General features: G+C 72.1%; 52 protein-coding genes (1 of these 52 cut by a window edge). 17 read left to right on the top strand and 35 right to left on the bottom strand.

The window, feature by feature from the left end; translation table 11 throughout:
• From ACWGI6_RS21810 to ACWGI6_RS21790, 5 genes are all read right to left on the bottom strand, one after another.
• Positions 1-1,764: the 5' portion of an ATP-dependent DNA helicase gene (locus ACWGI6_RS21810; RefSeq protein WP_453269058.1), read on the bottom strand. Its footprint begins 243 nt before the window's first position; only the first 1,764 of its 2,007 coding nucleotides appear in the window; it begins with the start codon at positions 1,762-1,764; the stop codon falls past the left edge of the window.
• A 41-nt stretch (positions 1,765-1,805) separates the two neighbouring features.
• Entirely contained in the window at positions 1,806-3,572 is a 1,767-nt protein-coding gene (locus tag ACWGI6_RS21805; RefSeq protein ID WP_453269057.1) for an IucA/IucC family protein, read from the bottom strand.
• A gap of 105 nt (positions 3,573-3,677) precedes the next feature.
• Positions 3,678-4,379 (bottom strand): GNAT family N-acetyltransferase, encoded by a 702-nt coding sequence (locus ACWGI6_RS21800; RefSeq protein ID WP_453269056.1) that lies wholly within the window; start codon positions 4,377-4,379, stop codon positions 3,678-3,680.
• A 99-nt stretch (positions 4,380-4,478) separates the two neighbouring features.
• On the bottom strand, positions 4,479-6,557 hold the full coding sequence (locus ACWGI6_RS21795; protein ID WP_453269055.1) for an IucA/IucC family protein: 2,079 nt from the start codon (positions 6,555-6,557) through the stop codon (positions 4,479-4,481).
• Entirely contained in the window at positions 6,554-7,948 is a 1,395-nt protein-coding gene (locus ACWGI6_RS21790; RefSeq protein ID WP_453269054.1) for a diaminobutyrate--2-oxoglutarate transaminase family protein, read from the bottom strand. Before ACWGI6_RS21790 ends, ACWGI6_RS21795 begins: the two co-directional genes overlap by 4 nt.
• Positions 7,949-8,228: 280 nt before the next feature.
• Between ACWGI6_RS21790 and ACWGI6_RS21785 the strand changes: the two genes are divergently transcribed.
• Positions 8,229-9,419: a trypsin-like serine peptidase gene (locus ACWGI6_RS21785; protein ID WP_453269053.1), complete on the top strand. Its 1,191-nt coding sequence runs from the start codon at positions 8,229-8,231 to the stop codon at positions 9,417-9,419.
• 118 nt (positions 9,420-9,537) lie between these two features.
• On the opposite strand, the gene hflX is transcribed toward ACWGI6_RS21785, so the two are convergent.
• From hflX to miaA, 6 genes are all read right to left on the bottom strand, one after another.
• On the bottom strand, positions 9,538-11,025 hold the full coding sequence (gene hflX / locus ACWGI6_RS21780; RefSeq protein ID WP_393909303.1) for a GTPase HflX: 1,488 nt from the start codon (positions 11,023-11,025) through the stop codon (positions 9,538-9,540).
• Positions 11,026-11,208: 183 nt separating this feature from the next.
• Positions 11,209-12,891, bottom strand: coding sequence for a M1 family metallopeptidase (locus ACWGI6_RS21775; RefSeq protein ID WP_453269052.1), 1,683 nt, complete (start codon positions 12,889-12,891; stop codon positions 11,209-11,211).
• 143 nt (positions 12,892-13,034) lie between these two features.
• Positions 13,035-15,230 (bottom strand): RelA/SpoT family protein, encoded by a 2,196-nt coding sequence (locus ACWGI6_RS21770; RefSeq protein WP_453269051.1) that lies wholly within the window; start codon positions 15,228-15,230, stop codon positions 13,035-13,037.
• A 195-nt stretch (positions 15,231-15,425) separates the two neighbouring features.
• A complete protein-coding gene (gene dapF / locus ACWGI6_RS21765) occupies positions 15,426-16,301 on the bottom strand; it encodes a diaminopimelate epimerase (protein WP_453269050.1) in 876 nt (291 codons plus the stop codon).
• A 100-nt stretch (positions 16,302-16,401) separates the two neighbouring features.
• The gene (locus ACWGI6_RS21760; protein WP_453269112.1) at positions 16,402-16,938 is read right to left on the bottom strand and encodes a hypothetical protein; all 537 of its coding nucleotides are present in this window, start codon (positions 16,936-16,938) and stop codon (positions 16,402-16,404) included.
• 108 nt (positions 16,939-17,046) lie between these two features.
• Positions 17,047-17,985 (bottom strand): tRNA (adenosine(37)-N6)-dimethylallyltransferase MiaA, encoded by a 939-nt coding sequence (gene miaA / locus ACWGI6_RS21755; RefSeq protein ID WP_453269049.1) that lies wholly within the window; start codon positions 17,983-17,985, stop codon positions 17,047-17,049.
• A 183-nt stretch (positions 17,986-18,168) separates the two neighbouring features.
• Here miaA and ACWGI6_RS21750 point away from each other — a divergent pair, with 183 nt between their 5' ends.
• On the top strand, positions 18,169-18,513 hold the full coding sequence (locus tag ACWGI6_RS21750; protein WP_453269048.1) for a hypothetical protein: 345 nt from the start codon (positions 18,169-18,171) through the stop codon (positions 18,511-18,513).
• A 77-nt stretch (positions 18,514-18,590) separates the two neighbouring features.
• On the opposite strand, the gene ACWGI6_RS21745 is transcribed toward ACWGI6_RS21750, so the two are convergent.
• The 3 genes from ACWGI6_RS21745 to ACWGI6_RS21735 form a co-directional block, all read right to left on the bottom strand.
• Positions 18,591-19,301: a class III extradiol dioxygenase subunit B-like domain-containing protein gene (locus ACWGI6_RS21745; RefSeq protein WP_453269047.1), complete on the bottom strand. Its 711-nt coding sequence runs from the start codon at positions 19,299-19,301 to the stop codon at positions 18,591-18,593.
• 70 nt (positions 19,302-19,371) lie between these two features.
• On the bottom strand, positions 19,372-20,886 hold the full coding sequence (gene miaB, locus ACWGI6_RS21740; RefSeq protein ID WP_453269046.1) for a tRNA (N6-isopentenyl adenosine(37)-C2)-methylthiotransferase MiaB: 1,515 nt from the start codon (positions 20,884-20,886) through the stop codon (positions 19,372-19,374).
• Positions 20,887-20,980: 94 nt separating this feature from the next.
• Entirely contained in the window at positions 20,981-21,523 is a 543-nt protein-coding gene (locus tag ACWGI6_RS21735; RefSeq protein WP_453269045.1) for a DoxX family protein, read from the bottom strand.
• Positions 21,524-21,826: 303 nt separating this feature from the next.
• Between ACWGI6_RS21735 and ACWGI6_RS21730 the strand changes: the two genes are divergently transcribed.
• Positions 21,827-22,822, top strand: coding sequence for a TAXI family TRAP transporter solute-binding subunit (locus ACWGI6_RS21730; RefSeq protein ID WP_453269044.1), 996 nt, complete (start codon positions 21,827-21,829; stop codon positions 22,820-22,822).
• A 189-nt stretch (positions 22,823-23,011) separates the two neighbouring features.
• Here the strand turns inward: ACWGI6_RS21730 and ACWGI6_RS21725 are convergent, their stop codons facing one another.
• The 3 genes from ACWGI6_RS21725 to ACWGI6_RS21715 form a co-directional block, all read right to left on the bottom strand.
• A complete protein-coding gene (locus tag ACWGI6_RS21725; RefSeq protein ID WP_006602702.1) occupies positions 23,012-23,215 on the bottom strand; it encodes a cold-shock protein in 204 nt (67 codons plus the stop codon).
• A gap of 218 nt (positions 23,216-23,433) precedes the next feature.
• The gene (locus ACWGI6_RS21720; protein ID WP_453269043.1) at positions 23,434-24,849 is read right to left on the bottom strand and encodes an ATP-binding protein; all 1,416 of its coding nucleotides are present in this window, start codon (positions 24,847-24,849) and stop codon (positions 23,434-23,436) included.
• A gap of 16 nt (positions 24,850-24,865) precedes the next feature.
• On the bottom strand, positions 24,866-25,600 hold the full coding sequence (locus ACWGI6_RS21715) for a response regulator transcription factor (protein ID WP_393909292.1): 735 nt from the start codon (positions 25,598-25,600) through the stop codon (positions 24,866-24,868).
• 276 nt (positions 25,601-25,876) lie between these two features.
• Here ACWGI6_RS21715 and ACWGI6_RS21710 point away from each other — a divergent pair, with 276 nt between their 5' ends.
• From ACWGI6_RS21710 to ACWGI6_RS21675, 8 genes are all read left to right on the top strand, one after another.
• Positions 25,877-26,662 carry an amino acid ABC transporter ATP-binding protein gene (locus ACWGI6_RS21710; RefSeq protein ID WP_453269042.1) on the top strand — a complete coding sequence of 262 codons (786 nt, stop codon included), beginning with the start codon at positions 25,877-25,879 and terminating at the stop codon, positions 26,660-26,662.
• A gap of 56 nt (positions 26,663-26,718) precedes the next feature.
• The gene (locus ACWGI6_RS21705) at positions 26,719-27,627 is read left to right on the top strand and encodes a glutamate ABC transporter substrate-binding protein (RefSeq protein ID WP_393909290.1); all 909 of its coding nucleotides are present in this window, start codon (positions 26,719-26,721) and stop codon (positions 27,625-27,627) included.
• A 132-nt stretch (positions 27,628-27,759) separates the two neighbouring features.
• Positions 27,760-28,407: an amino acid ABC transporter permease gene (locus tag ACWGI6_RS21700; RefSeq protein WP_453269041.1), complete on the top strand. Its 648-nt coding sequence runs from the start codon at positions 27,760-27,762 to the stop codon at positions 28,405-28,407.
• A 73-nt stretch (positions 28,408-28,480) separates the two neighbouring features.
• Positions 28,481-29,416, top strand: a complete 936-nt coding sequence (locus tag ACWGI6_RS21695) for an amino acid ABC transporter permease (protein ID WP_453269040.1) — start codon at positions 28,481-28,483, stop codon at positions 29,414-29,416.
• Between the two features lie 214 nt (positions 29,417-29,630).
• Complete coding sequence (locus ACWGI6_RS21690) at positions 29,631-31,454, top strand: FAD-dependent monooxygenase (protein WP_453269039.1); 1,824 nt, start codon at positions 29,631-29,633, stop codon at positions 31,452-31,454.
• Positions 31,396-31,533: a putative leader peptide gene (locus tag ACWGI6_RS21685; protein ID WP_393909286.1), complete on the top strand. Its 138-nt coding sequence runs from the start codon at positions 31,396-31,398 to the stop codon at positions 31,531-31,533. Before ACWGI6_RS21690 ends, ACWGI6_RS21685 begins: the two co-directional genes overlap by 59 nt.
• 76 nt (positions 31,534-31,609) lie before the next feature.
• Complete coding sequence (locus ACWGI6_RS21680) at positions 31,610-32,152, top strand: cupin domain-containing protein (RefSeq protein WP_393909285.1); 543 nt, start codon at positions 31,610-31,612, stop codon at positions 32,150-32,152.
• Positions 32,149-32,526: a rhodanese-like domain-containing protein gene (locus tag ACWGI6_RS21675; protein ID WP_453269038.1), complete on the top strand. Its 378-nt coding sequence runs from the start codon at positions 32,149-32,151 to the stop codon at positions 32,524-32,526. Before ACWGI6_RS21680 ends, ACWGI6_RS21675 begins: the two co-directional genes overlap by 4 nt.
• A 157-nt stretch (positions 32,527-32,683) precedes the next feature.
• Here the strand turns inward: ACWGI6_RS21675 and recX are convergent, their stop codons facing one another.
• From recX to ACWGI6_RS21640, 7 genes are all read right to left on the bottom strand, one after another.
• On the bottom strand, positions 32,684-33,340 hold the full coding sequence (gene recX, locus ACWGI6_RS21670; protein WP_453269037.1) for a recombination regulator RecX: 657 nt from the start codon (positions 33,338-33,340) through the stop codon (positions 32,684-32,686).
• A 6-nt stretch (positions 33,341-33,346) separates the two neighbouring features.
• Positions 33,347-34,468, bottom strand: coding sequence for a recombinase RecA (gene recA / locus ACWGI6_RS21665; protein ID WP_453269036.1), 1,122 nt, complete (start codon positions 34,466-34,468; stop codon positions 33,347-33,349).
• 259 nt (positions 34,469-34,727) lie between these two features.
• Positions 34,728-35,999: an AI-2E family transporter gene (locus tag ACWGI6_RS21660; protein WP_453269035.1), complete on the bottom strand. Its 1,272-nt coding sequence runs from the start codon at positions 35,997-35,999 to the stop codon at positions 34,728-34,730.
• Between the two features lie 116 nt (positions 36,000-36,115).
• Positions 36,116-36,310 (bottom strand): DUF3046 domain-containing protein, encoded by a 195-nt coding sequence (locus tag ACWGI6_RS21655; protein WP_393909281.1) that lies wholly within the window; start codon positions 36,308-36,310, stop codon positions 36,116-36,118.
• Positions 36,311-36,797: 487 nt separating this feature from the next.
• Positions 36,798-36,968 carry a hypothetical protein gene (locus ACWGI6_RS21650; protein ID WP_030081505.1) on the bottom strand — a complete coding sequence of 57 codons (171 nt, stop codon included), beginning with the start codon at positions 36,966-36,968 and terminating at the stop codon, positions 36,798-36,800.
• A gap of 322 nt (positions 36,969-37,290) precedes the next feature.
• On the bottom strand, positions 37,291-37,557 hold the full coding sequence (locus ACWGI6_RS21645; protein ID WP_453269034.1) for a DUF4190 domain-containing protein: 267 nt from the start codon (positions 37,555-37,557) through the stop codon (positions 37,291-37,293).
• Positions 37,554-37,718, bottom strand: a complete 165-nt coding sequence (locus ACWGI6_RS21640; protein WP_453269033.1) for a hypothetical protein — start codon at positions 37,716-37,718, stop codon at positions 37,554-37,556. The genes ACWGI6_RS21645 and ACWGI6_RS21640 overlap by 4 nt, the downstream gene beginning before the upstream one ends.
• Before the next feature lie 475 nt (positions 37,719-38,193).
• Between ACWGI6_RS21640 and ACWGI6_RS21635 the strand changes: the two genes are divergently transcribed.
• Positions 38,194-38,514 carry an STAS domain-containing protein gene (locus ACWGI6_RS21635; RefSeq protein ID WP_453269111.1) on the top strand — a complete coding sequence of 107 codons (321 nt, stop codon included), beginning with the start codon at positions 38,194-38,196 and terminating at the stop codon, positions 38,512-38,514.
• 3 nt (positions 38,515-38,517) lie between these two features.
• On the opposite strand, the gene ACWGI6_RS21630 is transcribed toward ACWGI6_RS21635, so the two are convergent.
• From ACWGI6_RS21630 to ACWGI6_RS21595, 8 genes are all read right to left on the bottom strand, one after another.
• A complete protein-coding gene (locus ACWGI6_RS21630; RefSeq protein ID WP_453269032.1) occupies positions 38,518-38,991 on the bottom strand; it encodes a MarR family winged helix-turn-helix transcriptional regulator in 474 nt (157 codons plus the stop codon).
• A gap of 168 nt (positions 38,992-39,159) precedes the next feature.
• On the bottom strand, positions 39,160-39,570 hold the full coding sequence (locus ACWGI6_RS21625; protein ID WP_453269031.1) for an ATP-binding protein: 411 nt from the start codon (positions 39,568-39,570) through the stop codon (positions 39,160-39,162).
• 210 nt (positions 39,571-39,780) lie between these two features.
• Positions 39,781-41,097 carry a PP2C family protein-serine/threonine phosphatase gene (locus ACWGI6_RS21620; RefSeq protein WP_453269030.1) on the bottom strand — a complete coding sequence of 439 codons (1,317 nt, stop codon included), beginning with the start codon at positions 41,095-41,097 and terminating at the stop codon, positions 39,781-39,783.
• Positions 41,094-42,101 carry a SpoIIE family protein phosphatase gene (locus ACWGI6_RS21615; RefSeq protein ID WP_453269029.1) on the bottom strand — a complete coding sequence of 336 codons (1,008 nt, stop codon included), beginning with the start codon at positions 42,099-42,101 and terminating at the stop codon, positions 41,094-41,096. Before ACWGI6_RS21615 ends, ACWGI6_RS21620 begins: the two co-directional genes overlap by 4 nt.
• Positions 42,098-42,535 (bottom strand): anti-sigma regulatory factor, encoded by a 438-nt coding sequence (locus ACWGI6_RS21610; RefSeq protein WP_453269110.1) that lies wholly within the window; start codon positions 42,533-42,535, stop codon positions 42,098-42,100. The genes ACWGI6_RS21615 and ACWGI6_RS21610 overlap by 4 nt, the downstream gene beginning before the upstream one ends.
• Before the next feature lie 16 nt (positions 42,536-42,551).
• Positions 42,552-42,965, bottom strand: a complete 414-nt coding sequence (locus ACWGI6_RS21605) for an STAS domain-containing protein (RefSeq protein WP_393909273.1) — start codon at positions 42,963-42,965, stop codon at positions 42,552-42,554.
• The gene (locus ACWGI6_RS21600; protein ID WP_453269028.1) at positions 42,962-43,840 is read right to left on the bottom strand and encodes an STAS domain-containing protein; all 879 of its coding nucleotides are present in this window, start codon (positions 43,838-43,840) and stop codon (positions 42,962-42,964) included. The genes ACWGI6_RS21605 and ACWGI6_RS21600 overlap by 4 nt, the downstream gene beginning before the upstream one ends.
• Before the next feature lie 310 nt (positions 43,841-44,150).
• Positions 44,151-45,317 (bottom strand): PP2C family protein-serine/threonine phosphatase, encoded by a 1,167-nt coding sequence (locus tag ACWGI6_RS21595; RefSeq protein WP_453269027.1) that lies wholly within the window; start codon positions 45,315-45,317, stop codon positions 44,151-44,153.
• A gap of 80 nt (positions 45,318-45,397) precedes the next feature.
• On the opposite strand from ACWGI6_RS21595, the gene ACWGI6_RS21590 reads away from it, so the two are divergent.
• Both ACWGI6_RS21590 and ACWGI6_RS21585 read left to right on the top strand, forming a co-directional pair.
• Entirely contained in the window at positions 45,398-45,907 is a 510-nt protein-coding gene (locus ACWGI6_RS21590) for a MarR family winged helix-turn-helix transcriptional regulator (RefSeq protein WP_453269026.1), read from the top strand.
• Between the two features lie 220 nt (positions 45,908-46,127).
• Positions 46,128-47,051 carry a hypothetical protein gene (locus tag ACWGI6_RS21585; RefSeq protein ID WP_453269025.1) on the top strand — a complete coding sequence of 308 codons (924 nt, stop codon included), beginning with the start codon at positions 46,128-46,130 and terminating at the stop codon, positions 47,049-47,051.
• 3 nt (positions 47,052-47,054) lie between these two features.
• Here the strand turns inward: ACWGI6_RS21585 and ACWGI6_RS21580 are convergent, their stop codons facing one another.
• From ACWGI6_RS21580 to ACWGI6_RS21570, 3 genes are read right to left on the bottom strand one after another with little or no spacing between them, the layout of a single operon-like run.
• A complete protein-coding gene (locus ACWGI6_RS21580) occupies positions 47,055-47,363 on the bottom strand; it encodes an AzlD domain-containing protein (RefSeq protein WP_393909268.1) in 309 nt (102 codons plus the stop codon).
• Positions 47,360-48,205, bottom strand: a complete 846-nt coding sequence (locus tag ACWGI6_RS21575) for an AzlC family ABC transporter permease (RefSeq protein ID WP_453269024.1) — start codon at positions 48,203-48,205, stop codon at positions 47,360-47,362. The genes ACWGI6_RS21580 and ACWGI6_RS21575 overlap by 4 nt, the downstream gene beginning before the upstream one ends.
• A 10-nt stretch (positions 48,206-48,215) precedes the next feature.
• Entirely contained in the window at positions 48,216-49,169 is a 954-nt protein-coding gene (locus ACWGI6_RS21570; protein ID WP_453269023.1) for an AraC family transcriptional regulator, read from the bottom strand.
• A 135-nt stretch (positions 49,170-49,304) separates the two neighbouring features.
• Here ACWGI6_RS21570 and ACWGI6_RS21565 point away from each other — a divergent pair, with 135 nt between their 5' ends.
• From ACWGI6_RS21565 to ACWGI6_RS21555, 3 genes are all read left to right on the top strand, one after another.
• Positions 49,305-54,113 (top strand): Lhr family helicase, encoded by a 4,809-nt coding sequence (locus ACWGI6_RS21565; RefSeq protein WP_453269022.1) that lies wholly within the window; start codon positions 49,305-49,307, stop codon positions 54,111-54,113.
• 69 nt (positions 54,114-54,182) lie between these two features.
• Positions 54,183-55,028 (top strand): Fpg/Nei family DNA glycosylase, encoded by an 846-nt coding sequence (locus tag ACWGI6_RS21560; protein ID WP_453269021.1) that lies wholly within the window; start codon positions 54,183-54,185, stop codon positions 55,026-55,028.
• A 61-nt stretch (positions 55,029-55,089) separates the two neighbouring features.
• Complete coding sequence (locus ACWGI6_RS21555; RefSeq protein WP_453269020.1) at positions 55,090-55,866, top strand: SDR family NAD(P)-dependent oxidoreductase; 777 nt, start codon at positions 55,090-55,092, stop codon at positions 55,864-55,866.
• Positions 55,867-56,173 lie beyond the last annotated feature (307 nt).

Genomic DNA, 56,173 nt, shown 5'->3' with positions numbered 1-56,173 from the left:
TGCCGCATGGGTGGCGGCGACCGCCATGAAGCCATTGCCGCCGCCCTCCTCCACCGCCTTCTGCCGGGCGCTCATCAGCGGGTCGTCCGGGCGCGGGAACGGCACCCGGTCCATGACCACCAGCTGACAGTTCGCACCGGGTACATCGACGCCCTGCCACAGGGACAGGGTGCCGAACAGGCACGTACGGGCATCGGAGGCGAAGGCCCGGATCAGCTCGCCGAGCGTCTCCTCGCCCTGGAGCAGGATCGGCAGGTCCAGCCGGCCGCGCAGCTCCTCGGCGGCGGCCTGGGCGGCGCGCATGGAGGAGAAGAGGCCGAGGGTGCGGCCACCGGCGGCCTCGATCAGCTCGGTGAGTTCATCGAGCATGTCGGTGCGGCTGCCCTCGCGGCCCGGCTGAGCGAGGTGCTTGGCGACATAGAGGATGCCCTGCTTCGAGTAGTCGAAGGGGGAGCCGACGTCCAGGCCCTTCCAGGGCGGGACGTCCTCGCCTTCCGTGCCCTCGGGAGCCAGACCCAGGGAGGCCGCGACCCCGTTGAAGTCGCCGCCCAGCTTGAGAGTGGCGGAGGTGAGGGTCACCGAGCGGTCGTCGAAGAGCTTCTCGCGCAGCAGGCCCGAGACGGACAGCGGAGCCACCCGGAGGGACGCGCCGAAGCGGTCGTGGCGCTCGTACCAGACCACGTCGTACTCGGAGCCGTTCGCGATGCGCTCGGCGACGGCATGGACGTTCTCCACCGAGGCGAGGGCCTGCTTGCGGACGGCGTCCTCGTCCTGGACCGACTTGTCGCGGGTCGAGCCGAGCGCCGAGATGACCGTACGGGCCGCATCCCGCAGTGCCATCAGGCAGTACCCGAGATCCTCGGGGATCTCTTCGAGGCGGCCGGGCAGGGCCAGCTCCATGAGGCGCTCGAAGGTCTCCGACGCGGTCTGCAGCTGGTCGGCGGCCTTTTCGTTGACGAGCTTGGCGGCCCGGCGGACGGCGCGGTTGACCTGGCCGGGGGTGAGCTCGCCGGTGGCGACGCCGGTGACCCGGGAGACCAGCTCATGGGCCTCGTCGATGATCAGGACCTCGTGCTGCGGGAGGACCGGTGCGCCCTCGATCGCGTCGATGGCGAGCAGCGCGTGGTTGGTGACGACGACATCGGCGAGCTTGGCGCGCTCCCGGGCGGCCTCGGCGAAGCACTCCGCCCCGTAGGCACACTTCGAGGCGCCCAGACACTCCCGGGAGGAGACCGAGACCTGGCCCCAGGCCCGGTCGGAGACTCCGGGGGTCAGCGCGTCACGGTCGCCGGTCTCGGTCTCGTCCGCCCAGTCGCGCAGCCGCAGCAGGTCCTTGCCGAGTTTGCTGGTCGGCGTCGCCTGCTCGAACACGTCGAAGAGCCCGTCCTCCTCTTCCTGGGGGACGCCCTCATGGAGGCGGTGCAGGCACACGTAATTGGAGCGGCCCTTGAGCATGGCGAATTCGGGGCGACGGCGCAGCAGCGGATGCAGCGCCTCGACCGTACGCGGCAGATCGCGCTCGACGAGCTGGCGCTGCAGCGCCAGCGTGGCCGTGGCGACCACCACGCGCTCGCCGTGCGCGAGCGCCGGTACCAGATAGCCGAGGGATTTTCCGGTGCCGGTGCCGGCCTGCACCAGCAGATGGGCCTGTTCGTCCACGGCCTCGGCAACGGCCTCAGCCATCGCCACCTGGCCGGGGCGCTCGGTGCCGCCGACGGCGGTGACGGCGGCGTGGAGCAGATCGGGGAGGGAGGGCTTCGTCATAGCGCTGCAAGCCTACGCGGGACCACTGACAGCCGGCCCGGTCACGGGTGGTGGAGCGGATTGGGAACGGTGCCGTGCACGGCCGCGTGCGGGCGGTCGCGGCGGTCCCGGTAACCGTCCACATGCAGACGGTTGCGGTTCAGGCACAGCCGCTCGATCCGCGGAGTGAGCAGGTCGAAGGTCTCGTACCGCTCCTTGAGGGCGGGGAAGCGCTCGTGGTGGCGCAGGATCTCCGCCCGTACGAGTGACCAGAACTCGGCCTCGGGGACGTCCAGTTGGTCCGCACACAGCGGCGCCAGGTAGCGGAAGACGCCGACGAACAGCCCGGAGTGGATGAACTGGGTGAGGAAGGCGGGCGGTTCGGTCAGCAGCACCGCCCGTACGTCGTCCGGCATGGAGTCGTGTTCCGGGAGCGGCCGGGAGCTGGTGTTGACGTCGTCGACGAAGTCCTTGACCGCGAGGCGGGTGGGGACGTCGTGCTCGTCGAAGACGACGATGGCGTTCTCGCCGTGCGGGGAGAAGACCGTGCCGTACCGGTAGAGGAAGTGCAGCAGCGGCGGCAGCAGGGCGCCGAACAGCCGTGCCAGCCAGTCGCGCGGGGCCAGTCCCGAGCGGCGCACCAGCTCCGCGGTCAGGGCGCGCCCCTGGGGATCGGTCTGCAGCAGAGCGGCCAGGGTGCGGGCGCGTTCGCCGGGGTCCAGATGGCCGCTGACCGGCTCGCGCCAGATACAGCCGAGCAGCTCCTTGAACTGGTACGGGACGCCGGGCAGCCGGTCGTAGAGGGGGTGCTCGACGGTGACGGAGGCGGTCTCGCCGAGCAGGATCACCCGGGTCTCGTCGCGCAGATAGGGGTCGGCGTCGCGCAGACCGTGGACCCAGCGGGTGACGGCGGGCGCGGCGAGGGTGCGCTCGGTGGGCAGCCCGCGCCAGACGAGGGTGTTGAGGATGGACAGCGGCAGCTTGACCGTACGGGCCCGTGGGCGGCTGATGTTGAGGAAGGTACGGATCGACTGCTGCGGCAGGCGGAGGTCGTTGTCAGTGGGCAGCGCGATGATGGATCTGTCGGCGAGCTGCGGGGCGAAGAGCGGGGCGATGGTCTCGTCCCATTGCCAGGGGTGGACGGGGAGGTAGAGGTAGTCGGCGGGGTCGTGGCCCTCGTCGGCGATGGTGCGGGCGAAGGCGTGACGGGTGGCGGGGGCCAGCTCCTCGCCGTAGAGACGGTCGGGGGTGGCCAGGGTGGGGATACCGCGGTAGTGGGCGATGCTGTGGTGCGCGGCGAGCCAGGGCAGGCGCTGGGCGGTGCGGGCCTCCGGGGCCCAGGTCGCCGCGTCGTGGGCGGAGAAGCCGAGCCGGCCCTTGTTCGCGACGAGCCAGGGGTGGCCGGTCTGGTGGCCTTCGAGGGTGGCGTAGTCCAGATCCGCGAGGTCGGCGGCGCTGACGGCGGTGGCGTCGAGCCGGGTGTCGGCGGCGAGGGTGGCGGTCAGCTCGCGGACGAGATGGCCGGTGGTGTCGCCGGACAGGCCCAGCACGGTGTCGTGGGCGTGGGTGAGGAAGCGGAAGAGATCGGCGTCGGGGGTGATCGAATCGGGGTCGACGCGCCAGTGGCCGTAGGCACCGCGGTGGGCGCGGAAGCGGTAGACCAGGTCGTCGGTGACCGGCAGGCGGTAGTGGGGGGTGCCGTCGGGTGCGGTGCCGTCGGGCTCGGGGGTGAGGACTTCCTCGTACGCGAACTCCGCCAGGGTCTTGGCGAACAGTCGGCGCGCGGCGTGCTGCCAGGCGCTGTGCGAAGGCTGGGGCTCAGGCGACAAGGCGGGCTCCTCGAAGCGGGACCGCCCCGGCACGTACGGGGGACAACCGGGGCAGCGGGGGTGGACGGCGGACCGGAGCGGGACCGTCGAGGGACGGTCCCGGGGTCAGAGCAGGTGGCGGTGGGCGCGGTCGCGGACCATCAACGCCGCGCGTTTGCCGGGCAGTTCGATCTCGTCGCCGTAGCGGAATCCGGCGCTCAGGAAGGCCGCGACGGAGGCGGTGTTGCGCAGGTCGGGCTCGGCGAGGACCCGTGCGCACTGCGGCCGGTGGTCGAGTACGAGATCGGCGGTGGCGCGCAGCAGCATGCCGCCCAGCCCGCGTCCCCGGTCGCCGACACCACCGATGAGCAGATGGACACCGGTGTCCTGCGGCCGGGCCGGATAGTAGCGGGCGAGGGGGTCCAGATCGGCGCGGTAGATCTCCCAGTAGCTCATCGGGACACCGGCCAGCACCCCCAGGCAGGGCACACTGCGGCCGTCGCCGTCGAGCTGGCCGCGCAGATGGGCCGCGGTGGTCTCCGGCGGGCCCGCCAGCTCCCAGAAGGCCGCCACGGCCGGATCGTTCATCCAGCCGGTGATCCGGTCGAGGTCGCGGCCCAACCGGACGGGGACCAGCTCGAACGGCCCGGCGGGGGTGCCGGCCGCCCCCCAGCCCGCCAGGTTGTCGAGCAGCGGGCCGGCGGCCGGGACGTCCGGCGACGCCCGCTGCCGGTACCCCTCGGCGAACAGCGCGCTGAATTCGGGCGGGAGCTGCAGGTCGAGGGTGTCATCGGAGCTGGAGCCGAGGTCGGACTCGGTGGGTGGCACGGCGACACTCTCCTCTCGTGGCCGCGTGCCGCGTGGCCTGGTGGGTCGCGGGGCGCCGGGGCGGGGGCAGAAGGCTGCTGTCGGAGTTGCGGTGGGCGGCTACGGGGCGAGGGGGTTGGGCAGAGTGACGTAGACGGACTGGGTTTCGACCGGGCCGACGAGTTCGTCCAGGCCGTGCAGCCGGGTCGCCAGGTTGGCCTTGCAGCGCAGTGTGCGGGCGGCGAGCAACTGTTCCGGGAGCGGCGAACGGTGTGCGCCGGGGGCCGCCGCGGCATCGGCGAGGAACCGCCGGAAGGCGGCGAGCAGGATCTCCTCACGGACCAGGCGCTGGGCCCCGAAGGCCCCGATGAGGCCGAGGACGTTGTTGATGCCGAGGTAGTAGGCGAAGCGTTCGTCGGTGACGTCGTCGGCGACGAAGCTGTCGCTGGCCACGCCGACACCGGGCAGCCGCCGCTCCAGCTCGGCCCGGCGGGAGGCGCGGAAGTAGTAGCCCTGGTTGTCGCGGTAGCGGCCGCCGACCGGCCAGCCGTGGGGATCCAGCAGCACCACGGTGTTCTGCTGGTGGGCCTCCAGCACGATGCCGGCCGTGCCGTCGAGCCACAGCACGGGCCGTACGACGACTTCCAGGTAGCGCAGGAACCACTCGGTGGCCACCGCCCCCAGGGGGCGGCCGGTGCGGGCGCTGAGCGTATGGACGAGATCTTCGAGCCGGGAGCGCACGCCCGAGCGGCCGGGCCAGGGCCGGGGGGAGGTGAGGCCGGCGATGCACACGGCGTCGTCGGTGGTGCTGAAGGGGTTGTGGCGGATGACGACATCGAGGCCCTGGACGGGTTCGCCGTCGGGGCCGTCGACGGCGAGATAGGCCGGGTCGCGGACGATGTCGAAACCGGGGTGCACGGTCTGCCACTGCTCGGCGAGGCCGGTGCGCAGCAGTCGGTGCACCTCGACGCCGCGGGCGAGTTCCTTACGGAGGTTCTCCCGGCGGGAGTTGGTGATCCGCAGCCCGAGGGAGAGCTTGAGCATGGCGTCCGCGCCGGGGCGGTAGACCGTGCGGACGGAGGATGTGGGGTACCAGAGCGGGCCGTGGGCGCCGAGGTCGTGCAGCAGACCGGCCGCGCGGAGGGCGGCGATGTCGGGGCGGTCGGCGAGCTCCCTGGCCTGCCAGGGGTGCAGCGGCAACGGCACGGTGTCGTCGGGGAGTCGGAGACCGTCCCCGGCGAGGCCCCTGGCGAGTTGCTCGGCCGGTACGGACTTGCCGCGTTCGGTCCAGGCGGAGTCGGCGGCCAGGACGGAGCGGTGCACGGCCGTCCAGTGGAGCGGGAAGGCGCCGCGGAGTTCGGGCGAATACGCCCGGGTCTCGGCATCGGAGAGGCCTTCGCGGCTCTTGGGTGTGGGGTGCAGCGGGTGGCCGAGGAGGAGGGACTGTTCGGCTTCGAGGAAGAGGGCGCCGTGGTCGTCGGCGGGCCGGGCCCGTCGGTCGGTGAGGAAGGTGGCGACATTGCGTACGGAGTTGGCGACCCGGCCGATGAGTTCGGCACCGTCGCCGTCCGGTGCCTGCTGCCGCGCGTCGTCCGGGTCCGGTCGCTCGTCGCCGTCCGCCACCCGGTGCTCGCCGCCGTCGGAAGCCCGGCGGTCGCCGTAGGCGGCCTCCCGGCGCAGCAGCGCGGCGAGGGTGACGGCGTCCAGCGGGGCGGCGCCGGCCGGGGCGCCTTCGACGGTGGGGGCGCCCAGACGGTGCCAGCCCGTGGGTGACCAGTAGCGGACGGGGACGTGCAGGGCACACGCCGCCGCCGTCAGGGGGATGCGCAGCCCGCCTTCGGCCGGGCGGTGGGTGCCGCTCTCCCGGAGCCAGCAGCGCAGCAGATGCTCGATGCCCGCGGCGTCGGCGGCGACCGCCGGATCCGGGTGGTCGAGGGGGTCGTGGTCACCGGACCGGGCGTGGTCGTAGGGGCCGGGGGCACCGTGGGGAGCGGGGGCGCCGTGGGGGGCGGGGGCGCCGTGGGGGGCGGGGGCGCCGTGGGGGGCGGCCCGGTCCGGAGCCTCGTGGGTCTGCTGGTGGCAGGCGTCGTCGGCGGCGCGCCGCTGCTGGCGTGGTACCGCCTCGATCGTGCCCGCGCCCTGGTGGGCGGGGATGCGCTCGGCGGCCTGGCCACCGTCGGGGCCGGGGCATTCGTTCATGGGGAGGTGCCTCGCATTGTCGTGGGGGACGAGCCCGTCGGCCCGGGGGTGGTGCGGACCGCCGCCGCGATGGCGTCGGCGAGGCGGTCGAGAATGGCGTCCGCCTGTTCGTCGGTGATGGTCAGGGGTGGCAGCAGCCGGACGACGGCGGAGTGCCTGCCGCCCAGTTCGACGATCAGGCCGCGGTCCAGGCAGGCGTGCTGGACGGCGGCGGCGAGCTGCGGGTCGGCGGGGCGGGCGCCCGTGGCGTCGGCATCGGCGGCGCGGTCGACGAGCTCGATGCCGAGCATCAGCCCGCGGCCGCGGACATCGCCGATGCAGTCATGGGCGGCGGCGAGCGAGGTGAGCCGGTCGAGCATCCGGTTGCCGAGCTCCCCGGCACGCCGGTCGAGGCCGTTCGTGCGGACGTAGGCGAGGGTGGCGGCGCCGGCGGCCATCGCGAGCTGGTTGCCGCGGAAGGTCCCCGCGTGCGCGCCGGGCTGCCAGGCGTCGAGTTCCTCGCGGTAGACGATCACGGCGAGCGGCAGACTTCCGCCGATCGCCTTCGACAGCACGATCACATCGGGCACGATGCCGCTGTGGTCGACCGCCCAGAAGGCGCCGGTGCGGCCGACGCCGGTCTGCACCTCGTCCACGATCAGCGGGATCTGCCGGGCGGCGGTGAGCTCCCGCATCCGCCGCAGCCAGCCGTCCGGCGCGGGGATCACCCCGCCCTCGCCCTGGACGGGTTCGAGGATCATCCCGGCCGGCTGGGGTACCCCGCTCTTGTCGTCGTCGAGCAGGCTCTGTGTCCAGCGCGCGGCGAGTTCGGCACCGCGCTCGCCGCCGGTCCGGAAGGGGCAGCGGTAGTCGTACGGATAGGGGAGCCGGACCACGCTGGTGTGCTGGGCTCCCCCGGAGGCGGCGAGCGCCTCCGAGGTCATGCCGTGGTAAGCGCCGGAGAAGGCCATCAGGCCGTCCCGGCCGGTCGCGGTGCGGACGAGTTTGAAGGCGGCCTCGACGGCGTCCGTGCCGGCCGGGCCGCAGAACTGGATGCGTCCCTTTTCCGCCAACTCCCCCGGCAGGGTGGCGAAGAGCTCGGTGGTGAAGGCGTCCTTGACGGGGGTGGCCAGGTCGAGGACCTGCAGCGGTGCGCCGGAGTCGAGAACCGTCCGGATCGCTTCGAGCACCACCGGGTGGTTGTGGCCCAGCGCCAGGGTGCCGGCGCCGGAGAGGCAGTCGAGATAGCGCCTGCCGTCGGCGCCCTCGATGGTCAGCCCGCGGGCGCGCACCGGGACGATGGGCAGCGAGCGCGCGTAGGTGCGGGCGGCGGACTCACGCAGGGACTGCCGCCGCAGGATCCCCTCATGGGCCGGCGGCGCGGCCGCCGGCACGATTTCGGTCAACACCACGGCAGTTGTGTCCTCCTGCTGGTGAGCTGCTGAATGCCGCGCGGGCTGGGGGCAGCCCGGCCGTCCCCCGTACGTACCAACGACGACGGCGACCCGGGATCACGGTTGTCCGCAAGATCCTTGATGGCGTGGAACCGGGGACCCGAGTACCGCCGTCCCCATCGTCACCGGCATAGTGGGGTGTTGCGCCGGGGTCTTGAGGTTCATGACAAAGAACAGACCGGCGCAACACCGAACAAGCCACACCGGCTCAGTCCGATTCACCAGGGGGAGCTCACCCATGCGATCCATACGTCGGCCAGTCCTGGCCGCCGCCGCCCTCACCGCTGTCGTGGCACTCACGGCGACCGGCTGCGGACCCGAGGGCGACAACGCGGACGCCAAGCCCAGCCAGTCCGCGGCTCAGGACTCCACGGGCGGGGGTGACTTCAAGATCCCGCAGGACATCCAGGACAAGCTCAAGGAACACGGCGTCGACCTGGACAAGTGGAAGAACGGCGAGTGGAAGAACTGGGACCGGGACAAGTGGCTCCGGGAGGCCGGGGAGTTCATCAACCCGATCATCAAGGACTTCTGGGACAAGGACAAGATCGACAAGGTCAAGCCGCCCCAGGACCCCAGCAAGCCCGAGGACATCTCGGAGGACCAGGGCAAGACCGACCCTGAGCCCGCAGCCGTTCCGGCGCAGGCCGTCAAGACCCCGTACACCTCGACCGCACCCGGCGTGGGCCTGCTGCTCTTCAGCACCCCCGAGGGCGGGTCGCGTTGCTCCGCCACCGTCGTCAAGGACCCGGCGCACCCCGGTAAGTCCAACCTCGTGTGGACCGCGGCGCACTGTGTGCACGCCGGCAAGAGCGGCGGCTGGTACCGCAACATGATGTTCGTGCCGAACTTCAACAAGACCGGCGGCACCGCCGGCCAGCTGAAGGGCAAGCCCTACGAGGACCGGGTCCCGTCGGGCAAGTGGTGGGCGGACGACATGGCGACGTCCCAGCAGTGGATCAAGGGCGGCGGCGCCGTTCCGGGCGTGCCGATGGCTCCGTACGACTTCGCGCTGATGCATGTGAAGCCCGAGGAGAGCACGGGCGGCAAGTCGCTGGAAGAGGTTGCCGGCGGCGCCTACGACGTCGACTTCAACGCGCCCGCGATGGCCAAGATCCCGAGCCTGACCGCCCAGGGCTACCCGGCCGAGCCGCCGTTCGACGGTGCGGCGCAGCAGCAGTGCACCGACAAGCCGACCCGACTGTCGATGGACGCCAAGAAGCCGACCATGTACCGGATCGGCTGCACCATGACCGGTGGTTCCTCCGGCGGCCCCTGGTTCATCAAGGGCAATGACGGCAAGCCGGTGCTGGTCTCCAACATGTCGATGGGGCCGCGTCCGGCCCGCTGGTCCGCCGGTCCCCACCTGGGCCCCGAGGCCAAGAGCATGTTCGACACCATGAGCAAGAAGTGGGCGAGCAAGCAGTAAGGGTGTGAGGCGGGTGGTGCCGGGGACGGCGCCACCCCCGCATCGCCCATGGGCATGACGAAAGGGCCCGCCCCCGGTCTCCGGGGGCGGGCCCTTTGTCGTCTGCGCTGCCCGGCCGCTATGCCGCAGCGACGAAGCGCTGGAGCTCGGCGGCCAGCTCCTCGTGCACCCGCGCCTTGAGGACCGTGCCGTCCGCGGTGTGCTCCTCGGAGATGACCTCGCCCTCGGCGTGTGCCCGCGAGACGAGGGCGCCCTGGGTGTAGGGCACCAGCACCTCGATCTCGACCCGCGGCCGGGGGAGTTCCTCGTCGAGCAGGGTCAGCAGCTCGTCCAGGCCCTGGCCCGTACGGGCCGAGACCACGAGGGCGTGCTTCTCCTGGCGCAGCAGGCGCTGCAGCACCAGCGGATCGGCCGCGTCGGCCTTGTTGACGACCACGATCTCGGGCACGTCCGTCGCGCCCACCTCGCGGATCACCTCGCGTACGGCGGCCAGCTGCTCCTCCGGCACCGGATGCGAGCCGTCGACCACATGCAGGATGAGATCGGACTCGCCGACCTCCTCCATCGTGGAACGGAACGCCTCGACGAGGTGGTGCGGCAGATGCCGGACGAAGCCGACGGTGTCGGCGAGGGTGTAGAGCCGTCCGCTGGGCGTCTCGGCCCGCCGGACGGTGGGGTCCAGGGTGGCGAACAGGGAGTTCTCCACCAGTACACCGGCGCCGGTGAGGCGGTTGAGCAGGGAGGACTTGCCGGCGTTGGTGTAGCCGGCGATGGCGACCGAGGGGACCTTGTTGCGCCGGCGTTCCTGGCGCTTGATGTCCCGGCCGGTCTTCATCTCCGCGATCTCCCGGCGCATCTTCGCCATCTTCTCGCGGATCCGCCGCCGGTCCGTCTCGATCTTGGTCTCACCGGGACCACGGGTGGCCATACCGCCGCCCGCCGAACCGGAGCCACCGCCACCCATCTGCCGGGACAGCGACTGACCCCAGCCACGGAGCCTGGGGAGCATGTACTGCATCTGTGCCAGCGAGACCTGCGCCTTGCCCTCCCGGGACTTGGCGTGCTGGGCGAAGATGTCGAGGATCAGAGCGGTCCGGTCGACCACCTTGACCTTGACGACGTCCTCGAGGTGGATCAGCTGGCCCGGGGAGAGCTCACCGTCACACACCACGGTGTCCGCCCCGGATTCCAGCACGATGTCGCGCAGCTCCAGCGCCTTGCCGGAGCCGATGTACGTGGCCGGGTCGGGCTTGTCGCGGCGCTGGATGACGCCGTCCAGGACCATGGCGCCGGCGGTCTCGGCGAGTGCGGAGAGCTCGGCAAGCGAGTTCTCCGCCTCCTGGACCGTGCCCGAGGTCCAGACACCGACGAGCACCACGCGCTCCAGGCGGAGCTGTCGGTACTCGACCTCGGTGACGTCCTCGAGCTCGGTGGAAAGGCCCGCTACACGGCGTAGTGCCGCACGCGCCGAACGGTCGTACTGGTCGCCGTCACGCTCCCCGTCGATCTCGTGGCTCCAGGCGACGTCCTCTTCCATCAGGGCGTTGGCCCGAAGGCTCTCGGGGAGGCGCTGCCGGTCCTGCGGAAGGGAAGAAGAGGAGGTCATTTGATCCTTTGCGTCGTTGGGAAGCCCTCGCGGGAACCGGGTGTTCCCGCCGGGACTGTCGGTGGTGCGGCGACCGCCGCGGTACCGCCACGGCCGTCGCAGGTGACAACGTCCGAGCCGCCCCGGAGATTCCCGGGCCGACCGGCGCCGTCCCGACGATGGTCCCACGCCCCGGGAAGGCCGTCACACGGGTTTTCCGGGGTTTTCGGCGGCTCCCTTGGGCGCGGGGTTCTCGGCCGCTGCCTTGGGCGCGGGGCTCGCGGCGACGCCCTTGGGCCCAGGGCTCGCGGCAGCCCCCTTCGGCCCGGGGCTCGCCACGGCGCCCTTGGGCCGCCCCGGCTTTCCCGCGGCCCCCTTGGGCAGCCACTCCGGATGCCCCGGCATCGGCGGTGTCCGGTCGCCGTAGAGCCATTCCTGGAAGAAGCCGGTGAGATCCTGCCCGGCGACCTGGGAGGACAGCTGGACGAAGTCGGCGGTGTCCGCCACGCCGTCGCGGTGCCGTTCCACCCAGTCGCGTTCCAGGCGGTCGAAGGCGGCGACCCCGATCTTCTGCCGCAGCGCGTACAGGACGAGCGCGCTGCCGTCGTAGACGATGGGGCGGAAGATCCCGATCTTCTGTCCCGGGCTGGGTGCCTTGGGCGCGGCGGGCGGTCCGCCGTCGGCGCGCCAGCCGTCGGACTCCTCGTACGCATGACGCATCCGGGCGTCCAGAGAGGCCCGGCTGCCGCCCTTCTCCTGGGCGTAGAGGGACTCGTACCAGGTGGCATGGGCCTCGTTGAGCCAGACATCGGACCAGCGGCGCGGGCTGACGCTGTCGCCGAACCACTGGTGGGCCAGTTCGTGCACCATCACCGACTCCACGTACCAGCCGGGCAGCTGGTCGGTGGTGAACATGCCCTTCTCGAAGAGCGACAGGGTCTGGGTCTCCAGCTCGAAGCCGGTCCTGGCGTTGGCGATCAGCACCCCGTACGCCTCGAAGGGGTAGGGGCCGACCTTGCGCTCCATCCAGGCCATGTGGGCCGGGGTCTTCGCCAGCCAGTGCGCGAGGGCGGGGCGGTCCGCTGTGGGTACGACATCGCGGACAGGCAGGCCGTGCGGTCCGTGGCGCAGCAGCACGCTGGACTTCCCGATGGAGACCTGCGCCAGCTCGGTGGCCATGGGGTGGGTGGTGCGATAGGTCCAGGTGCGGCGCCCCGCGCGGGCGCCGGGGCTCAGGGGCAGCCCGTTGGCGACGGCCGTCAGCTCCTGGGGCGCGGTGATGTGGAAGGTGAAGAGCGCCTTGTCGGAGGGGTGGTCGTTGCAGGGGAAGACGCGGTGCGCGGCGTCGGCCTGGTTGGCCATCGCCAGGCCGTCGGAGGTGCGGAGCCAGCCGCCGTCGCCCTTGCCGCGGGGGTCGCTGGTGTGCTCGATGGAGATCTTCACCTCCTGGCCCCGGGAGATGTGGAAGGCCGGGGTGAGCACCAGGTCCTCGCCGTGCTGCTGGTGCTGGGCGGGCAGGCCGCCGACCTTCACGGAGCGCACGGCGCCGTGGGCGAAGTCGAGGTTGACATGGTCGAGCTCGGTGGTGGCACGGGCGGTGATCTCGGTGGTGGCGTCCAGCGGCTGGTCGTTGTGGCCGGAGTAATCCAGGGAGACGTCGTAGGACGTGACGTCGTAGCCGGTGTTGCCGAGCATGGGGAAGAGGCGGTCGCCGAGGCCTTGCGGCCCCAGGGCCGGCGGCTCGGCCATGCCGACGGTGGCGAGTGCGGCCAGCCCGAGGGCGGCGGCCCGGCGGCCGGTCCACCGGAGCCGCCCGCTCGGGCCGCGAGGCAGGGCGGGAACGGGGCGATCGGGGTCGCGGGACGGGCGGCGCAGGGGAAGGAACATGAACTACGGCTACCAACGCGGCCCCCTCCCCCGCGGGTAACGGGGCAAACGGCACCCGAACGGGCGGCGGATCGTGCGTCCGTCTTACGCCGCCGGACGGAGGGGTTTCCGACGGGCCGTCACCCGGCGGGCCCCGGCCCCGTTCAGGGGCGCAGCGCCGCGGCCCGGCGGGCCCGCCCGGCACGCAACACGTCGAAGACACCGGGCACTTGGCGCATGGCCCGCATGAGGGATGGCAGCCCGGCGGCGTTCGGCAGATGCAGGGTGTAGGTGTGGCGGACCCGCTGCTCGTGCGGGGGCTCGACGGCGGCGGACACCACTGCGGCGCCCTGGGAGGCGATGGCTTCGGTGAGGTCGGCCAGGAGGTGCGGCCGGCTGAAGGCCTCGGCCAGGAGGGTGACCCTGCAGCCGTGGCCCCCCTGGCCGGCGCCCCGCCAGCGCACTTCGACCGGCTGCCGGCCGGTGGCCGCCATCCGCGCCACGACGGGGCACAGGGCGCGGTGGACGGTGACCGTGCCGCCCCGTACGACGAATCCGGTGACGGTGTCCGGCGGCACCGGGGTGCAGCAGCCCGCCAGCCGGACCGCCGCGCCGGGCAGATCCACCACCGCGAGGACCGAGGCGGGGGCGACCGGGTCGGCTCCGGACCGGTCGTGGCCTGCGGCCTGGCGGTCGGCGGGGGGCACCACGGCGGTCCCCTCACCGGCAGTCGCCGGGCGGGCGCCGTGCTCCCCCGGCCCGGCCAGCCACCGGGCGATGGCGAGCCGGGCGGCGGGCGTACGGGCGTGGTCGAGCCATTCGGGCGAGGGGCCGGCCGCGGAGTCCGGGGCCATCAGCAGCTGCAGGCTGTCTCCGTCGTGCAGGACGGTGGAGAGCGTGGCGAGCCGTCCGTTGACGCGGGCGCCGATGCAACAGTGCGCCACCTCGCCGTGCCGCTCGTAGGCGGCGTCCACACAACTCGCCCCGGCGGGCAGACCGATGGCACCGCCGGTGCCGGCCGACGAGCCGTCCGACGGGGCGTCGGCGCAGAAGACGGTGATCTCCCGGTCCTGGGCGAGGTCGTCGCGCAGCGAGGTCCAGAACGTGTCCGGGTCCGGGGTGGTGCGCTGCCACTCCAGCAGCCGGGAGAGCCATCCAGGACGGGTCGGGTCGGCCCGCTCGCCCTCGGGGGCGTCCGCGCCGTCCGTGGGGGCGTACGGATTGCCCAGCGCGATCACCCCGGCCTCGGCGACCCGGTGCATCTGGTGCGTACGGATCAGCGTCTCGGCGATCTCCCCGGACGGGCCGGTGATCGCCGTGTGCAGCGACTGGTAGAGGTTGAACTTGGGGGCCGCGATGAAGTCCTTGAACTCGGAGATGACCGGCGTGAAGCAGGTGTGCAGCTCACCGAGGACGGCGTAGCAGTCGGCGTCCTCCGCGACCAGCACCAGCAGCCGCCCGAGGTCCGCGCCGGTCAGCTCACGGCGGGCGAGGCGTACGCGGTGGACGGAGACGAAGTGCCGTGGCCGGACCAGGACTTCGGCGTCGATACCGGCCTCGTCCAGGACCGCGCGCACCCGCTGCGCGAGGGCGGTGAGCGGGTCGGTCCGGGTGGCGTACTCCATGACCAGGGCCCGGGTGGTGGCGTACTCCTCGGGGTGCAGGATCGCGAAGACGAGATCCTCCAGCTCGGCCTTGAGCGCCTGGACGCCGAGGCGTTCGGCGAGCGGGATCAGCACATCGCGGGTCACCTTGGCGATCCGGGCCTGCTTCTCGGGGCGCATCACGCCGAGGGTGCGCATGTTGTGCAGCCGGTCGGCGAGCTTGATGGACATCACCCGGACGTCGTTGCCGGTCGCCACCAGCATCTTGCGGAAGGTCTCCGGCTCGGCGGCCGCGCCGTAGTCGACCTTCTCCAGCTTGGTGACGCCGTCGACCAGATAGCAGACCTCCGCGCCGAACCGTTCCCGAACCTGATCCAGCGTCACTTCCGTGTCCTCGACGGTGTCGTGGAGCAGGGAGGCGGTCAAGGTCGTGGTTTCCGCGCCCAGTTCGGCGAGGATGAGGGTCACCGCAAGCGGGTGGGTGATGTACGGCTCGCCGCTCTTGCGCAGTTGGCCGCGGTGCGAGGACTCGGCGAGCAGATAGGCCCTGGTGAGGGTGTCCAGATCGGCGTCCGGGTGGTGGCCGCGGTGCACCTTGGCGACATGCTCCATGGCGTGCGGGAGGCCGTCGCGCGGGGCGGGGCCGAGCAGCGCGGCACGGCCGATACGGCGCAGCCCTCTGAGCTCCAGTCGGCGGCGGCCGCGCTTGCGGCCCGCTGCTCCAGGGTTACCAGGGTTAGTGGCCTCTGCGCTCATGGGCACCTCCGGCAGCGTCGACCGGCGGTGGGACGCGTCAGTTCGGACGTCCGGGCCGGTGCTTGATGCTATCGACCCCATCACGCAGCGCTGTCCGCCTCTCGCTCAGAGTGATACGGATCACCCGTTCGAGCGAATGTTTCGGCCGGAATCGTTGCTCGCGGGAGGCTCGGAGCCCGGGACGCCGCAGGCGCGTCAGGCGAGCGCGGCGGCCAGCCAGGCGGGGTCGAAGGTGCCCTCGGCGACGATCTCGGCCGGGCCGGTCATCTCGACCGTGCCGTCGGGCAGCTCGGTGATCGAGAGGCTGCCGCCGAGCACGTCGACCGTGTACGTGACCGGCGTTCCGGTCGCCGTGGGGTCCAGTCCGTCCCTGCGGGCGGTGGCGACGGCGACCGCACAGGCGCCGGTGCCGCAGGAGCGGGTCTCGCCCGAGCCGCGCTCGTGGACCCGCATCGCCACATGGCGCGGACCGCGGTCGGCGACGAACTCGATGTTCACGCCCTCGGGATAAACCGACGCTGGGCCGAACGGCGGTACGGCCAGCAGGTCGCCGGCGTGGGCCAGATCGTCGACGAAGGCGACGGCGTGCGGATTGCCCATGTTCACGTTCCGGGACGGCCAGCTCCGGCCGCCGATCGTGACGACGACACTCTCCTCGAAGAGCTCGGCGCGGCCCATCGAGACCGTGACGTCGCCGGTCTTGGCGACGTGGACGCGGCGTACGCCGGCGCGGGTGGCGATGGTGAGGTCACCGGCCTCGACCAGGCCGGCGTGCAGCAGATAGCGCGCGAAGACGCGGACGCCGTTGCCGCACATCTCGGCGATCGAGCCGTCGCCGTTGCGGTAGTCCATGAACCACTCGGCCTCGTCGGCCTGGGCCAGCGCCTCCGGGTGCGCGGCGGAGCGTACGACGCGCAGCAGGCCGTCGCCGCCGAGTCCGGCCCGCCGGTCGCAGATCCTGGCGACGGCGGTCGCGGGCAGATCGAGGCGGCCGTCCGGGTCGGGGACGATCACAAAGTCGTTCTCGGTGCCGTGGCCCTTGAGGAAGGCGAGGCGCTGCGTGCTGGTCACCCTTGCATCGTACGGGGGCGCCGGAGGAATCGGCCTTACGGGGGCCGGGCGGCGCTCGTACGACGCCCGGGGCAACCCCGCGCGAGGAGTCCCCGCCGGTTCAGCGCAGCCGGGCCACGCGCCAGATGGCCAGCGACGCGGGGATCGCCACCACGACGGCGTAGAGCAGCACCACGCGCCAGTTGGCGCGACGGCCGGAACCGCGTGCCGGGAGGCCGGGCCAGATGTGGCCGACGCGGCGGGCGGCCATCATGCCCCAGCCGGCGGCGCAGCAGCACAGCAGCAGGCCGAGCATGGCGATCACCGCGCCGCCGTCGCCGCCCAACTCGAAGGCGAGAGGGAAGGCGAACATCAGCGAGCCGAGGGCCGCGAGCGCGACGATCGGCGCCAGCTGCCACAGGCGCAGCCGGCGCGGCGGGCGCAGCTCCCGGAAGGACTCGCCGCCCTCGCCGGGCCCGTCGGTGCCGGAGTCCGGGGCGTCGGAGTCGTCCAGGGTGTCCGGGTCGGTGAGCGGTCCGGTGCCGGCGCCATCGGCGCCGGTCAGGCCGTCTTCGGTGTCCGGACCGTCGTCCGTCAGGGGAGCCGCGTCAGCGCCGCTGTCCGGTTGCTGCGCTCGGTTGCGAGGGCCGGCCTCCATAGCCACGCGCCCTCCCCACTGCTGACTGCACGCCTCGATCGAAGGTCGATGATGACACGCCCTCAGGGGCCCGGATGGCGGCCGGAGCGTCCCGATGCCATGACGTGATCAGGCTGTGACCGGTCGTTCGAGCAACGTCAGCGCCTGCCCGGGAAGTTCCGCCCGGTGCTCGACGGCGCCGCTGAGCCAGTGGACCCGTGGGTCCCGGCGGAACCACGAGTCCTGACGGCGCGCGAAGCGCTTGGTGGCGCGCACCGTCTCGTCGCGCGCCTCCTGCTCGGTGCACTCCCCCGCAAGCTGGGCCAGCACCTGCTGATAGCCGAGTGCCCGGGAGGCCGTACGGCCCTCGCGCAGCCCCTTGCCCTCCAGGCGCCGCACCTCGTCGACCAGGCCCGCCTCCCACATGCGGTCGACCCGTCGGGCGATCCGCTCGTCGAGCTCGGGGCGCTCGACATCGACGCCGATCTGCAGAGTGTCGTAGACCGCTTCGTGACCGGGGAGGTTGGCGGTGAACGGGCGGCCGGTGATCTCGATGACCTCCAGGGCGCGCACGATGCGACGGCCGTTGCCGGCCAGGATCGCGCGGCCCGCCTCGGGGTCGGCGGCGGCCAGCCGGGCATGGAGGGGGCCGGTGCCCACGTCGGCCAGTTCGGCCTCCAGGCGGGCGCGTACCTCCGGGTCGGTGCCGGGGAAGTCGAGGGCGTCGATCGCACCGCGTACGTACAGGCCGGAGCCGCCCACGAGGACCGGGGTGCGGCCCTCGGCGAGCAGCCGGTCGATCTCGGCGCGGGCCAGCCGCTGGTACTCGGCGACGCTGGCCGCGCAGGTCACGTCCCAGATGTCCAGGAGCCGGTGCGGGACGCCCTGCTGCTCCTCGGGCGTGAGTTTGGCGGTGCCGATGTCCATGCCGCGGTAGAGCTGCATGGAGTCGGCATTGATGACTTCGCCCCCCACATGCTGTGCGAGTGCGACGCCCAGATCGGACTTTCCGGCCGCGGTGGGACCGACGACGGCGATGACCCGCGGAGCGGGAACGGCGGTGTTCACCCCGTCAGTCTCGCAAACATCACACCCCGATCTCGAACGAGCGACGTGACGGGCAACCGATGGGTTCGTTGCCTGTTGCGAGGTCCCGAGAAGCCGGTGCGTCTCACCGGCGCCCGCGAGCGGCGCAATGGGCCGTTCCCCAGCGGCATGGGATTTCGCCACATGAAGAGCGTAGGAGCAGTTATGGGCGTGTTTTCGCGGTTTCGCCGCCATAAGTCCGAAGCATCGACGGAGGAGAGCACCGCTGCGGCGGTGACGGCCGAGGCGGAGGAGACGGCGGAGCCGGCCGTTTCGGCGGCTGCCGAGGACGCCACGGAGGCCGAGAAGGCCGCAGACGCCGGCGAGGCCCAGGAGGCCGCGGACGACGCCGCAACCCCGGTTCAGGCAGCAACCGAGGCGGCTGCTCCGGAAGCCTCAGGAGACGCGGCTGCCGACGAGCCGCCGGCGGAGAAGGCCGGCGAGAGCGCCGGCATCCCCCGGCAGCAGTCAGCGGAGGCCGCCGCGGACAGCGAGAGCGCACGGCAGTAGTCCGCCGTACACGCGGTACCCGGCGCGACGGCCGCGGGGCGGAGCGCCTCGCGGCCGTCGCCGTACCCGGTGGCGCGCTACGACCAGGCCGCCACGAAGTAGCCCACGCCGTACGGGGCCTCGTCGCGGAGCAGCCGCCCGCTCAGGCCGGCGTCCTCCGCCGCACCCGCCAGGACCTGCCAGCAGGCCCGTCCGGACGCCTGGAGACCGGCGGCCGGCTCCTCGTCCAGCGCGGTCAGCACAGCGATGTCGGCGGTGCCCAGGGCGCGGGCCACGGCGGCGTCGAAGTCCTCGGCCCGCTCGTCGAAGTAGCCGGGCGCCTTCACCGTCCGGCAGGTGCTGCCGTCACCCATCACCAGCAGCGCCACCCGGGGCGCGGATGCCGCGATCTGCCGGCCCATCGGCAGAGCGCGGTCGCGGGGCAGGGACTCCGCCACCCCCAGCGCCTCCACGGGGGCGTCGGCCCAGTCCGTACGCGACAGCAGCCAGGCGCCGACCGACAGCGACGGCGGGAGTTCCCGCTCCGGCGCGCTCTTCGCGGCGCCCAGCCGCACCTCGAGGTCCACCCCGAAGCCGCGGAAGGAGCCGGCGGCGCCCTGCGGGTGCGGGCCCCGGCCGGCCTCGTCGGCCGGGCCGAGGACGATCAGCCGGTCGGGGCGGGCCGCGGCGAGCACACCGATCGCGTCCAGGCAGGCGGCGCGCAGCGCCTCCAGTTCGCCCGCCGCCCCGGCGGCCACCTCCGGGACGAGGAGCGGCGGGCAGGGGCAGAGAGCGGCGGCTACGAGCATGCCACGCAGCGTAACGCCCCTGGTGCGAGGCCGGTCGTGGCGCCCTGCGGGGTGCCGGGCGCGCGGCCGGTCAGTCGCAGCCGCAGCCGGCGGCGGGCGCCGGGTCCGGTGCCGGGGCGCCGATGGTGGGCAGGCCCAGCAGCACGCCCTTGGGCTTCTCCTCCGGGGCGGCATTGCGCTTCTCCCAGGCGTCACCGGCCCGGGTGCGGCGGACGGCCTTTGCCGGGCCCTCCGCCAGGAGGTGGTGCGGAGCGGCGTAGGTGACCTCGACGGTCACCATGTCGCCGGGGCGGACCGGCTCGTCGGGGCGGGTGAAGTGCACCAGACGGTTGTCGGGGGCCCGGCCGGAGAGGCGGTGGGTCGCCCCGTCCTTGCGGCCCTCGCCCTCGGCCACCAGGACCTCCAGAGTCCGGCCGACCTGCTTCTTGTTCTCCTCCCAGGAGATCTCCTCCTGGAGGGCGACCAGGCGCTCATAGCGCTCCTGGACCACGGCCTTGGTGATCTGGCCCTCCATGTCGGCAGCCGGGGTACCGGGGCGCTTGGAGTACTGGAAGGTGAAGGCCTGGGCGAAGCGGGACTCGCGGACCGTGTGCAGGGTCTGCTCGAAGTCCTCCTCGGTCTCGCCCGGGAAGCCGACGATGATGTCCGTGGAGATCGCGGCGTCCGGCATCGCGGCGCGCACCTTCTCGATGATGCCGAGGAAGCGCTCCTGGCGGTACGAGCGGCGCATCGCCTTGAGGACGGTGTCCGAGCCGGACTGCAGCGGCATGTGGAGCTGGGGCATGACGTTGGGTGTCTCGGCCATGGCGGCGATGACGTCGTCGGTGAAGTCGCGGGGGTGCGGGGAGGTGAAGCGGACCCGCTCCAGGCCCTCGATCGTCCCGCAGGCGCGCAGCAGCTTGCTGAAGGCCTCGCGGTCGCCGATGTCGGAGCCGTAGGCGTTGACGTTCTGGCCGAGCAGGGTGATCTCGCTGACGCCCTCGCCGACCAGCGCCTCGATCTCGGCGAGGATGTCGCCGGGACGGCGGTCCTTCTCCTTGCCGCGCAGTGCCGGGACGATACAGAACGTACAGGTGTTGTTGCAGCCCACGGAGATCGAGACCCAGGCCGCATACGCGCTCTCGCGCCGGGTGGGCAGGGTCGAGGGGAACGCCTCCAGCGACTCGGCGATCTCGACCTGCGCCTCTTCCTGGATGCGGGCGCGCTCCAGCAGCACGGGCAGCTTGCCGATGTTGTGGGTCCCGAAGACCACGTCGACCCAGGGGGCCCGCTTGACGATGGTGTCGCGGTCCTTCTGGGCGAGGCAGCCGCCCACGGCGATCTGCATACCGGGCCGCGCGGCCTTCTTCGGAGCGAGCTGACCGAGGTTGCCGTAGAGCCGGTTGTCGGCGTTCTCCCGCACCGCGCAGGTGTTGAAGACCACGACGTCGGCGCCGTCGCCGTCCTTGGGCGCGGGGACATATCCGGCCTCTTCCAGCAGGCCCGACAGCCGCTCGGAGTCGTGGACGTTCATCTGGCACCCGTAGGTGCGGATCTCGTAACTCTTGTTCACGCCCACTGCCTGGCTCCGGTCGCTGCTGGTCATGCGACAAGGGTAGGCGGTACCGGAAGTACCTCCCGACCCTGGAGTCCTCGGGCCGGATCCGGCTGCGGACGCCCGAGGACGGGGGCGTCCCGCCTCACAGGGCCAGCACGATGGCGGCGCCGATGCCGCCCGCCCCCAGAGCGAAGGCCGCGCTGCGCAGACCGCCGTTGCCCCAGCGGAAGGGGCGGTCGAGAGCGAAGCGGCCGGGGCCGGTTGCCGCGACGGTCAGCGCGACGACGGCGATGGTCAGGGGATATTCGATGCCGCCGCTCATCGCCCAGAGCCCCCCGGACGCCGACGTGGCCATGGCGTTGATCATCACGCCGATGAGGGCGGCGGCCGCGAGGGGTGTGAGCAGCCCGGCCGCGAGGCCGAGGCCGCCGAGGAATTCCGAGACTCCGGCGAGGCCGGCGAAGAACTCGCCGGGGCGGTAGCCGAGGGCCGCGAAGCCCTTGCCGGTGGCGGCGAGGCCGTGGCCGCCGAAGAGGCCGAAGAGTTTCTGGGCGCCGTGACCGGCCAGGATCAGTCCCACGGTCAGACGGAGGAGGAGCAGGCCGAGGTCGGCGCCGAGCGGGGGTGAGCGGAGTGCGTCGGGCCGGGCATGGATATCCGGCCGCAGTTCGGTGATCGGTTTCATGGGGTGTCGCTTCCCGCACCGGCGCGTCATGGGGCCGCGGTGTCGAAACACCGGCGCCGGTGCGCTCATGGTGGAGGGGATCGCGTGGAGTGCGCGCCGGTCGGCGCGCGGTGGGAGACGTGCCAGGTCCCCGCTATGTCGAGAGATCGGGAGGGGTTGGGCCCTCCTCAGTCGATCGTGCTACGCGAGGCGCCGTCTGCATAGGGCGGGCGGACACCGGTGACGCCCCGCTCGACGCCCGCACGCCCCGTAACGAGGGCCCGCCCCTCCCTTTCCCGCCGCGGTACTGGCAGGATCCCGCCCATGGTCACAGCACTCTCCCGCACCGGCCGCCGGGCCCTCCGTTCGGCGGCCGCGGCACTGGTCGCCCTCGGGCTGGCGCTGTGGTGGCTGCTGGCGATGGGCAGCGAGCCCGCGCCCCGGGGGCAGGTGACGCTGGCGACGGGCGTGCCGACCGGGGTGTACGCGCGCTACGGGGAGCTGCTCAAGCAGGATCTGGCCCACGACCTGCCGGACGTCGATCTGCGGCTGGCCCGCAGCGAGGGATCCATCGACAATCTGCGCCAACTGGTCGCCGGACGCGCGGAGTTCACCATCGCGACGGCGGACGCGGTCGCCGCGTACCAGGTCAGGGGAGAGCCGGGCGCGGACCGGCTGCGGGCCTGTGCGCGGCTGTACGACGACTACATGCAGCTGGTGGTGCCCAAGAAGTCCGCGGTGCGTTCGACGAAGGATCTGCGGCGGCTGCGGGTGGGCGTGGGGGCCGACGGCTCCGGTGTACAGCTGATCACCCGGCGGCTGCTGGAGGCGGCCGGGCTGGACTTCAACAAGGACATCGAGCCGGTACGGGTCGGCATCGACCAGATGCCGAAGCTGCTGGAGCAGCACAAGCTGGATGCCTTCTTCTGGTCCGGCGGGCTGCCGACGACGGCCGTGCAGCGTCTGGCGTACCGGTTCCCGGTACGGCTGGTCCAGCTCGGGGATCTGAGCCCGGCGCTGCACCGGCAGGGCGAGCGCACCCGCTACTACCGGGCGGCGGTGATGCCCGCCGACGCCTACCCCATGGCCCAGGAAGGGCAGGCGGTGAAGACGATCGCGGTGGCGAATCTGCTGGTCACGACGGACCGCGAGGATGCGGTGATGGCCCAGGGCATCACGCGTACGGTCATCGACAGCCGGGACTGGATCGGGCGCCAGGTGCATGCCGCACAGAAGGTGGATCTGCGGACGGCGGTGTTCACCGACCCGCTGGAGCTCCACGAGGGCGCCCGGCGCTATTACCTGTCCCAGAAGCCGTGACCCGGAAGCCGTGATCCCGGCCCTGGTCCCGGAAGCTCTGCCCGGAAGGCCCGTACGGAACCTCTGAGGCGCACTCCGGGCCCTGCGGCCCGGCCGCGCCCCGAGGGCCCGCCGGACCCGCGTCCGCGAACGGAGCGGGGCCCGCACCGGACCGGCCGGTGCGGGCCCCGCTCACGGGACGCGAGAGCGTCAGGCGGCGACGATGTTCTCCGCCTGCGGGCCCTTCGGGCCCTGGGTCACGTCGAAGGTGACCTTCTGGCCCTCGAGGAGCTCACGGAAGCCCTGGGCGGCGATGTTCGAGTAGTGGGCGAAGACGTCGGGGCCGCCGCCGTCCTGCTCGATGAAGCCGAAGCCCTTTTCCGAGTTGAACCACTTGACGGTGCCGGAAGCCATGTTTTTCTCCTTCATGGGGCAAGCCGGAGACCGCACTGCACGGCCTCCTTGTCGCCGAGATGATTGCCCCACACCGGAACAGGTCCGGAAAACAAGGAACGCCCGGGGCTTCCAGCCTCCGGGCGCGCACAAAGTTCATCATGGGTACCACAACTGCAACGCCGCCAACGGTAGCACAGCTACCCGGGATGCCCCGCGTCCCGTGTGGGCCGCCCCCTTCACGGTGCGGTGCGCGGCACGGTGACGGTGACCTGCAGCCCGTGCGGCGGATGCGGCGCGTAGGCGATGGTGGCGCCGCCCGCGGTGAGCAGGGCGCGGGTGATCGACAGCCCGAGCCCGGAGCCGGAGACGTTCTGGTGGCGGCTGCTGCGCCAGAAGCGGTCACCGACCCGGGCGAGTTCGTCATCGGTCAGGCCGGGGCCACGGTCGGCGACGGTGACATGGACGCGCTCACCGTCCGGCGCGACACCGACGGTGACCGGCCGGCCCTCCGGGGTGAACTTCAGGGCGTTGTCGACGACGGCGTCCAGCGCGCTGGACAGCGCCACCGGGTCGGCCCAGCCGGTGACGGCGGGCTGCCCCTCGTACGTGAGGAGGACGCCCTTGTCGTCGGCCAACGGGCGCCAGGAGTCGACGCGTTCGGCGGCCAGCGCCGCGACATCGGTGAGCTGGAGGTCGGCGGCGGTGTGTTCGGCGAGCGCGAGGTCGAGCAGATCGTCCAGGACGCGGGCCAGCCGCTTGCCCTCCGTGCGGACCGAGGCGATCTCCTCGTTGCCGTCGGGGAGTTCCAGGGCCAGCAGCTCGATGCGCAGCAGCAGCGCGGACAGCGGGTTGCGCAGCTGGTGGGAGGCGTCGGCGACAAAGGCGCGCTGCTGCTCCAGCACGTCCTCGACGTTGTCGGCCATCTCGTTGAACGAGCGGGCCAGCCGGCGCAGTTCGGGCGGACCGGCGGTGGCCGCCACGCGGGCGTTCATCCGGCCGGTGGCGATGTCGTGGCTGGCCGCGTCCAGGACCCGTACCGGCCGCAGCACCCAGCCGGTCAGGCGGAAGGCCGCGGCGACGGCGACGAGCATGGCCGCGCACTCCCCGGCCGCGATCAGCAGCCAGCCGCGCAGGACGCGGGAGCGCATCTGTCCGGTGGGTGAGTCGGTCATGACGACGGCGACCACATCGCCGTCGCGGATCACCGGTGAGGCCACCGGGATGCGGCCGCTGTCGTCCCAGGGCCAGATCTGGTGCGGGTCGTGGCTGCGACGGCCGGCCAGCGCCTCCCGGAAGGCCTGGGCGCCCTCGCCGTCATGGGGCACCGGCATACCGGCCGGGGCGGCGGCCATCCGGGTGTGATCGCGGTAGAAGACGCCGGCGCGGATCCCGTACAGGCCGTAGTAGCGCGCGAGCTCGGTACGCAGGGTGGCGCGCCGCTCGTCCTCCTCGGGGGTCTTGCTGTGGGCGTCCGCGGCGGGGCGGGCGGTGACGAACTGGGCGAGGGAGGCGAAGCGGGCGGCATCGTCGATCCGGTCGACGACCACCCGCTGCTGCTCCACACCGGCGGTGATGACGCCCAGCGGGATGCCCAGCGCGAGCAGCACTCCGGCCATGAGGACGATGAGCAGCGGGAGGAGTCGGGTGCGCACGTGGTCCCGGCGGCCTTCAGGAGGCCGGGGAGGCGGGCAGCCGCGGCCCGGCGCCCGGGACGACCAGGCGGTAGCCGACGCCGCGCACCGTCTCGATCAGGGCGGGCATCCGCAGTTTGGCGCGGAGTGAGGCGATATGGACCTCCAGGGTCCGGCCGGTGCCCTCCCAACTCGTGCGCCACACCTCGCTGATGATCTGCTCCCGGCGGAAGACCACACCGGGGCGCTGGGCGAGCAGCGCGAGCAGGTCGAACTCCTTGCGGGTGAGCGGGACCGCGGTGCCGTCCACGGACACCTGGCGGGTGGGGAGTTCGACCGTGACCGTGCCCAGGTGCAGCGCCTCGTCGGCGGCGCCCTCGTCGGCGGGCTGGTCGGCGCCGCCGGGCGCGCTGCGCCGGCTCACCGCATGGATACGGGCCAGCAGCTCACCGGTGTCGTACGGCTTGACGACATAGTCGTCGGCGCCGAGGTTGAGGCCGTGGATGCGGGAGCGCACATCGGACCGCGCGGTGACCATGATGACGGGGATGGCGCAGATCTTGCGGATCCGGCCGCACACCTCGAAGCCGTCCTGGTCGGGCAGCCCGAGGTCGAGCAGCACCACCGCGAACGGTTCCGCATGGTCGGGCAGCAGGGCCTTGAGCGCCTCCTCGCCGTTGCGGGCATGCACCACGGACAGGCCGTGCTTGGCGAGCACCGCGGACAGGGCCGCGGCGACATGATCGTCGTCCTCGACGAGCAGCAGTCTCATCGGGCCTCCTCTCCGGGTGCGTGTGTACAGGCCACAGGGCATCTACGGTGATGCGAGGCATGCACGTCAAGAGGAGGTCACCTCCTGGCCGCCATCCGTTACGCAGCCGGTACGCCCGCGGCACATGACCCGCCGTCGCCCTCCGAATTCCCCGCTTGACGCAGAGTGTCCGTTTGCGGCCGGATCGTTATCCTCAAGTTCCCCTCAGAACTGATGACGCTGGTCTCAGGGCGTTACTAGGGTCCTCCCAACCGAGGAGGACGGAGCTACACGCCGATGAGCGAAGTATCGGTGACCAAGAACGCCGAGGGTCCCGCGCCGGCCGGGGACCAGCTGGTCGTGCTGGACAACGTCAACAAGCACTTCGGCGCGCTGCACGTGCTCCAGGACATCGACCTGACGATCCACCGCGGCGAGGTCGTCGTCGTGATCGGGCCCTCGGGCTCCGGCAAGTCGACGCTCTGCCGCACGATCAACCGCCTGGAGACGATAGACACCGGCAGCATCACGATCGACGGCAAGCCGTTGCCGCGGGAGGGACGGGACCTGGCCCGGCTGCGCGCCGACGTGGGCATGGTCTTCCAGTCCTTCAACCTCTTCGCGCACAAGACGGTGCTCGAGAACGTGATGCTGGGGCAGACCAAGGTCCGCAAGACGGACAAGGCCGCCGCCACGAAGAAGGCCCGCGCCCTGCTCGACCGGGTCGGCGTCGGCACCCAGGCGGACAAGTACCCCGCACAGCTCTCCGGCGGTCAGCAGCAGCGGGTGGCGATCGCCCGTGCGCTGGCGATGGACCCGAAGGTGATGCTGTTCGACGAGCCGACGTCCGCGCTGGACCCGGAAATGATCAACGAGGTGCTGGACGTGATGCAGCAGCTCGCCCGGGACGGCATGACGATGATCGTGGTCACCCATGAGATGGGGTTCGCGCGCTCCGCGGCGAACCGGGTCGTCTTCATGGCGGACGGCCGCATCGTCGAAGAGGCCGAGCCGAACCAGTTCTTCAACAACCCGCGCAGCGACCGCGCCAAGGACTTCCTGTCGAAGATCCTCCATCACTGAGGCCGCAGTTGGGCCACCATCATTGCCAACACTTGCTGAACCAAAGGATGTTCACCATGAGGATTCGTAAGACGGCTGCGGCCGGTGCGGTGGTGCTCGCGCTGGCGGCCACGGCGACTGCGTGCGGCGGCGAGTCGGGTTCTGCGGGCGACAAGCCGGCCGGCGGCGAGGTCTTCAGCGGCGACTACAAGGTCGCCTCCGCGCCGAAGATCAACTCGTCGGTGCTGAAGAAGGCGCAGAAGGCCAAGAAGATCGTCATCGGCGTGAAGGCCGACCAGCCGTTCCTGGGCTTCAAGGACACCGCCGGCAAGTACTCCGGCTTCGACATCGAGATCGCCAAGATGGTCGCCGCCGACCTGGGCTTCTCCGCGAAGCAGATCGAGTTCAAGACGATCGACTCCAACGTCCGTGAGACCACCATCTCCCACGGCCAGGTCGACTACTACGTCGGTACCTACACGATCAACGACGAGCGCAAGAAGCAGGTCGGCTTCGCGGGCCCGTACTACACCGCCGGCGCGGACCTCCTGGTGCGCAAGGACGACAAGGCCATCACCGGCCCGGAGACCCTCAAGGGCAAGAAGGTCTGCTCGATCGTCGGCTCGACTCCGCTGCAGGAGATCAAGAAGCCGAAGTACGGTGCGAAGACCAGCGAGCAGTCGAAGTACTCGGACTGCGTGAAGAACCTCGTGGACGGCCAGGTGGACGCGGTCACCACCGACGACGCCATCCTCAAGGGCTACGCCGCCCAGCGTCCCTCCCAGCTCCGGGTCGTCGGCAAGCCGTTCACCAAGGAGCCCTACGGCGTCGGCATGCTCAAGGACGACAAGGCCCTGCGCAACGCCATCACCACGGCGCTGGAGAAGCACATCAAGAACGGCGACTACGAGAAGGCCTACAAGGGCACGCTCGGCAAGTCGGGTTCGTCCTACGTCGCCCCGGAGACCCCGCTTCCGCGGTACTGAGGCACCCGCGCGCCCATCGGACTGCGCCGCCCCGTACGCCCGCCGCGGCGGGCGTACGGGGCGCGGTGTCTTGCGCGCCCGCCCCTTTGATCCTCTTCCCGCCGCCGACCCGACCGCTACCGCGGAGACCCCATGAACGTACTCCTCGATTATCTGCCCGAGTTCCGGGACGGGTTCCTCGGAACCCTGGCGATCACCGCGTCCAGCGCGCTGCTCGCACTGGTCCTCGGCGTTGTCATAGCCGGTTTCCGGGTGTCTCCGGTTCCGCCGCTGCGCGCCTTCGGCACGGCCTGGGTCATGGTGCTGCGCAACACCCCGCTGACGCTGCTCTTCCTGGTCGCGTTCTTCGTCGTCCCGCAGGTGCTCTTCCGCGGCGCCAGCCCGTACATCCTGGCCACCCTGGCACTCGGCTTCTACACCTCCTCCTTCGTCTGCGAGGCGGTGCGGTCCGGCATCAACACCGTGCCGCTGGGGCAGGCCGAGGCCGCGCGCAGCATCGGTATGACGTTCTCCCAGACGCTGCGCCAGATAGTGCTCCCGCAGGCCACCCGCACGGTACTGGCGCCGCTCAGCAGCATCTTCATCGCGCTGACGAAGAACTCCGCCATCGCCGGGGCCTTCGGCTTCGGCGAGTTGTTCAACGTCTCCAAGCTGCTCAACGACAAGGGGTACTCGATCGCCTGGATCTTCCTGTGGACGGCGCTCGCCTATCTCATCATCACCTTCGCCATCAGCGGTGTCTTCCGGGTGCTGGAGCGCCGGATGGGGGTCGTGCGGTGAACGGAAGCGGGAGGCCGGACAGGACGACGTGGGTGCCGCGCACAGGCGGGGCGGAAACTAATGAGGTAAGGGCATGAGCGGCGCCAGCGTTCTCTACGACGTACCCGGGCCGAAGGCGAGGGCTCGCAACCGCATCTACAGCGTCGTCGGTGCGCTCGCGGTGCTGGGAATCCTCGTGTTCGCCATGATCCGGCTCAACACCAAGGGTCAGCTCGAACCCGAGGTGTGGAACATCTTCAACAACGCCGGAGTGCGGACCAACATCCGCGACGGCATCCTGACGACACTTGAGGTCTTCGCGGTCGCGGCGGTGCTGTCGCTGATCCTGGGTGTGCTGCTGGCGGTGGCGCGGCTGTCGGACCACAAGCCGGTCCGCTGGCTGTCGACCGGGTTCATCGAGCTCTTCCGCGCCGTCCCGCTGCTGATCACCATCTACGCGCTGTGGGTGACCCTCCTCACCAACCGCGAGAGCCTCGGCCTCAGCGAAAACGGGCCGCAGTTCTGGGCGCTGGTCATCGGCCTGACGGTCTACAACGGCTCGGTCCAGGCCGAGGTGCTGCGGGCCGGCGTCAACTCCGTCCCCCCGGGGCAGCGCGAGGCCGCCTACGCACTCGGCATGAGCAAGACCCAGGTCATGACGACGGTGCTGCTCCCGCAGGCCGTCCGGGCGATGCTGCCGACGATCATCAGCCAGCTCGTGGTGACCCTGAAGGACACCTCCCTCGGCTACATCATCACCTTCGAGGAACTGCTCTTCACCGCCCGCCAGATGAGCACGAACATCCTCGTGAACGGCAACGACACCTATGTGCCGTTCATCATCGTGACCGGCAGCATCTATGTCGCGATGTGCCTGGCGCTGTCCGCCCTCGCCAACTGGATCGAGCGGCGGGGCCGCCGGGCCAGGACCGGTATCGAGGTGGCCACGGCCGGTGAGCCGGTGGCAGCAGGCGACGCGATGGAGGTCGCCGACGCGGTCCCGGACAAGCCGGCGGCCAAGCAGGACTGAGCGCCTGGCCGTGCGCCCACGCGGCCCTGACGGCACGACAGCCGTTCCCCGGCCGATATGAGACCGTCCGGAGGCGGTGGCACCCTCGCCACCGCCTCCGTCACTTGACGCGAGCGGCCGCAGTGGGTTGCATACGCTGTGTGATCACGCACCGGGCTCCAACTGCCAGTTCCCGCATGTCCCGTACGTACCGGCGGTCCCGGGGAGCTGCGCCGTGGACCCGGTGATCGTCGTCGGGGCCGGCCCGGTCGGCCTCTCCCTCTCGCTCGCCCTCACCCGCCTCGGCGTGCCCTGCGTCATCCTCGACGAGACCACCGGCCAGGAGGAGACCCGGCCCGCCCGCACCGCCGTGCTCCGCCAGGACACCGCCGCCTTCGTCGGGCGGCTCGGCTGTGCCGACACCCTGGAGAGCGCCGGCACCCGCTGGACGGCCTGGCGCACGATGCGCCGCCGACGCCTGCTGGAACGCGTCGCCTTCGCCCCGCGGACCGCGGACGGCGCGGCCGCACCCGCCGCCGTGTCCCCGGTCCATCTCCCGCAGCACGCACTCACCCGCGCACTGCGCGCCGCACTCGCCCACGAGAAGCTCGCCGAGATCGTCACCGGCAGCCGGCTCGCCGACCTCGAACAGGACGAGCGCGGCGTCAGCGCCCACACCCGCGGGCCCAACGGGACGTGGTGGCGCGGGAGTTACCTCATCGGCTGCGACGGCCCGCGCTCGACGGTCCGCAAGCTGCTGGACATCCGCTTCCCGGGCCGTACGGCCGTGGAACGGCATGCGGTGGCCGCGCTGCGCTATGAGCTCCCGTGGCCCGGCGAGGCGCTGCTGCACCGCTCGCCGCCCCGGCACGGCGGCGGACCGGGCAGCGAGGTCTCCGCCCGTCCGCTGCCCGAGGGCGTCTGGCGGCTGGACTGGCTGCTGCCGCCGGGGCGCGAACTGGTCACACCGGACGCCCTGGTCGCCCGGATCCGCGACTCGCTGGCCGGCTGGACCACCGAATCCCCGGCGGACCCGGCCGGCGAGGGCGGCACGGACGGCGGCGGGAAGCCCGCACGGGGACGCGGCCACGGGCGGCTGGTACCGCCGTACGAACTCCTCGACACCGGCGTGCACACCGTCCACCACCGGCTGGCCCGGTGCTGGCGGCAGGGCCGCGCCTTCCTCGCCGGGGACGCCGCCCATCTGCTGGGCGCAGTCGGCACCCAGGGCCTGGACGAAGGGCTGCGGGACGCCGAGAACCTCGCCTGGAAGCTGGGCCTGGCCTGGCACCACGGCGCCTCCGAGGTGCTGCTCGACAGCTACCAGGCCGAACGCCGGGGCGCGGTCGCGGCCCGGCTGCGCGCCGCGGACCAGGCACTGCCGCTGCTGCGGGACGGCCGCTCGGCCCGCTGGCGGACCGTACTTCCTGGTGCGGTGCGCGGCCGGAGCACCCTGCTGACCGATGGCCATCTGGGCCGCGGCCCGCTGGGCGCGCCGCCGGTGTACGCCCGCACCCCGCTCGCGCCGCCCGCCACCGGCGGCCCCCTCGTCGAGACGCTCCCCGGCGCGGCCGTCACGGATGTGCCGGTCACCGCCTCCGACGGCTCGGTGGTCCAGCTGCGCGACCGGCTCGGGCACGGCCTGCTGGTGGTGCTGGTGGCACCCGGCACCGGCGTCTGGGACCGGCGGCACTGGCAGTCGGCGGGGCTGATGCCCCGGCTGGCCGACGCGGTCGACGCGCTGCCGATGGCCGCCGAGATCCTGGTCACCGAGGCCTATCCGGGCGCGGCCGCCCACACCGTGCTGCTCGTACGGCCGGACGGCCATCTGGTCGCCACACTGTCCGGTGTCCGCCCGGCCGAGATGGCTGCCTGCGCGGACGCGGTACGCGGCAGGGTGTACGGGCAGGAGACGGGGGACGGCCGGGCCCGGCCGTCCGAGGGGAGCGGGGATTCCGCATCCCGGGACGGCGGAGCCGGGGAGGACGGACCCGGGAGTCGTGGGCCTTCCGCTGTTGACCCTGTGCGAACGTCCATGCTTCACTCCGAGGGTGACTGATCACAGCTCGCGATTCTGGCGGAGGGTCCATCTCGACCTGCTCCGCTATGCGGGCTGTATGTGTCGTCCGTCCTGTTGATCCGCTTCTCCTTCCCCGCGCGGCCGCCTGCCCCTCCGGCAGCCGCGCCTCTTCGCGATCACCCAGGACGGTTTCCGTGCCCGACGTACGTACCCCTGCGCGCCCGCGTGCCACCGGCCATGACGGTGGACCCAGCGCCTCCGAACTTCTCGACTTCGCCCACCGCACCGCCGCGGACCGGGCGCTCATCGCCTCGCTCCCGCTCGACCCCGAAGGCCGTACCTGGATCCGGCTGGACGGGCCGGGCGGCAGCGAGGCATGGCTGATCGGCTGGCCGCCCGGCACCGGCACGGGCTGGCACGACCACGGCGGCTCGCACGGCGCCTTCGCGACGGCCGCGGGTGAGCTGACGGAACAGTCGCTCACCGCCCAGCTCCCCACCGAGGGCTGGAAAACCCTGGAGCTCGCCGATGGCGTGGACCGCGAGCGCAAGCTCAGCGACGGCCGCGGCCGGGCGTTCGGGCCGCACCATGTCCATCAGGTGCTCAACCTCTCCGGGGACACCCATGCGGTGTCGGTGCACGCCTACTACCCGCCGCTGCCGTTGATGCGCCGCTACAGCCGCACCGGACCGGTGCTGCGGCTCGAAGCGGTCGAGCAGCCGGAGGAGTGGACATGAGCGCGGTCGACGAACTGCTGGCCCGGGCCCGGCGCGCGCTGGGGGGCCGGGTGGGTCCCCGGGAAGCCGCCGCCGTCCAGGAGGCCGGCGGACTGCTGGTGGACATCCGCTACGCGGAGCTGAGGGAGCGCGACGGCGTCATCCCCGGCGCGCTGATCGTGGAGCGCAACGAGCTGGAGTGGCGGCTCGACCCGACGGGCGAGCACCGCGCCCCGGAAGCAACCCATCACGGCCTGCCGGTCGTGCTCGTCTGCAACGAGGGCTACGCATCGAGCCTCGCGGCACTCTCCCTGCGCGAGCTGGGCCTGCACCGGGCAACCGACCTGGAGGGCGGTTTCCAGGCTTGGCGGGGGGCGGGGTTGCCGGTGGGCTGAGGGGGTGCTGGGGGCTGAGGCGTTTGCCGGGGGCTGAGGGGGTGCCAGGGGGCACCCCCGCGTCGCGCCGTCTGCCCCGTCATGCCCGGCTCCGCCTCCGCGGCGCCCGGACCTGCCCCTGTGGTGCCCTGATCTGTCCCTCGTAGCGCCGGCTTCCTCACGCGTCCGGCAGATAGTGCTGATCCAGAAGTTCCGGATCCTCGCCCTCCTCCTCCAGGGCCTGTTTGACGACCCGGAGGGCGAGGCCTTCCGGGTACCCCTTGCGGGCCAGCATTCCGGCCAGACGACGAAGGCGCTTTTCGCGGTCCAGGCCTCGGGTGGAGCGCAGTTTGCGGTCGACCAACTCGCGGGCGGTGGACTCCTCCTGTTCGGAGTCGAGGCGGCCGACGGCCACCTCGATGAGGGCGGAGTCCACACCCTTGGTGCGCAGTTCACGGGCCAGGGCGCGGCGGGCCAGGCCGCGCCCGTGGTGGCGGGACTCCACCCAGGCGTCGGCGAAGGCCGCGTCGTCGATCAGTCCGACGTCCTCGAAGCGGGAGAGCACCTCCTCCGCGGCCTCCTCGGGGATGCCCCGTTGGCGCAGGGCGTCCCCGAGCTGCTTGCGGGTACGCGGGTTCCCGGTGAGCAGGCGCAGGCAGATGGCCCGTGCCTGCTCCTCGGGCGTACGCGGTGGTCCCGACTCGGCCCTCGACGAGTCGGGACCACCGCTGTCCTCCCGGCCATGACGGCCCCTTCGGCCGTGACGGGTCTCGGCGTCGCCGGCAGCGCTGCTGGTGTCGTCCTCGCTGCCCGGCCATTCCGTTCGCCGCGTCATGGCGGGCTAGCTCTTGGCCGCGGCGGCCTTGGAACCCTTGGCGCCCTTGGCCGCCGGTGCCGGAGCTGCGACGGCCGGTTCGCCCGCCGCCACCGCGGCGTCCGCGCCGGGCTCCACCGCCGGATCCTGCGGCTTCACGCCGATGCCGAGCTTTTCCTTGATCTTCTTCTCGATCTCGTTGGCGAGGTCGGGGTTGTCCTTGAGGAAGTTGCGGGAGTTCTCCTTGCCCTGACCGAGCTGGTCGCCTTCGTAGGTGTACCAAGCGCCGGACTTGCGGATGAAGCCGTGCTCCACACCCATGTCGATCAGGCCGCCCTCGCGGCTGATGCCCTGGCCGTAGAGGATGTCGAACTCGGCCTGCTTGAAGGGCGGCGCGACCTTGTTCTTGACCACCTTGACGCGGGTGCGGTTGCCGACGGCGTCCGTGCCGTCCTTGAGGGTCTCGATACGGCGGATGTCGAGCCGCACCGAGGCGTAGAACTTCAGCGCGCGGCCACCGGTCGTGGTCTCCGGCGAGCCGAACATCACGCCGATCTTCTCGCGGAGCTGGTTGATGAAGATGGCGGTGGTCTTGGACTGGTTGAGCGCGCTGGTGATCTTGCGCAGGGCCTGGCTCATCAGCCGGGCCTGGAGGCCGACGTGGGAGTCGCCCATCTCGCCCTCGATCTCGGCCCGCGGCACCAGGGCGGCGACGGAGTCGATCACGATGAGGTCGAGCGCGCCGGAGCGGACCAGCATGTCCGTGATCTCCAGGGCCTGCTCGCCGTTGTCCGGCTGGGACAGGATCAGGGCGTCGGTGTCCACACCGAGCTTCTTGGCGTACTCGGGGTCGAGGGCGTGCTCGGCGTCGATGAACGCGACGGAGCCGCCGGCCTTCTGGGCGTTCGCGACGGCGTGCAGGGTCAGGGTCGTCTTGCCGGAGGACTCCGGGCCGTAGACCTCGACAACGCGGCCGCGGGGGATGCCGCCGACGCCGAGCGCGACGTCAAGCGCGGTGGAGCCGGTGGGGATGACCTCGATGGGTTCGTTCGGCCGCTCCCCCATGCGCATCACGGCGCCCTTGCCGAATTGCCGTTCAATCTGTGCGAGTGCGGCGTCCAGCGCCTTCTCGCGGTCGGTGCCTGCCATGGGTTCCACCCGATTTGCTTGAGTCGATCGCTTCACGTCCATGACGCTAACGCCTGCCACTGACAATGCGCCCGGACCCGGCTCCGACCTGTGGATAACTCAGCGCAATGCCCGAGGACACAGGCCGGATCTCCCATCAGAATGGATGTTCGATTTTGGTGTCAAGCGGTACCGCTCTCATGTCGCGGACGGGCTTACCGGGCCGGTCCTTCGCCCCCGCCTGCGCGCAGCGCCCCCCGGCCCTCCCGGCCCCGCGGGGTCAGCGGACGTTCTCGCCGTCCTCCTGGACGCCGCCGGCCTCCTGGACGCCGCCGGCCGCCTTCCGGTCCTCCAGCGGGGCCGACGGCTGCGCGTCGTGCAGGGTCCGCCGGACGCGGGCCAGCATCCTGGCACCGCGCCGGCGTCTGCCGAGGACCCGCGGGTCGTCGGTGACCTCGTACCGCTTGACGTACGCGCCGAGGAACGCCTGCAGCGTCGCCGTCGCCGGGATCGCGATCAGCGCGCCCACCGCGCCCATCAGGGCCGTACCGGCGACGACCGAGCCGAAGGCGACGGCGGGATGGATGTCCACGGTCTTGGCGGTGATCCGCGGCTGCAGGAGGTAGTTCTCGAACTGCTGGTAGATCACGACGAAGCCGAAGACCCACAGGGCGTACCAGGGGTCGACGGTGAACGCGATCAGGATGGGCAGTGCGCCCGCGAGGTAGGTGCCTATGGTCGGGATGAACTGGGAGACCAGACCCACCCACATGCCCAGTGCCGGGGCGTAGGGCACTTCCAGGATCTGCAGCAGGACGTAGTGCGCGACGCCGGAGATCAGCGCCATCAGGCCGCGGGAGTAGAGATACCCGCCGGTCTTGGCGACGGCGATCTCCCAGGCGCGCAGCACCTCCGTCTGGCGGTGCGGCGGGAGTACGGAGCACAGGGCGCGGCGCAGCCGGGGGCCGTCGGCGGCGAAGTAGAACGAGAACAGTGCCACCGTCAGAAGGTTGAACAGGCTTCCCAGCACCGTCGCGGAGACGGCCAGGACGTTGTTGGCGCTGTCCTGGACGTACTTCTGCAGCCAGTCGGACTTGAGCAGGTTGTTCTGCACCTCGACCCGCGAGAGGTGCGTGTGCAGGGTGCTGTTGATCCAGCTGATGACGGAGTCCAGATACTGCGGGAACTCCTTCACCATGTTGGCTATCTGGCCGGCGAGCATGGAGCCCAGGAGAGCGAAGAACCCGGCCGCGGCAACGAGGATGCTCACGAAGACCAGGCCCGTGGCCAGCCCGCGCCGCATGCCCCGGGCCGCCATCCAGTCGACGGCCGGTTCGACGGCCAGCGCGAGGAAGAACGCGATCAGCACATTCAGCAGCAGGGTGATCAGCTGGTGGAATCCCCAGGTGGCGAGCTGGAAACAGGCCACCAGAGCGAGCGCGAGCACCATGGCGCGCGGCAGCCAGCGCGGCATCCGCGCATCGGACCGGTCCTCGGACCCCTCCTCGGGGCGTGGGACGTCGTTGCTGGTGATCTCATCTGACTCGGGCACGGAGCCAAGTGTCGCGCACGGCTGCGACATCCCGGGCCCTGGCCCGTGCATCCGCCCGCGACGCACGGCCGCCGGACCCGTTTCCTCGCAGGTCAGAGCCCTGCTCCCGGTCCCGCTCAGCGCTTTTCGGGCGGTACGTCCATCACCGAGCAGACCACTCGCCACACCTCTTTGGCGCTCCACCCCGCGTCCAGCGCTTCATGAACGGTCCGGCCGCCGAGGTCCGCCATCACATGATCGCGCGCGAAGGACTCGGCATACGCCGCACCGAAGTGGTCCGCCATCCGCTGCCAGAAGATCGTCAACCGCATGAGTTCCGCTCCGTACCCGCTCTGACCTGTAAGTTTCCTGCCCGCACGCCCCCGCATGACCGTCCGGGGCCGGGGAGTGCGCCTTCCCCGTGGGATCAAGCATCCATGGCGGCGCGAGCTGCTGTGGCCCACCTCGCGCAGGACGCATGGGGACGTACGCAGAGTAAGGCCCGGGGCGGCAGGTCCGGGTCGCCAAGCAGGGAGACCGGGTCGCCAAGCGGGGAGACCTGGCCGGCAAGCAGAGGGAATCGACTTGTCCGGAGTGCGGATATCTCGGAAACGGCTGGGGCGGCCGGTGGGCGGAGCCATGAGGAATGGTCGCCTAATTCCCCAAGTGCCGACGCCAAAGAGCAGGACCTTTTCGAGCGCCCCGAATAACTCGGACGGATCTTTCCACGCCTCCGGGAGAGGCGCACTCACACACGGGTGGGGACCGGACACCGAGTTCCGGTCCCCACCCGCAAGATGAGGCTTGCCTGCCATAAATTCACCAGCGATACCACCGGCCACGCTTGCCACCGGCACCGGCGGAGCGCAGGACGAATCCCAGCAGCCACACGGCGAGCACGATGACCGCCACGACCCACAGGGCCTTCAATGCGAACCCGGCACCGAAGAGAATCAGTGCGAGAAGAAGTACGAGAAGCAGGGGAACCATAGTTATCAACCTCCGAGGCATCGTGTGCCCCGCGGAATTCCCACCAACCTCCTGAACTGATGCGTTTCTTAGCCGATTCCGTGGGCATCCGGGTGACTTTCCGCGGCAGGATCCATGGGGCGAGAGGTCTCCGCACAGCCTTTTCCGCGGTATCTGCCGTGGGTGCGATTCCCCTGAGGAATACGGGACTTGGCGTGGCATGAGCGAACGCAGGGGCCCGCGGCCGCCGCACGGTGTCCCGCCGGCCGCGGGCCACAGGCGCGGGGCCGCGGGCCCAGGCTCACCATGGGTCCGCGGCCCCGTGGTGAGCCGGAGACGTGCCCTAGAGGTGCCAGCTGATGGTCCCGCTGTGGGAGGACAGCACCACGAGCAGCACGATGTCGAGGGCCCCGAACGCCAGGCCCAGGTATGCGCGGAGGCGGCGGATGGTTCCCCGGTAGAGGGCCGCGGCGCCGAAGAGCAGCGCACACGGGCCGAGGACGATGTTGAACACCAGGACGCCCAGCAGACCGCAGACGAACGCGGCGATGGCCATGCGGTCGGCCTGGGGACGCGGTCCGGTCCTGACGGGGATCCGGGCGGACGTCATCGGCCGCCTCCCTTCGCCGCCCTACGGCGTTCTCTGGCGAAGAAGACCAGCAGCCAGGCCACGATGGCGAGAGAGGCGACGACGGTGACGGGTACGGGGACGTGCCCTGCGGTCCCCATCAGTACACCGAAGAGGAACAGCGCTACGACCAGGAAGAGCATGATGCACCTTTCCCATGTGTGGGACGGCAAGGAGGCGGCGAGCCCTCGCGGGCTCCCACTGCGTCTTTGCGGTGCCGCTCCGACCCGCGTACCCAGGCGGGCCGCTCCTCACCGGGTCCGTTCCGGACGATCGGCTGCGGGCCCCGGTGAGGACGGCTGGGGCAGTGGTGGTGCCGGGTGCGCCGCTGCCCCCGTCGCGGCGTGCCCGCCGCCGCGGCCCACTCGTCGGCGGCCACGCTCGTGGGTCCGACAGCGCGTAGCGGGTCCCGGGCCGCTTTTCGTTCCCACGCCGCGCCAGGCGCGGCCCTCTTGATCGGTGACGAGAAACAGATTGTTGCCTTACGGCGAATGTTGCAAACGAGCAACTATCGCTTCTATCCTTGGCGTGCCGTACCCCCAGGACACGTCCCCTCACGAAGCGTCAGCCCCTACAGCGAGGTTCATCGTGCTGTCCCAGCCCAACGGAGGCCGGCCCATACGTATCGACACGCGACAGGATCGGGGGGCCGTGATTCTCGCCGTCACGGGACCACTCGACCTGGACAACATCGCGCCGCTCGACGAGACGTTGCAGGAGGTGGGGCGGGACGGCACCGGCCCGGTCGTCATCGACCTGTCGGCCGTGACGTTCGCGGATTCCATCACGGTCAATGTCCTGATCCAGGCGTATGACGCGCTGGGCCCCGCGTTGCGGCTCGCAGCCCCCTCCGCCGTTCTGGAGCGGCTCTTCGCGCTCACCGGCCTCGACACGGTGCTGCCTCTGTACGGGTCCGTCGACACGGCTCTCGACGCCTGAGCGTCAGCTCCCTTCGGAACCGACGGCGGCGACGGCGACGGCCAGCTCTCCCAGCGCCGCGACCAGCGCACCTCGTTCATCCGCCGGCATCCGGCGCAGTACCGCGGCCATCCGGTCCACCCGGATCGCCCGGAAGCGCTCCAGGAACGCACTGCCTTCCGGGCTCAGTTGCAGCCCTATCGCACGCCGGTCGGTCGCCGTCGGGCGGCGGAGCAGCAGACCGACGGACTCCAGTGCGGCGCACACCCGGCTGGCGCGCGGCAAGCCCAGGCCCACGGCGGCGGCGATCGTGGTCAGGTTCCGCCCGGGACGGACCGAGACGACGGACAGCACTTTCAGGCCGTGCGGGGGAAGCCGCGGTTCCACCGGGGCGGCCGCTTCCCTCATCAGGGCGGTGATCGCCTCACCGGCGGTGGCCAGTTGTTCCGCGGCCTCGCGCAGTGGCTCCGTCGACGATTCGGCGCTGTGGCGTTGCATGGACGCATCCCGTTCCCACTGTCCGACGACAGGTGCGGTGCACTCTGCGGGCCGGGCCGGGGAACCCTCCGAGATCCCTCCGCAAGCGCACGCTCCCGTGTGGCCTGCCCGCTCCTCCCGAGATCACACAACCCCTCGCACGTCAACGACCCTGTGCCGGGGCCGCCTTCAGCGCGAGAGGGCGGCTTGCACGATCTTGCCGCCGCCGGGGCGGGGCCGAAGGGTGACCTCGCGGGCCAGAGTGCACACCATGGGCCAGCCGAACCCACCCTCGCGGCCGGTCAGATCGGGGCTGCGCCCCTCCGGCCAAGTGGGGCTGGGGTCCTCGACGAGGACCTGGATGCTCTCGTGATCCGCGGTGAGACGCAGTGCCGTGACGGCGCCCGCGTGACGCAGCGCGTTGGTGACCAGTTCGGACACCAGCAGGAGCAGGTTCTGCGTGGTGCGTGCGGTCGGCGCCGGATGGAGCAGGCCGGCGAAGCTCCTGGCGAAGTCGCGGGCGTCCGCCGCCGTCCCCGGACGGCAGACGTCCTGGGCCGGCTGGGATGAGGGGTCGTCAGTCGCAAGCGGTTGGTGCATAGGCTTTTTTCACCCCGGTCAGTGGTACTCCTCGTTCGGCTGGTGTGCAGGAGCCATCAGATGCTCGTGTGGCGTCTACCCAACGGAACCCCGGCGGAACGGGACAGTTGATGTGCCCTCGTGGCCGGTACCGTCCGGACGCGCCATGACCCCGGAGGGCGCCTGCGCCCGGCGCCCCGTGGGCAGGGGCGGACGGGGGCCGGCGGCCGGTCACCCGGTCGCGTCCGCCCCCGCCCGCGCGGCGTCCCGCCGGGCTCGGCGGACGGCGAGGGCAAGAGTGTCGTCGGAGTGCAGGATGACGGTGTGCATGTCGTCGGCGACGGCGCCGGGGATTTCGTCGACCGGCCGGCCGGCATGGGCCCGGGCGCTCTTGACGAGTCGCGCCTCGCCTTCGATGGGGTCTCGTCGGCTCTCGGTCAGACCGTCGGTGTAGAGCACCAGGAGGTCACCCTCGTGCAGCGTGTCCTCCAGCACCGACTCGCTCCCCGGCAGCGGGAACCCGATACCCCGGCCGCGGATCTCCAGGTAGTCGGAGGTCCCGTCGGCACGCAGCAGCAGGGCCGGCGGATGGCTGCCGTTGGCCAGGCGGAGTTCGCCGGTTTCGGGGTTGATACGGGCGAGCAGCACCGTCGCCATGATCTCCGGATCGAACGGGGCGAGGATGTCGTGGGTACGGGCCACGATGGATTCGAGCGGGTGGCCTTCGAGCGCCAGGGTGCGCACGGCATGGGTGACGTTGAGGGCGCTGCGGGTGCTGCGCACACCGTGTCCCAGCGCATCGACGACGGTGATGTGCACGGTGCCGTCGGGGAGGCAGAGCCAGTCGTAGAAGTCGCCCCCCGTGGGCGCATCGGTGTCGGCCGGCTCGTAGTGGACGGCGAACTCCAGGCCTTCGACGGTGATCGGCGAGGGACGTAGTGCGTCCTCCAGCTCACGCAGGATCTGGCCGTGGGCCCGTCGTAGTTGTTCGTCCCGCTCGTCCAGCTGGACGTAGAGGGCGAGCACGCCGCTGTTGGTCTCGGCGAGTTCGTCCTTGAGGCGGTGCAGTTCCGTGGTGAGGGTCTCCACCCGGGAGAGCGCGGCGGCGAGATCGCCTTCGAGCGCCGCGATCTGTGTCGCGTGCGCCTCGGCGGTCTCCGCCTCCGTCCGGTCCTGGACGGGTACGCCGCCGCGGGTGACGGGCGGGGAAGCGGGAGGTTCGGGCTCCGGTCCCTCGCCGAGGGGCAGGAGCCAGGCGAGACCGCCGTCGGGCGTGGCCCGACCCGGCAGCGGGAGGCGGGCCGTGCTCAGCGGCGCCGGCGGCTGTCCGGCGTACAGGGTGACGGCCAGCAGCGTGGTGCCGCCCGGGGCGGTCCGCTCGGCGGCGTCGAGGCGGACGGGACCGCCGGCACCCAGGGCGGCGCCGGCCGCCTCGGCCACGGAGCGCACCAGGCGCCCTCCGGTCCGGGAGGGAAGCCGGTGCGCCGCGCAGATCCGCCGTACGGCGCGGCGGAGGGACGGCAGGTCGTGGAAGGTGTGGGGGGTCACGAAAGTCTCTGGCTCGGACGGGCGGCGAGCACGGTCGCATCGTCGCGTGGGAGGCGGTGGTGGTGGACGAGGGACGCGACGAGCAGTGACGGGGGCAGGCGGTGCACAAAGGCCGAGGGCGCCTGGGCCCAGCGGTGATCGATGCCGTCGGAATGCAGCAGTACCGTGCCACCGGGCGGTACGGGGAAGGCCCGCACATGCGGTGGCGTCATGTTCAGTCCGGCGATCCCCGGCTGACCACTCAGGCGGTGACGCAGGTCGAGCGGGGTCAGCAGCAGGACGCGTACGTTGCCGACACCGCAGTACTCCGCCCGTCCGGGGTGCAGGCGCAGCAGGCCGACGGCCGCGCCGCGGGTGCGGCGAAGTGCCCGGTGGAGGCCGGTGAGGAGCTCGGGCAGTGGGCTGTCCGGCCCGCGGTGGAAGGACCGCAGAGCCACTTGGGCGGCCTCGGCGGCGTGCGGCCCGTGGCCGAGGCCGTCCACGACGAGTGCGGTGCGCGCGGGGCCGTGATCGACGATGGCGCATGCGTCGCCGCTGGTCTGTTCACGGTCCGCCGGTACGCAGAGGGCGCCTGCCTCCTGGTCGGCCGACGCCGTCTCGTCGGGCGCGGTGAGACGGGCGCAGACGAGGGTTCCGGCCCCGGGCTCTGTGCGGATGGTGAGGGTGGTGGCTATCCGTTTCACGGCTCCCAGACCGGCGCCGAGAGTGTTGTTGGTGGTGTAGCCGTCAGCGAGGCACTGCTGCAGTTCGCCGATGCCGGGCCCGTGGTCCGCGGCGACGATCTCCATGCCGCCGCCCAGGGGCAGGGGCTGGATGAACAGCGCCCCGTTGGCCGCGTGATTGGCCAGATTGCTGGCCAATTCCGAGGCGATGACCGCGGCCCGGTCCGGCAGCGCGCCCGGCAGCCGGCACTGCCCGGCGACCGACCGGGCTGTTTCGGCGGCCAGATGCACGGCGCTGTAGTGGTCCACGGCGATATGTGCCGTCGGCTGGGGGAGCGTCAACGACTCGCCCAACGCGCGGCGACGACGGTGGTGCCCTGCCCCGGAGCCGAGTGAAGTTCGAAGTCGTCCATCAGCCGCCGGGCGCCGCCCAGGCCGTGGCCGAGCCCCGCGCCGGTGGTGAAACCGTCGGTCAGCGCGGCGCCGACATCCGCGATGCCGGGCCCGTCGTCGGTGATCGTCAGACGGAGCCCCGCGGTTCCACGCGACATGAGGCAGTCGATGGTCACGGTGCCCCCTCCGCCGTGGATATAGGCGTTACGTGCCAGCTCACTGGCGGCGGTGACCACCCGCGTCTGGTCGACGATGCTGAAGCCGACCCGCACGGTGGCCGCCCGCACGGCGTGCCGGACGGTCAGCAGGTCTTCCTCGGTCCGCACCTGGTGCACCGACGTGTGGCACTCCGCGTCGGCGACGTGTCGAGCGGTCGTAGCCAGGCCCACCGCGTGGTCACTACTCCGTGCGGAACTCACGCAGGACCCCCTCGGAAGGCTGCCGGCTCTGATGCCAGCCCAGCGCGGCCATGCCTTGCTCGGCGTTGAGCGCCGTTTCCACCCCGGTCAGCTGCAGCCCCAGCTCGACCAGGGTGATGGCGACCGGCGGCCGCATCCCGGCAACGATCACCCGGGCACCCAGCAGCCGCGCCATGGTGGTCAGCTCCATCAAAGTACGGGCCACGAAGGAATCGACGATTTCCAGCCGGGAAATGTCGATGAGCACCCCCCGTGCGCGGTCGCTGGTGATGCGCGCGGTGAGCTCATCGGTGAACGCCACGGCTGTTTTGTCGTCGAGTTCGTTGAGGAGCCCGGTGACCAGGACGTCGCCCAGTCGCAGGATCGGCACGCCGGCCGATGCGGGGACGTTCACCGCTGTGCCAGGGGGGCGGAGTTGGACGGCGACGCGTCGGTGAGCTTCACGGCCTCTCCCAGGGCGTCCGCAAGGGTGGCCCGGGTCATGATCGTCGACAGATCGATGCCGAGCTGGGCGATCGTCTGGGCGATCGGCGGCCGGATTCCGCTGATGATGCAGTCCGCGCCCATGAGACGTACCGCATTGACCGTGTGCATCAGATGCTGGGCGACGGCGGTGTCGACGGTGGGCACACCGGTGATGTCGACGATGGTGACCAGCGCCTCGTGCTCCTGGATGGCCTGGAGCAGATTTTCCATCACCACCTGGGTGCGTGCGGTGTCGAGGGTGCCGATCAGAGGGACGGCCAGCACCTGACGCCACAGCCGGACGACCGGGGTGGAGACCTCCAGCAGCTGCTGGCTCTGCCGGCGGATGATTTCTTCCCGGCCCTCCACGAAGATCTCGAAGGAGAGGGCGCCGGCGCTGTCCAGCAGGCGGTTGATCAGCACCGCACTGTGGAAGAGGTCCTCCCCGTCGCGGGTGTGCCGCTGGACGGCCTTCAGCAGGGCCTCTTTCAGTGACATCACCGCCAGCGACGTCGCGGTGGGCGAGACCCCCCTGCGGGCACGTCGCAGGGAGATTTCGGAAACGGCTCGGTGTATCTCCTCGTGGGAACTGACCACGCGTTCCACCGGCAAGCCACGGTCCAGGCCGGAGAGCAGGGCGCTGACCAGGGCATCGGCTTCCTCACCCAGCTCGGCCTCGCTCACCTCCCCGTCCAGCGTCGGCTGCGCCAGCTGCAACTGCACCCAACGGTCCGAGATCTCATCGGCCTCTTCGCGCAGCACGCTCGTGACGCGCTCGCGTGCGGCAACCTCTGCAGATCCCAACTCATCGTCCTTTCGGTCCGGCGGGCCCGGGTGACTGCCTCGGGCCGGTTCGCCCTGCGGTTGCGGACGGGCCGGCCCGCACACCGTTAACAGTTGTCGCCCGGCAAATGTTAGCGAGCACGATCAAGGGCTGGTACCCGCGGGCCCGCTCTTCACCCACCGGCGGCCGCGCCCGGCCCGGCATCCGAATCCGTACGGTCGCCTCCCCGCGTCGCACCGGTCGCCGCATATCCAGGCACGACCGGCGGAAGGCCGGTACACCGCCGTCGGCCGTTGCCCCGGCGGAGAGGCCCACAATGATCTGCCTGCATCATCGACCGTCGCCGAACCAGTCAAGACAGAGCACCAAGGCGTCATCCAGGGACTCCGCATTACGGTATTCGGCCACGTCACGCAGGAGGGCACGCGGCACCATGGCCGCCGGCAGCAGACTCGTGGCGTGGATCGCCCGGGCGAGCGCCCGCTCGGCATACCTCTCCCCCGGTGGCGAGAACGTCTCGTACACCCCGTCGCTCACGAAGATCAGCCGATCCCCCGGCGCGACCGTGAACTCCTGTGGCACGTAATGGGACTCCTCGAACATGCCCAGGGGCAGCTGGGCATCGAGAGGGAGGCGCTCGACCGGCTTCCCTCGCCTCCGCCACATCTGCGGCGACCCCGCGTCGATGACTTCCGTCCGACCCGTCGCGAGTTCGATGCGCAACAGCAGCGTCGACACATGGGCCGCGCCCCGGTAGTGGTCGTAGACGGCCCGGTCGGCCAGTGCCGCCTGGTCCGCGAGGCCGACGCCGGCCCGGCGGGCGTTGCGCAGGGCGTTGACGGCAAGGTGGGTGAGGAGGGAGGCCTCGATGCCCTCCCCCATGCCGTTGGTGACGGTGAGCGTCAGCGCGTCGGCATCCAGGGCCCAGTCGAAGTTGTCACCGTGCACGGCGTAGGCGGGCTCCAGTTGAGCCCCGAGGGCGAGCCTCCCGTCGGCGTACGCCCGCGCGGGCAGCAGCTGCCACTGCATCTCCGCGGCCAGGGTGAGGCGACTGATCCGGCGCGCCCGCTGGTAGACGTCCGTGTCGCGCTCGGCGACGAGGATCTCGTGGCCGAGCAGGTCCGCCACGTACCGGAGATCGTCGAGCACTTCCGGTGTGGAGCGGTCGCCCGGGAGCCTGACCGTCAGAATGCCGATCCGGTCGCCACGCACCGTTACCGGAAGATGGTGGTCGATGGCGTCCCCGTGCGGCACCTGCTGCTCGCGGGGCTCCTGGCTCCCCAATGCCCGCCCCTCCGGGCTGCCGGAGATGGGCAGCGAGACCTCGTCGCCCCCCGAGGAGTCGCACGCCCTGAGCACGGTCCCGCCGTAGTCCGTCAGGAACAGCCGTACCGAGGTGGCCCGGTAGGCGGTGGCGAGGACGTCCCTCAGGGTGTCGACCAGCGCATGCGGTGCCGCGGCACGCAGCGCTGTTTCCACTTCGAGGCGTTGAGTCATGGTGTGGCGGACACCCTTCGTCCGGGGTCGAGGGCAGGGTCGGTCTGACAACAGGACGCACAGGGTGACAGAGTGTTCGTGTGTCCCGTTCCACCGGTCGGCCCCATTCCCACGAGCGCGCGAGCGCGGCGGCGCTTGCCACTTCGGAGCTGCTCGAGGTGTTGTGGGGACGCGGGCAGGAAGCGGCACACTCGGCGGAGGTCTCGCTCTCCCAGCTGCGCGCACTCCTGGTGATCGAGCAGCACGAAGGCACAAATCTGCGCACCCTGGCCGAAGCGCTCGGCTCGCGGCCACCGGCGGTCAGCAGGCTCTGCGACCGCCTGGAGGCGATGGGCCTGGCGGAACGGGGCCCCAGCGCGACCAGCCGGCGGGAGGTCGAGCTGCGGCTGAGCCTGCGCGGCCGGGTGCTGCTGGAGCAGTACCGCGCGGCACGCAGCCGGGAGGTCACGGCCACCCTTGACCGCATGGAACCCGCCGATGTCGCCCGCCTCGCGGCGGGACTTGAGGCGTTCCACGCGGCGTCCGCCCGGCTCGCGGCGGACCAGGACCGCGCGGCCTCCCGAGGCGGCAACGTCGCGGACAGCGCCTAGCGTCACCTCGGCCCCGCCTCTCTGTTGTGACGTCGCACCGCCGGGCGGCGGCCTGCGCGCAGCGGACCACCCGCGCGGTGCGTCCCGCGGCCTGCCGTTGACGAGACTTCGGCGTGCGCCGCCGCAAGATCCGTCAACCACATGCCTTCAGTATCCCGCCCTGGGGGGCAGCGGTGCGCGAGCCGGTCCCGCCGGGGGATTTCCGCCCTACGGTCAGCCCATGGCCGAAAACGTAAGTCCTCCTTCGACCCCTCTGGCGCGTGCCGAGCGCTTCGTCTGGCTGACGGCGCGGGTGCTCGAACAGCGGCTTTTCGCGTTCCACTTCCTCGGCAGCGGGGCCGACCCGGTCGAGACCGCGCTCGCCGCGTACCGCAATGACGACGACGGCTTCGGCCACGCCCTGGAGCCCGATCTTCGCGGCCCGGTCAGCCAGCCGCTGCACACCGCCCACGCCCTGAAGGTCCTCGATCTGATCGGGCGCTGCGACGGCCGCCAGGTGGAAAGGATCTGCCGCTATCTGACGAAGATCTCCACCCCTCAGGGCGCGCTGCCTGCGATGACCCCCTCACAGCGCGGCTATCCGGCCGCCCCCTGGATCCCGGTGGTCGACGACCCGCCGAGCGCACTACTGGCCACTGGTCCCGTGGTGGGGGTGCTGCACCGCAACGAGGTCTGGCACGCCTGGCTGTTCCGGGCCACCGACTACTGCTGGGCGGCCGTGGAGTCACTGACGCAGACCCATCCGTACGAGGTCGAGGCGGCGGTGGCCTTCCTGGACGGCGCCCCGGACCGGCCGCGGGCCGCCGCGGCGGCGCAGCGGCTCGGCCGGCTCGTCCGGGACCGGCAACTGGTGCTGCTGGATCCGGAGCGGGCCGCGGACGTCCCGGTGGCGCAGGGGTACGCCCCCGGCGAACATCACCTGGCGTACGACTTCGCCGCCGCGCCCGGCTCGCTCGCCCGCGACTGGTTCACCGACGAGGAGATGGACCGGGCGCTGGACCATCTCGCCGCGCTCCAGGAGGAGGACGGCGGCTGGCCGGTCAACTGGCGGGTGTGGGCACCCGGGACCGCGCTGGAGAGCCGCCCGATGGTGACGCTCAAGGCACTGCTGACCCTACGGGCGTACGGGCGCCGCCTCGTCTGAGTGTCATCCTCCCAGGGCCCTCACCCCTGCCGTGACGACCACCGCGACGCCGACGACCAGCAGGAACGGCGCCCGCAGCACGAGCGCGACGGCCGCGGCGGCCACCCCCGCGGCCTTGGCGTCGAGCATCAGGTGCCGGCCGTCGCTGAAGGTCTGCTGGGCGGTGAGCGCGGCCAGCAGGGCGACCGGCAGCAGTGCGGCCAGCCGCTTGACGAGCGGGCGCTCCAGTACACCGGCGGGCGCCGAGAGGCCGAGGTACTTGACCAGGTAGCAGCCGACAGCGGTGACGGCGATCGCGATCCAGACGGTCATGCCCGGTCCTCCTCGATGGCGTTGCGGAGTTCCGCGGTCCCGTCCTGGGAGGCGGGCGGCCCGGCGGCAGCGGCCCGGCCGGTGCCGGGCCGCGCCGTCCCCGGAACCTGCGCCGCCCGCTCCCGTCGCCCCTGCACGACGAGGACGGCGGGTGCGGCGAGCGCGGCGACCAGCACGGGCACGCCGGTGGGCAGCAGGGGCAGCGTGACCATGACCAGCACCACGGCGAGGCCGGCCGCGACCCGCTCGACGGTGTCCTTGAGCATCGGCGCGAGCAGCGCCAGGAAGACCGCGGGCCCGGCCGCGTCCAGCCGCCAGGCGGCGGTGTCGCCGAGCGCCCCGGCGCCCAGGGCGCCGACGAGGGTGGTGAGGTTCCACAGGACGTAGAGGGTCAGCCCCGTGACGGTGAAGCCCAGCCGGGCGCTGCGCCGGTCGGGCTGGGCCAGCGTGACGGCGGAGGTCTCGTCGATGACCCAGTGGGCGGCGAAGGGCTTGACCCGCGCCCGGTAGCCGAGGACGGCGGACAGCCGCAGCCCGTAGAAGGCGTTGCGGGCGCCCAGGAAGAAGGCGCCGGCCGCGGCGGTGAGCGGGTTGCCGCCCGCCGCCAGCGCGCCGACCAGGGCGAACTGCGAGGCTCCGGTGAACACCAGCAGGCTCAGTGCACAGGTCTGCAGCAGGCTGAGCCCGGCGCCGGCCGAGGTCACTCCGAAGGCGAATCCGGAGAGGCCGACGGCGACGCCGACGCCGAGTGCGTCCCTGATGACGGCGGAGTCGGGTTTCGCGGGCGGTGCCGCCGGCGCGGCGGCCCGCTCCGTGGTGCGTATCTCTGTCTGTTCTGCCACACCCCGGACCTTAGGAGCCCGCGGCCTCGTTGGTCTTGTACGTTCTTGCGCCGTGCGGCCCGGCGGGATCCGAAAGACCTGTCCGGGCCGAGCGCTCCCTGCGGTACGCGCCGGGCGGCACACCGACGATCCGGGTGAAGTGCCGGTTCAGGTGTGGCTGGTCGGTGAAGCCGACGGCGACGGCCGCCTCGGCGGGTGTGCTGCCCGTTTCCAGGAGCCTGCGGGCCCGGCGTACCCGGGCGTCGGTGAGCCAGGTGTGCGGTGGCATGCCGTAGGCGCCGCGGAAGGCCCGCAGCAGCGGAAACCCGCCGGTCCCGAGCTCCTGCGCCAGCTTCTCCAGGGACGGCGGATCGGCCATCCGCTCCTCCAGGACGGTCCGGGCGCGGGCGGCGGTCCGGGCGCCCGCGCTGCGGGGCGTACGCGCCAGGAGCGGGCCTCCGTAGCGGCGCAGCAGCCGGGCGACGACGATCCGCAGCAGGCTGTCGGCCGCGAGGGCGTTGCCGGCTTCGGCGGCCCGGTGGATCTCGGTGATCAGATGGCCGAGGTGCGGGTCCTCGGCAACCGTCTCGTCGAATCCCGCGGTCCCGCGCAGCTCCGTGGTCTCCCCGGCTATCTCGGCGACGACCTCGGAGGACGGGTAGAGCGTGGCGTAGGTCCAGCCCTCGGGCACACCCGCCCGCGCGGTGTGCGCCACCTCCGGGTTGAGCATGATGATGCCGCCGTGACCGGCCCGGACGGTGCCCTGCCGGAGCCCCACCTCCTCGACGCCCGAGGTGACCGCGCAGAGGACATAGCCGTCGTGCGCATGGCGGGGGAAGGAGTGGCGGACGTAACGGGCGCGCAGCAGATCGAGGCCGGGCAGCCCGGCGTAGCGCCAGTGGCGCGCCCACTCACCGCCGGCCCGCGGCGTGGCGCCCGCACCGGGCACGCCGTCGGCCGCGCTCTGTCCACCGACCGTGACCATGCCCCCATTCTGCGTCCGCCGGACGGCCGCCGGCCCGCACGTCCGCTGCGTGGACGGCCGGGAATCCCCGGCCCGCGGCCTGCGGCGCAGCACGCGGCGTCCGCGTTGTCAGTGGTCCGGTGCACGATGGAGGACATGGCTACGGCAGCGCTCGACTCCTTCTCCCCCGCGACCCGCGGATGGTTCGCCGGGGCGTTCAGCGCGCCCACCGCCGCGCAGGAGGGGGCCTGGCGGGCGATCGGCGCGGGCTCGGACGTCCTGGTGGTGGCGCCGACGGGCTCCGGCAAGACCCTCGCCGCCTTCCTCGCGTCCCTGGACGCGCTGGCGAGCACTCCCCCGCCCGCCGAGCCGAAGAAGCGCTGCCGGGTGCTGTACGTCTCTCCGATGAAGGCGCTGGCCGTCGACGTCGAGCGCAACCTGCGCAGTCCGCTGACGGGCATCCGGCAGGAGTCGGTCCGTCTCGGGCAGCCTGAGCCGGACATCAAGGTCGCCATCCGCTCCGGGGACACCTCGCCCGCCGAGCGCCGCTCGATCGCCAACCGCCCGCCGGACATCCTGATCACGACCCCCGAGTCGCTGTTCCTGATGCTGACGTCCTCGGCCCGGGAGGCACTGGCGGGCGTCGAGACGGTGATCGTGGACGAGGTCCACGCCGTGGCCGGCACGAAGCGCGGTGCGCATCTGGCGCTGTCCCTGGAGCGGCTGGACGAGCTCCTGGACCGCCCGGCCCGCCGGATCGGGCTGTCCGCGACGGTGCGGCCGGTGGAGGAGGTGGCGCGCTATCTGTCGCCGCGGCGCCGGGTGGAGATCGTCCAGCCGCCGTCGGGGAAGCGCTTCGACCTCTCGGTGGTCGTCCCGGTGGAGGACATGGGCGAGCTGGGCGGCTCGCCGGTCCAGGAGGGCGACACCGGCGAGAAGCCGTCCATCTGGCCGCAGGTCGAGGAGAAGATCGCCGATCTCGTCCAGGCTCATCGCTCCACGATCGTCTTCGCCAACTCCCGCCGGCTGGCGGAGCGGCTGTGCAACCGACTCAACGAGATCGCCTACGAACGCTCCCTGGGCGCCGAACCCGATCCGGGCGGATCCGTCGCGGAGCTGCCCGAGCACCACTCCCCCGCGGAGCTGATGGGCGGGTCCGGGGCCGCCAAGGGCGCCCCTGCGCTGCTGGCCCGCGCCCACCACGGCTCCGTCTCGAAGGAGCAACGCGCCCAGGTGGAGGAGGACTTGAAGGCGGGCCGGCTGCCGGCCGTGGTCGCCACCTCCAGTCTGGAGCTGGGCATCGACATGGGCGCGGTCGACCTGGTCATCCAGGTGGAGTCGCCGCCGTCGGTCGCCTCCGGGCTGCAGCGGGTCGGCCGGGCCGGGCATCAGGTCGGCGCGGTCTCGACGGGCGTCGTCTTCCCCAAGTACCGCGGCGATCTGGTGCAGGCCGCCGTGGTCACCGAGCGGATGCGCTCGGGCGCCATCGAGGCGCTGCGGGTGCCGGCCAATCCGCTGGACGTCCTCGCCCAGCAGCTCGTCGCCATGTCCGCGATGGACACCTGGGACGTCGAGGAGCTGCTGGCCGTCGTCCGGCGGGCCGCCCCGTTCGCCGGGCTTCCCGAGTCGGCGTTCACGGCCGTGCTGGACATGCTCGCCGGCCGCTACCCCTCCGACGCCTTCGCCGAGCTGCGCCCGCGCCTGGTGTGGGACCGCGTCGCGCACACCGTCACGGGCCGCCCCGGCGCCCAGCGGCTGGCCGTCACCTCCGGCGGCACGATCCCCGACCGCGGCCTGTTCGGGGTGTTCCTGGCGGGCGGCGACTCCGGCAAGGGCGGCGGTGGCCGCCGGGTGGGCGAGCTCGACGAGGAGATGGTCTACGAGTCCCGCGTCGGCGATGTCTTCACCCTCGGCACGACGTCCTGGCGCATCGAGGACATCACCCGCGACCGGGTGCTGGTCACCCCCGCCCCCGGCGTACCCGGACGGCTGCCCTTCTGGAAGGGCGACCAGCTGGGCCGCCCCCTCGAACTGGGCCGCGCGCTGGGCGCGTTCCTCCGCGAGCTCGGCGCGCTCGGTCCGGAGGACGCCCGGTCCCGGCTGTCCGCCGCCGGGCTGGACGACTGGGCGGCGTCCAATGTGCTGAGCTACCTCGCCGAGCAGAAGCAGGCCTGCGGCCATGTCCCCGATGACCGCACGATCGTCGTGGAGCGGTTCCGGGACGAGCTCGGCGACTGGCGGGTGGTCATCCACTCCCCCTTCGGCGCCCAGGTCCACGCCCCGTGGGCGCTGGCCCTCGGCGCCCGTCTCGCCGAGCGCTACGGCATGGACGCCCAGGTGATGCATGCCGACGACGGCATTGTGCTGCGGCTGCCCGACGCCGATCTGATGGGCCTCGACCTCCTGGACGGCGACGGCGATTTCGACCCGGCCGCCGATCCGGGCCTGGGCGCCCGCGGCACGGAGTACGACCCCGAGCAGTCCCCCGTGGGGGCGGCCGATGTCGCCTTCGAGCACGGCGAGGTCGACCAGATCGTCACGGACCAGGTCGGCGGGTCCGCGCTGTTCGCCTCCCGGTTCCGGGAGTGCGCCGCCCGTGCCCTGCTGCTGCCGCGGCGCAGCCCCGGCAAGCGCACCCCGCTGTGGCAGCAGCGTCAGCGCGCCGCCCAGCTCCTCCAGGTGGCGAGCGAGTTCGGCTCGTTCCCGATCGTGCTGGAAGCCGTCCGCGAATGCCTTCAGGACGTCTTCGACGTACCGGGTCTGACGGAGCTGATGGGGGACATCGAGGCCCGCCGGGTCCGCCTCGTGGAGGTCACCACCCCCGAGGCGTCCCCGTTCGCCCGCTCGCTGCTGTTCGGCTATGTCGCCCAGTTCCTGTACGAGGGCGACTCCCCGCTCGCCGAGCGCCGCGCCGCCGCCCTCTCCCTGGACTCCCGGCTGCTGGCCGAGCTGCTGGGCCAGGCCGAGCTGCGCGAGCTGCTGGATGCCGAGGTGCTGGCCGAGCTGGAGCGGGAGCTGCAGTGGCGCACGGACGACCGGCGGGTCAAGGACGTCGAGGGCGTCGCCGACGTGCTGCGGCTGCTGGGGCCGCTGACCGACGCCGAACTGGTCGAGCGCGGCGCGGATCCGGCCTGGCCCAGGGAGCTGGCCGCCACCCGCCGTGCCCTCTCGGTGCGCATCGCCGGCACCGATCACTGGGTCGCCGTCGAGGACGCCGGCCGGCTCCGCGACGCCCTGGGCACGGCGCTGCCGGTCGGCGTCCCGGAGTCGTTCACGGAACCGGTCAAGGACCCGCTGGGCGATCTGCTGTCCCGCTACGCCCGCACCCACGGCCCCTTCACCTCCGAGCAGGCGGCCGCCCGCTTCGGCCTCGGCACGGCCGTCACCGACGGCGCCCTGCATCTCCTCGCCGCGGCCGGCCGGGTCGTCCAAGGGGAGTTCCACCCCGCGGGCATCGGCCAGGAGTGGTGCGACGCCCAGGTGTTGCGCAGGCTGCGCCGCCGCTCGCTCGCCGCGCTGCGCGAGGAGCTGGAGCCGGTGCCGCCCGCCGCGCTCGCCGCCTTCCTCCCCCAGTGGCAGCACATCAGCGCCCCCCGGCCGGCTCCGCCGAGCGGGGTGCCGGCACCGCTCGGCGGTTCGTCGCACAGCCTGCGCGGTATCGACGGTCTGGTGCGCGCCATCGAGCAGCTCCAGGGCGCCCCCGTGCCCGCCTCCGCCCTGGAGAAGCTGGTGCTGCCCTCCCGGGTCGGCGGCTACACCCCCGCCCTGCTCGACGAACTCACCACCACCGGCGAGGTGTTGTGGGCCGGCGCCGGTGCGCTCCCCGGCAAGGACGGCTGGGTTTCCCTCCATCTCGCCGACTCCGCCCCGCTCCTGCTCCCGCAGCCGCTCCCACTGGAGTTGACCGCGCTGCACGAGTCCTTGCTGACCGCCCTCGCCCCCGGATACGGCCTCTTCTTCCGCCAGCTCGCCGACCAGGTCCGCGCCACCACCCACCCCGATGCCACCGACCTCCAACTGGCCAACGCCCTGTGGGACCTGGCCTGGTCGGGCCGGCTGACCAATGACACCCTGGCCCCGCTGCGCGCCCTCCTCGGCTCGGGCCGTACGGCCGGCTCGACCGCCCACCGCGCCCGCCGGACCGTCCCCCGCGGCAGATACGGCACGCTGACCGCGGCGGCCACGGGCCGCAGCGGCCGCCCCACCGCCTCCCGCTCCGGCCCGCCGACCGTGGGCGGCCGCTGGTCACTGCTGCCCGCCGCCGAGCCGGACCCCACCCATCGCGCCCACGCCCTGGCCCGAACACTCCTGGACCGGCACGGCATCGTCACCCGCGGCGCGGTCGCCGCCGAGGGCGTCGAGGGCGGGTTCTCCGCCGCATACCGCGTACTGGCCGCCTTCGAGGAGTCCGGGCAGGCCCGCCGCGGCTATGTGGTGGAGGGGCTGGGCGCCGCCCAGTTCGCGATGGACGGCGCGGTGGACCGGCTGCGCGCGGTCAGCACCCAGCGGGAGCGCACCACCGATGACGCCCTGCCGGACGGCGGCCCGGCACAGTCCCGGCGCGGCGGTCCGCAGCGCGCCGTCGTCCTGGCCGCCGCCGACCCGGCGAATGCCTACGGCGCCGCCCTGTCCTGGCCCGAGCCGCCCGAGGGCTCGACCCACAAACCCGGCCGCAAGGCGGGCTCCCTCGTCGTCCTCGTCGACGGCGAACTGACGCTCTACATGGAGCGCGGCGGCAAGACCCTGCTCATCTGGCCGCTCGGCCACGACCCGGCTCCGGCGCCCATGGACGCCCGTCTCCAGCTGGCCGTCGAGGCGCTCACGGATGCCGCCCGCGCCGGCGCCCTGGGCACCATCACCACCGAACGCATCAACGGCACCTCCGCGCTCACCTCCCCCTACGCCACCACCCTGGAGTCCGCCGGCTTCCACCCGACCCCGAGGGGGCTGCGGCTGCGGGGGTGACGGGAGGCGGCGACCGGCCCCCGGCGCCAGGGGTCCCGCCCGCGCCCACCCGCCCGGCATGATGGTGACATGCCCGAAGGTGACACCGTCTGGCGCGTGGCCCAGCGGCTCCGCGAAGCACTGGCCGGCCGCCCGCTGACCCGCTGCGACCTGCGGGTCCCCCGGCTCGCGACGGTGGATCTGACCGGCCGCGAGGTGCTGGACGTGGTGCCCCGCGGCAAGCACCTCCTCACCCGCTTCGAGGGCGGCCTCACCCTGCACTCCCATCTGCGGATGGACGGCGCATGGAAGATCTACGCCCCCGCCGAGCGCTGGCGCGGCGGCCCCGCCCACCAGATCAGGGCGATCCTCGGCACCGCGGACCACACCGCGGTCGGCTACCGCCTCCCCGTGCTCGATCTGCTGCGCACCACCGACGAGTCCCGGGTCGTCGGCCACCTGGGCCCCGATCTCCTCGGCCCCGACTGGGACCCGGCACAGGCCCTCGGCCGGCTGCTCTCCGCCCCGGAGCGGCCCCTCGCCGAGGCCCTGCTCGACCAGCGCAATCTCGCCGGCATCGGCAATGTCTACAAGTCCGAGCTGTGCTTTCTGCTGCGCGCCTCCCCCTGGCTCCCTGTTGGACGGCTGCCCCATCCGGAGCGCATGCCCGCACTCGCCAAGAAGCTCCTGGAAGCCAACAAGCACCGCCCTGCCCGTACCACCACCCCCTGGGGGCACCGCCCACGCCCGTTGGAGGGCAGCGGCGGAGCCCGCCCCGACCGCCGGCTGTGGGTCTACGGCCGGGCCGGCCGCCCCTGTCTGCGCTGCGGTACCGGGATCCGCACCGCCGACCAGGACCCCGCCGCCGAGGAACGCGTCACGTACTGGTGCCCCGCCTGCCAGCCCGACCGGCCGGACGCCCGGCCCGCCGACTGAGCCCCCTCGCATTCCGCCGCACCAATTGACGCCCCGTCAGCTAGCTCCTTACCCTCGCCCCATGCCCTTCACGGCGTACGACCTCACGGGCCGCACCGCGATCGTCACCGGAGCGGCGAGCGGTATCGGCCGCGCCACCGCCGCCCTCCTCGCCGAGGCCGGGGCCACCGTGCACTGCGCGGACCTCGACGATCAGGGCGTCGAGGCGACCACGGCGGCGATCACCGCGGCGGGCGGCTCGGCGCACGCCCACCACCTCGATGTCACCCGGCGCGACGAGATCGCCGCCGTCGTCGATGCCGCCCGCAGCACCACCGGCCGCCTCGATGTGATGGCGAACATCGCCGGGATCATGTACTCCTGCGCCGTCCTGGAGACCGAGGACGCGGATCTGGACCGGGTGTGGAACACCAACTTCAAGGGCGTGCTGTACGGCTGCCAGGAGGCGGCCCGCGCCATGATCGCCACCGCCACCCCTGGCTCCCTGGTGAACATGGCTTCCGGCGCGATCGACACCGGCGCGCCCGGCCTGCTCTGCTACGGCGCCGCGAAGGCCGCCGTCGTCCAGCTCACCAAGACCCTGGCCACGGAGGTCGGCCGGCACGGCATCCGCGTCAACGCCGTCGCCCCGGGCTGGATCCGTACGGCCATGACCGAGCGCCACACCGCGGAGGCGCAGCAGCAGGCAGAGGGACCGATGATCCGGATGTCACCGCTGGGGAGGGTGGGAGAGCCGGAGGACATCGCTCACACCGTGCTGCATCTGGCATCGGACGCCTCGTCCTTCATGACCGGCCAGATCCTCCGCCCGAACGGCGGCGTCGCCATGCCTTGGTGAGCACCGCCCCACACGCCCCCCGTACCCCGCGAAACCCCCGCACCGCCCGGACCACGGCACGACGGCAGCCGCCGCCGGTGCGGTCCGTCCGCGGAACACAGTGCACCGGCAGCAGGCTGAGCCCCCAGCCGCCCAGTGCCACGACCCCCTCGACCACCCCCGCCGACTGCGGCCACACCACCAGCCGGACCGCGGCCCACCACCACAGAACCCCGACGACGGCCCCGGATATCCAGCGCCCCGGTACGGCCCGGGGACGCCGATCGGCCCAGCCGCGGCCCGGGGGCCGGCCGGCCGGCCCCCGGGC

This window comes from Streptomyces sp. NPDC054786 (assembly GCF_053611685.1).
The sequence above is the reverse complement of the archived record's forward strand: the minus strand, read 5'-3'. Positions and strand labels throughout refer to the sequence as shown.

Bases quoted from the DNA above. Each gene is read 5' to 3' on its own strand.
- ACWGI6_RS21795 (WP_453269055.1), bottom strand. From the start codon at position 6,557: ATGAACGAATGCCCCGGCCCCGACGGTGGCCAGGCCGCCGAGCGCATC.
- ACWGI6_RS21625 (WP_453269031.1), bottom strand. From the start codon at position 39,570: ATGCACCAACCGCTTGCGACTGACGACCCCTCATCCCAGCCGGCCCAG.
- ACWGI6_RS21580 (WP_393909268.1), bottom strand. From the start codon at position 47,363: ATGACCGTCTGGATCGCGATCGCCGTCACCGCTGTCGGCTGCTACCTG.
- ACWGI6_RS21725 (WP_006602702.1), bottom strand. From the start codon at position 23,215: ATGGCTTCCGGCACCGTCAAGTGGTTCAACTCGGAAAAGGGCTTCGGC.
- ACWGI6_RS21705 (WP_393909290.1), top strand. From the start codon at position 26,719: ATGAGGATTCGTAAGACGGCTGCGGCCGGTGCGGTGGTGCTCGCGCTG.
- ACWGI6_RS21675 (WP_453269038.1), top strand. From the start codon at position 32,149: ATGAGCGCGGTCGACGAACTGCTGGCCCGGGCCCGGCGCGCGCTGGGG.
- ACWGI6_RS21655 (WP_393909281.1), bottom strand. From the start codon at position 36,310: ATGCGGTTGACGATCTTCTGGCAGCGGATGGCGGACCACTTCGGTGCG.
- ACWGI6_RS21775 (WP_453269052.1), bottom strand. From the start codon at position 12,891: ATGTTCCTTCCCCTGCGCCGCCCGTCCCGCGACCCCGATCGCCCCGTT.
- ACWGI6_RS21785 (WP_453269053.1), top strand. From the start codon at position 8,229: ATGCGATCCATACGTCGGCCAGTCCTGGCCGCCGCCGCCCTCACCGCT.
- ACWGI6_RS21640 (WP_453269033.1), bottom strand. From the start codon at position 37,718: ATGCTCTTCCTGGTCGTAGCGCTGTTCCTCTTCGGTGTACTGATGGGG.
- ACWGI6_RS21770 (WP_453269051.1), bottom strand. From the start codon at position 15,230: ATGAGCGCAGAGGCCACTAACCCTGGTAACCCTGGAGCAGCGGGCCGC.
- ACWGI6_RS21645 (WP_453269034.1), bottom strand. From the start codon at position 37,557: ATGACGTCCGCCCGGATCCCCGTCAGGACCGGACCGCGTCCCCAGGCC.
- ACWGI6_RS21695 (WP_453269040.1), top strand. From the start codon at position 28,481: ATGAGCGGCGCCAGCGTTCTCTACGACGTACCCGGGCCGAAGGCGAGG.
- ACWGI6_RS21595 (WP_453269027.1), bottom strand. From the start codon at position 45,317: ATGACTCAACGCCTCGAAGTGGAAACAGCGCTGCGTGCCGCGGCACCG.
- ACWGI6_RS21585 (WP_453269025.1), top strand. From the start codon at position 46,128: ATGGCCGAAAACGTAAGTCCTCCTTCGACCCCTCTGGCGCGTGCCGAG.
- ACWGI6_RS21630 (WP_453269032.1), bottom strand. From the start codon at position 38,991: ATGCAACGCCACAGCGCCGAATCGTCGACGGAGCCACTGCGCGAGGCC.
- ACWGI6_RS21710 (WP_453269042.1), top strand. From the start codon at position 25,877: ATGAGCGAAGTATCGGTGACCAAGAACGCCGAGGGTCCCGCGCCGGCC.
- ACWGI6_RS21650 (WP_030081505.1), bottom strand. From the start codon at position 36,968: ATGGTTCCCCTGCTTCTCGTACTTCTTCTCGCACTGATTCTCTTCGGT.
- ACWGI6_RS21730 (WP_453269044.1), top strand. From the start codon at position 21,827: ATGGTCACAGCACTCTCCCGCACCGGCCGCCGGGCCCTCCGTTCGGCG.
- ACWGI6_RS21555 (WP_453269020.1), top strand. From the start codon at position 55,090: ATGCCCTTCACGGCGTACGACCTCACGGGCCGCACCGCGATCGTCACC.
- ACWGI6_RS21745 (WP_453269047.1), bottom strand. From the start codon at position 19,301: ATGCTCGTAGCCGCCGCTCTCTGCCCCTGCCCGCCGCTCCTCGTCCCG.
- hflX (WP_393909303.1), bottom strand. From the start codon at position 11,025: ATGACCTCCTCTTCTTCCCTTCCGCAGGACCGGCAGCGCCTCCCCGAG.
- ACWGI6_RS21760 (WP_453269112.1), bottom strand. From the start codon at position 16,938: ATGGAGGCCGGCCCTCGCAACCGAGCGCAGCAACCGGACAGCGGCGCT.
- recA (WP_453269036.1), bottom strand. From the start codon at position 34,468: ATGGCAGGCACCGACCGCGAGAAGGCGCTGGACGCCGCACTCGCACAG.
- ACWGI6_RS21700 (WP_453269041.1), top strand. From the start codon at position 27,760: ATGAACGTACTCCTCGATTATCTGCCCGAGTTCCGGGACGGGTTCCTC.
- ACWGI6_RS21570 (WP_453269023.1), bottom strand. From the start codon at position 49,169: ATGGTCACGGTCGGTGGACAGAGCGCGGCCGACGGCGTGCCCGGTGCG.
- recX (WP_453269037.1), bottom strand. From the start codon at position 33,340: ATGACGCGGCGAACGGAATGGCCGGGCAGCGAGGACGACACCAGCAGC.
- ACWGI6_RS21560 (WP_453269021.1), top strand. From the start codon at position 54,183: ATGCCCGAAGGTGACACCGTCTGGCGCGTGGCCCAGCGGCTCCGCGAA.
- miaB (WP_453269046.1), bottom strand. From the start codon at position 20,886: ATGACCAGCAGCGACCGGAGCCAGGCAGTGGGCGTGAACAAGAGTTAC.
- ACWGI6_RS21750 (WP_453269048.1), top strand. From the start codon at position 18,169: ATGGGCGTGTTTTCGCGGTTTCGCCGCCATAAGTCCGAAGCATCGACG.
- ACWGI6_RS21565 (WP_453269022.1), top strand. From the start codon at position 49,305: ATGGCTACGGCAGCGCTCGACTCCTTCTCCCCCGCGACCCGCGGATGG.
- ACWGI6_RS21715 (WP_393909292.1), bottom strand. From the start codon at position 25,600: ATGAGACTGCTGCTCGTCGAGGACGACGATCATGTCGCCGCGGCCCTG.
- ACWGI6_RS21735 (WP_453269045.1), bottom strand. From the start codon at position 21,523: ATGAAACCGATCACCGAACTGCGGCCGGATATCCATGCCCGGCCCGAC.